Source organism: Streptococcus porci DSM 23759 (assembly GCF_000423765.1).
GTDB classification, from domain to species: domain Bacteria; phylum Bacillota; class Bacilli; order Lactobacillales; family Streptococcaceae; genus Streptococcus; species Streptococcus porci.
Map to the genome: position 1 here is coordinate 1 of NZ_AUIP01000008.1, position 57,671 is coordinate 57,671.

The 57,671-nt window shown below is 42.0% G+C and carries 53 protein-coding genes, 1 tRNA gene and 1 pseudogene (1 of these 55 running past the window's edge); 44 read left to right on the top strand and 11 right to left on the bottom strand.

Annotation, left to right across the window (positions count from 1 at the left end; genetic code table 11):
* The first annotated feature begins 455 nt into the window (after nucleotides 1-455).
* Entirely contained in the window at nucleotides 456-1,439 is a 984-nt protein-coding gene (gene guaC, locus G576_RS0103040) for a GMP reductase (RefSeq protein ID WP_027973332.1), read from the top strand.
* Nucleotides 1,440-1,476: 37 nt separating this feature from the next.
* Here guaC and G576_RS0103045 read toward each other — a convergent pair whose 3' ends face one another.
* The 6 genes from G576_RS0103045 to G576_RS0103070 all read right to left on the bottom strand — a co-directional run bounded on the left by G576_RS0103045 (nucleotide 1,477) and on the right by G576_RS0103070 (nucleotide 7,923).
* Nucleotides 1,477-2,481, bottom strand: a complete 1,005-nt coding sequence (locus tag G576_RS0103045) for a FecCD family ABC transporter permease (RefSeq protein WP_037618361.1) — start codon at nucleotides 2,479-2,481, stop codon at nucleotides 1,477-1,479.
* Nucleotides 2,478-3,491, bottom strand: a complete 1,014-nt coding sequence (locus G576_RS0103050) for a FecCD family ABC transporter permease (protein ID WP_037618363.1) — start codon at nucleotides 3,489-3,491, stop codon at nucleotides 2,478-2,480. Before G576_RS0103050 ends, G576_RS0103045 begins: the two co-directional genes overlap by 4 nt.
* Nucleotide 3,492: 1 nt before the next feature.
* On the bottom strand, nucleotides 3,493-4,434 hold the full coding sequence (locus G576_RS0103055) for an iron-hydroxamate ABC transporter substrate-binding protein (protein WP_027973335.1): 942 nt from the start codon (nucleotides 4,432-4,434) through the stop codon (nucleotides 3,493-3,495).
* A 10-nt stretch (nucleotides 4,435-4,444) separates the two neighbouring features.
* Complete coding sequence (locus tag G576_RS0103060; RefSeq protein WP_027973336.1) at nucleotides 4,445-5,227, bottom strand: ABC transporter ATP-binding protein; 783 nt, start codon at nucleotides 5,225-5,227, stop codon at nucleotides 4,445-4,447.
* A 299-nt stretch (nucleotides 5,228-5,526) separates the two neighbouring features.
* Nucleotides 5,527-6,465, bottom strand: coding sequence for a beta-1,6-N-acetylglucosaminyltransferase (locus G576_RS0103065; protein ID WP_083959921.1), 939 nt, complete (start codon nucleotides 6,463-6,465; stop codon nucleotides 5,527-5,529).
* 6 nt (nucleotides 6,466-6,471) lie between these two features.
* Nucleotides 6,472-7,923 carry a UDP-N-acetylmuramoyl-L-alanyl-D-glutamate--L-lysine ligase gene (locus G576_RS0103070; protein WP_027973338.1) on the bottom strand — a complete coding sequence of 484 codons (1,452 nt, stop codon included), beginning with the start codon at nucleotides 7,921-7,923 and terminating at the stop codon, nucleotides 6,472-6,474.
* Between the two features lie 89 nt (nucleotides 7,924-8,012).
* On the opposite strand from G576_RS0103070, the gene G576_RS0103075 reads away from it, so the two are divergent.
* From G576_RS0103075 to G576_RS0103170, 20 genes are all read left to right on the top strand, one after another.
* On the top strand, nucleotides 8,013-9,665 hold the full coding sequence (locus G576_RS0103075) for a putative polysaccharide biosynthesis protein (protein ID WP_027973339.1): 1,653 nt from the start codon (nucleotides 8,013-8,015) through the stop codon (nucleotides 9,663-9,665).
* A gap of 114 nt (nucleotides 9,666-9,779) precedes the next feature.
* Nucleotides 9,780-10,871 carry a cystathionine gamma-synthase gene (locus G576_RS0103080; protein WP_027973340.1) on the top strand — a complete coding sequence of 364 codons (1,092 nt, stop codon included), beginning with the start codon at nucleotides 9,780-9,782 and terminating at the stop codon, nucleotides 10,869-10,871.
* Nucleotides 10,872-10,880: 9 nt separating this feature from the next.
* Nucleotides 10,881-12,035 (top strand): MalY/PatB family protein, encoded by a 1,155-nt coding sequence (locus G576_RS0103085; RefSeq protein ID WP_027973341.1) that lies wholly within the window; start codon nucleotides 10,881-10,883, stop codon nucleotides 12,033-12,035.
* A 54-nt stretch (nucleotides 12,036-12,089) separates the two neighbouring features.
* Nucleotides 12,090-12,602 carry a GNAT family N-acetyltransferase gene (locus G576_RS0103090; protein ID WP_027973342.1) on the top strand — a complete coding sequence of 171 codons (513 nt, stop codon included), beginning with the start codon at nucleotides 12,090-12,092 and terminating at the stop codon, nucleotides 12,600-12,602.
* Nucleotides 12,599-13,153, top strand: a complete 555-nt coding sequence (locus tag G576_RS0103095) for a GNAT family N-acetyltransferase (protein ID WP_037618368.1) — start codon at nucleotides 12,599-12,601, stop codon at nucleotides 13,151-13,153. The genes G576_RS0103090 and G576_RS0103095 overlap by 4 nt, the downstream gene beginning before the upstream one ends.
* Complete coding sequence (locus tag G576_RS0103100) at nucleotides 13,146-13,766, top strand: HAD-IA family hydrolase (protein ID WP_027973344.1); 621 nt, start codon at nucleotides 13,146-13,148, stop codon at nucleotides 13,764-13,766. Before G576_RS0103095 ends, G576_RS0103100 begins: the two co-directional genes overlap by 8 nt.
* 5 nt (nucleotides 13,767-13,771) lie before the next feature.
* Nucleotides 13,772-14,476, top strand: a complete 705-nt coding sequence (locus G576_RS0103105) for an O-methyltransferase (protein ID WP_027973345.1) — start codon at nucleotides 13,772-13,774, stop codon at nucleotides 14,474-14,476.
* A 63-nt stretch (nucleotides 14,477-14,539) separates the two neighbouring features.
* Nucleotides 14,540-15,502, top strand: a complete 963-nt coding sequence (locus G576_RS0103110) for a peptidyl-prolyl cis-trans isomerase (RefSeq protein ID WP_027973346.1) — start codon at nucleotides 14,540-14,542, stop codon at nucleotides 15,500-15,502.
* A gap of 644 nt (nucleotides 15,503-16,146) precedes the next feature.
* Nucleotides 16,147-18,765, top strand: coding sequence for an alanine--tRNA ligase (gene alaS, locus G576_RS0103115; RefSeq protein ID WP_027973347.1), 2,619 nt, complete (start codon nucleotides 16,147-16,149; stop codon nucleotides 18,763-18,765).
* 21 nt (nucleotides 18,766-18,786) lie between these two features.
* A complete protein-coding gene (locus G576_RS0103120) occupies nucleotides 18,787-19,227 on the top strand; it encodes a cytidine deaminase family protein (RefSeq protein ID WP_027973348.1) in 441 nt (146 codons plus the stop codon).
* A 185-nt stretch (nucleotides 19,228-19,412) separates the two neighbouring features.
* Nucleotides 19,413-19,937, top strand: a complete 525-nt coding sequence (locus G576_RS0103125) for a hypothetical protein (RefSeq protein WP_037618384.1) — start codon at nucleotides 19,413-19,415, stop codon at nucleotides 19,935-19,937.
* Nucleotides 19,938-19,995: 58 nt separating this feature from the next.
* Nucleotides 19,996-20,370 (top strand): DUF1149 family protein, encoded by a 375-nt coding sequence (locus tag G576_RS0103130; protein WP_027973350.1) that lies wholly within the window; start codon nucleotides 19,996-19,998, stop codon nucleotides 20,368-20,370.
* 1 nt (nucleotide 20,371) lies between these two features.
* On the top strand, nucleotides 20,372-21,220 hold the full coding sequence (locus tag G576_RS0103135) for a DegV family protein (RefSeq protein WP_027973351.1): 849 nt from the start codon (nucleotides 20,372-20,374) through the stop codon (nucleotides 21,218-21,220).
* Nucleotides 21,221-21,273: 53 nt separating this feature from the next.
* On the top strand, nucleotides 21,274-22,044 hold the full coding sequence (gene dapB, locus G576_RS0103140; protein WP_027973352.1) for a 4-hydroxy-tetrahydrodipicolinate reductase: 771 nt from the start codon (nucleotides 21,274-21,276) through the stop codon (nucleotides 22,042-22,044).
* A complete protein-coding gene (locus G576_RS0103145; protein WP_027973353.1) occupies nucleotides 22,041-23,249 on the top strand; it encodes a CCA tRNA nucleotidyltransferase in 1,209 nt (402 codons plus the stop codon). The genes dapB and G576_RS0103145 overlap by 4 nt, the downstream gene beginning before the upstream one ends.
* 69 nt (nucleotides 23,250-23,318) lie before the next feature.
* Nucleotides 23,319-25,187 (top strand): ABC-F family ATP-binding cassette domain-containing protein, encoded by a 1,869-nt coding sequence (locus G576_RS0103150; protein ID WP_027973354.1) that lies wholly within the window; start codon nucleotides 23,319-23,321, stop codon nucleotides 25,185-25,187.
* A 2-nt stretch (nucleotides 25,188-25,189) separates the two neighbouring features.
* Nucleotides 25,190-25,666: a GNAT family N-acetyltransferase gene (locus G576_RS0103155; RefSeq protein WP_027973355.1), complete on the top strand. Its 477-nt coding sequence runs from the start codon at nucleotides 25,190-25,192 to the stop codon at nucleotides 25,664-25,666.
* Nucleotides 25,667-25,822: 156 nt separating this feature from the next.
* Entirely contained in the window at nucleotides 25,823-26,290 is a 468-nt protein-coding gene (locus G576_RS0103160) for an NUDIX hydrolase (protein ID WP_027973356.1), read from the top strand.
* A gap of 262 nt (nucleotides 26,291-26,552) precedes the next feature.
* Nucleotides 26,553-28,292 (top strand): ABC transporter ATP-binding protein, encoded by a 1,740-nt coding sequence (locus G576_RS0103165; protein WP_027973357.1) that lies wholly within the window; start codon nucleotides 26,553-26,555, stop codon nucleotides 28,290-28,292.
* 3 nt (nucleotides 28,293-28,295) lie between these two features.
* Nucleotides 28,296-30,074, top strand: a complete 1,779-nt coding sequence (locus G576_RS0103170) for an ABC transporter ATP-binding protein (RefSeq protein WP_027973358.1) — start codon at nucleotides 28,296-28,298, stop codon at nucleotides 30,072-30,074.
* A 33-nt stretch (nucleotides 30,075-30,107) separates the two neighbouring features.
* On the opposite strand, the gene G576_RS0103175 is transcribed toward G576_RS0103170, so the two are convergent.
* From G576_RS0103175 to G576_RS0103190, 4 genes are all read right to left on the bottom strand, one after another.
* Nucleotides 30,108-31,340 (bottom strand): aminoacyltransferase, encoded by a 1,233-nt coding sequence (locus G576_RS0103175; protein ID WP_027973359.1) that lies wholly within the window; start codon nucleotides 31,338-31,340, stop codon nucleotides 30,108-30,110.
* Entirely contained in the window at nucleotides 31,340-32,554 is a 1,215-nt protein-coding gene (locus G576_RS0103180; RefSeq protein ID WP_027973360.1) for an aminoacyltransferase, read from the bottom strand. The genes G576_RS0103175 and G576_RS0103180 overlap by 1 nt, the downstream gene beginning before the upstream one ends.
* Nucleotides 32,554-33,363 carry a sugar-phosphatase gene (gene yidA / locus G576_RS0103185; RefSeq protein ID WP_027973361.1) on the bottom strand — a complete coding sequence of 270 codons (810 nt, stop codon included), beginning with the start codon at nucleotides 33,361-33,363 and terminating at the stop codon, nucleotides 32,554-32,556. The genes G576_RS0103180 and yidA overlap by 1 nt, the downstream gene beginning before the upstream one ends.
* A 364-nt stretch (nucleotides 33,364-33,727) precedes the next feature.
* Complete coding sequence (locus G576_RS0103190) at nucleotides 33,728-35,035, bottom strand: HD domain-containing protein (RefSeq protein ID WP_037618386.1); 1,308 nt, start codon at nucleotides 35,033-35,035, stop codon at nucleotides 33,728-33,730.
* Nucleotides 35,036-35,147: 112 nt separating this feature from the next.
* On the opposite strand from G576_RS0103190, the gene G576_RS0103195 reads away from it, so the two are divergent.
* The 10 genes and pseudogenes from G576_RS0103195 to lacD all read left to right on the top strand — a co-directional run bounded on the left by G576_RS0103195 (nucleotide 35,148) and on the right by lacD (nucleotide 45,719).
* Entirely contained in the window at nucleotides 35,148-35,531 is a 384-nt protein-coding gene (locus G576_RS0103195; protein ID WP_027973363.1) for a YwiB family protein, read from the top strand.
* 2 nt (nucleotides 35,532-35,533) lie between these two features.
* Nucleotides 35,534-36,698 (top strand): annotated as a pseudogene (locus G576_RS12185) (MFS transporter).
* Complete coding sequence (gene rapZ / locus G576_RS0103205) at nucleotides 36,682-37,569, top strand: RNase adapter RapZ (protein ID WP_083959924.1); 888 nt, start codon at nucleotides 36,682-36,684, stop codon at nucleotides 37,567-37,569. The pseudogene G576_RS12185 and the gene rapZ overlap by 17 nt, the downstream one beginning before the upstream one ends.
* On the top strand, nucleotides 37,566-38,543 hold the full coding sequence (locus G576_RS0103210) for a YvcK family protein (protein WP_027973365.1): 978 nt from the start codon (nucleotides 37,566-37,568) through the stop codon (nucleotides 38,541-38,543). Before rapZ ends, G576_RS0103210 begins: the two co-directional genes overlap by 4 nt.
* Nucleotides 38,540-39,451 carry a DNA-binding protein WhiA gene (gene whiA, locus G576_RS0103215; RefSeq protein WP_027973366.1) on the top strand — a complete coding sequence of 304 codons (912 nt, stop codon included), beginning with the start codon at nucleotides 38,540-38,542 and terminating at the stop codon, nucleotides 39,449-39,451. Before G576_RS0103210 ends, whiA begins: the two co-directional genes overlap by 4 nt.
* A 270-nt stretch (nucleotides 39,452-39,721) precedes the next feature.
* A complete protein-coding gene (locus tag G576_RS0103220; protein ID WP_027973367.1) occupies nucleotides 39,722-41,254 on the top strand; it encodes a zinc ABC transporter substrate-binding protein AdcA in 1,533 nt (510 codons plus the stop codon).
* Between the two features lie 700 nt (nucleotides 41,255-41,954).
* Nucleotides 41,955-42,533 carry a GNAT family N-acetyltransferase gene (locus G576_RS0103230; protein WP_027973369.1) on the top strand — a complete coding sequence of 193 codons (579 nt, stop codon included), beginning with the start codon at nucleotides 41,955-41,957 and terminating at the stop codon, nucleotides 42,531-42,533.
* Nucleotides 42,534-42,657: 124 nt separating this feature from the next.
* Nucleotides 42,658-43,386, top strand: coding sequence for a GntR family transcriptional regulator (locus G576_RS0103235; protein ID WP_027973370.1), 729 nt, complete (start codon nucleotides 42,658-42,660; stop codon nucleotides 43,384-43,386).
* 120 nt (nucleotides 43,387-43,506) lie between these two features.
* Nucleotides 43,507-44,682 carry an SIS domain-containing protein gene (locus tag G576_RS0103240; RefSeq protein ID WP_027973371.1) on the top strand — a complete coding sequence of 392 codons (1,176 nt, stop codon included), beginning with the start codon at nucleotides 43,507-43,509 and terminating at the stop codon, nucleotides 44,680-44,682.
* Nucleotides 44,683-44,732: 50 nt separating this feature from the next.
* Complete coding sequence (gene lacD / locus G576_RS0103245; protein WP_027973372.1) at nucleotides 44,733-45,719, top strand: tagatose-bisphosphate aldolase; 987 nt, start codon at nucleotides 44,733-44,735, stop codon at nucleotides 45,717-45,719.
* Between the two features lie 298 nt (nucleotides 45,720-46,017).
* Here the strand turns inward: lacD and G576_RS0103250 are convergent, their stop codons facing one another.
* Nucleotides 46,018-46,725, bottom strand: coding sequence for a GntR family transcriptional regulator (locus G576_RS0103250; RefSeq protein ID WP_027973373.1), 708 nt, complete (start codon nucleotides 46,723-46,725; stop codon nucleotides 46,018-46,020).
* A gap of 198 nt (nucleotides 46,726-46,923) precedes the next feature.
* Between G576_RS0103250 and G576_RS0103255 the strand changes: the two genes are divergently transcribed.
* From G576_RS0103255 to G576_RS0103315, 13 genes are all read left to right on the top strand, one after another.
* Complete coding sequence (locus tag G576_RS0103255) at nucleotides 46,924-48,693, top strand: glycoside hydrolase family 35 protein (protein WP_027973374.1); 1,770 nt, start codon at nucleotides 46,924-46,926, stop codon at nucleotides 48,691-48,693.
* 18 nt (nucleotides 48,694-48,711) lie between these two features.
* Nucleotides 48,712-49,197 carry a PTS sugar transporter subunit IIB gene (locus G576_RS0103260; protein WP_027973375.1) on the top strand — a complete coding sequence of 162 codons (486 nt, stop codon included), beginning with the start codon at nucleotides 48,712-48,714 and terminating at the stop codon, nucleotides 49,195-49,197.
* A 45-nt stretch (nucleotides 49,198-49,242) separates the two neighbouring features.
* A complete protein-coding gene (locus G576_RS0103265) occupies nucleotides 49,243-50,148 on the top strand; it encodes a PTS mannose/fructose/sorbose/N-acetylgalactosamine transporter subunit IIC (protein ID WP_027973376.1) in 906 nt (301 codons plus the stop codon).
* The gene (locus G576_RS0103270; RefSeq protein ID WP_027973377.1) at nucleotides 50,135-50,956 is read left to right on the top strand and encodes a PTS system mannose/fructose/sorbose family transporter subunit IID; all 822 of its coding nucleotides are present in this window, start codon (nucleotides 50,135-50,137) and stop codon (nucleotides 50,954-50,956) included. Before G576_RS0103265 ends, G576_RS0103270 begins: the two co-directional genes overlap by 14 nt.
* Nucleotide 50,957: 1 nt before the next feature.
* Nucleotides 50,958-51,359, top strand: a complete 402-nt coding sequence (locus G576_RS0103275; protein ID WP_027973378.1) for a PTS sugar transporter subunit IIA — start codon at nucleotides 50,958-50,960, stop codon at nucleotides 51,357-51,359.
* Nucleotides 51,360-51,728: 369 nt separating this feature from the next.
* A tRNA-Thr gene (locus G576_RS0103280) sits at nucleotides 51,729-51,799 on the top strand.
* Between the two features lie 45 nt (nucleotides 51,800-51,844).
* A complete protein-coding gene (locus tag G576_RS0103285) occupies nucleotides 51,845-52,099 on the top strand; it encodes a DUF1912 family protein (protein WP_027973379.1) in 255 nt (84 codons plus the stop codon).
* A gap of 16 nt (nucleotides 52,100-52,115) precedes the next feature.
* Nucleotides 52,116-52,490, top strand: coding sequence for a helix-hairpin-helix domain-containing protein (locus G576_RS0103290; RefSeq protein WP_027973380.1), 375 nt, complete (start codon nucleotides 52,116-52,118; stop codon nucleotides 52,488-52,490).
* 241 nt (nucleotides 52,491-52,731) lie between these two features.
* The gene (locus G576_RS0103295; RefSeq protein WP_027973381.1) at nucleotides 52,732-53,133 is read left to right on the top strand and encodes a VOC family protein; all 402 of its coding nucleotides are present in this window, start codon (nucleotides 52,732-52,734) and stop codon (nucleotides 53,131-53,133) included.
* Complete coding sequence (locus tag G576_RS0103300) at nucleotides 53,130-53,720, top strand: flavin reductase family protein (protein ID WP_027973382.1); 591 nt, start codon at nucleotides 53,130-53,132, stop codon at nucleotides 53,718-53,720. The genes G576_RS0103295 and G576_RS0103300 overlap by 4 nt, the downstream gene beginning before the upstream one ends.
* A 13-nt stretch (nucleotides 53,721-53,733) precedes the next feature.
* Complete coding sequence (locus G576_RS0103305) at nucleotides 53,734-54,309, top strand: DEAD/DEAH box helicase family protein (RefSeq protein ID WP_027973383.1); 576 nt, start codon at nucleotides 53,734-53,736, stop codon at nucleotides 54,307-54,309.
* A 111-nt stretch (nucleotides 54,310-54,420) separates the two neighbouring features.
* Nucleotides 54,421-55,719, top strand: coding sequence for a hypothetical protein (locus tag G576_RS0103310; RefSeq protein ID WP_027973384.1), 1,299 nt, complete (start codon nucleotides 54,421-54,423; stop codon nucleotides 55,717-55,719).
* Between the two features lie 13 nt (nucleotides 55,720-55,732).
* Nucleotides 55,733-57,671: the 5' portion of a valine--tRNA ligase gene (locus G576_RS0103315; protein ID WP_027973385.1), read on the top strand. Its footprint extends 713 nt past the window's final position; the window shows 1,939 of its 2,652 coding nt (coding positions 1-1,939); it begins with the start codon at nucleotides 55,733-55,735; its stop codon lies beyond the right edge, outside the window.

Consider the following 57,671-nt stretch of genomic DNA (forward strand, 5'->3'; position numbering starts at 1 on the left):
CATCGCATCCACAGCACTCTTAATTACCAAACGCCATGACTAAAAGAGGAATCGTTTAACAAAAACACTTTATAAATTTTGTACAGAAAAGTGTTGCCTTTTTCAGCGACTGCAAAAATTGGTAGTGTTTCTTTTTCATAATACTTCAACTTTCTAAACTTTTCTCCATAATAGAATACCATAGAGATAATCCCCTTGTCATTTTAGATATCTCTGAAGTGACAGTTAAATAAAAAAATGTTCGTAAAAAGCGAACTATAAAAATATTTTTAGAAAAATATTTGACAATTTCTAAACGATTTTATAAAATAATTACGGAAAGGTGAGAAAATCACCTAGCGATGCTCTGCTATTGTCCCATAGAAGAGTTATAGGAAGGTCATCATATTTGCTCAGCTGACTGATGACTTTTTGTATATTCAAAAATGCCTCTTTCAGCTTGGAAAGAGGTTTTTATGTTTAATGATATGCCCGTTTTTGACTACGAAGATATTCAGCTCATTCCAAATAAATGTATCATCAATAGCCGTTCCGAGGCAGATACAACAGTGACTCTTGGGAAATATAGCTTTAAATTACCAGTTGTTCCAGCTAATATGCAGACTATTATTGATGAAGATACAGCAGAAATGCTTGCCAAAGAAGGGTATTTCTACATCATGCACCGTTTCGATGAAGCTGGTCGTATTCCTTTTATCAAACGCATGCACGACCAGGGTTTGATTGCTTCTATCTCTGTTGGCGTAAAAGAATATGAATATGAGTTTGTGACTAGCTTGAAAGCTGATGCCCCTGAGTTTATCACCATTGATATTGCTCATGGCCATGCAGAAAGTGTTATCAAGATGATTCAACATATCAAGAAAGAACTGCCTGAGACGTTTGTGATTGCAGGAAATGTCGGTACCCCTGAAGCAGTTCGTGAGTTGGAAAATGCTGGTGCGGATGCGACAAAAGTTGGTATCGGTCCGGGTAAGGTATGTATTACAAAGGTTAAGACTGGTTTTGGTACAGGTGGTTGGCAGTTGGCTGCCCTTCGTTGGTGCGCAAAGGCTGCCCGTAAACCAATTATTGCGGACGGTGGTATCCGTACTCACGGAGATATTGCCAAATCCATTCGCTTTGGTGCAAGTATGGTCATGATTGGTTCGCTTTTTGCAGGACATATCGAAAGTCCAGGAAAAACAGTTGAAGTAGATGGTGAAAAGTTTAAAGAGTATTATGGCTCAGCATCGGAATACCAAAAAGGTGCCTATAAAAACGTAGAAGGTAAGAAAATCTTACTCCCTGCCAAAGGTCATTTGAAAGATACCTTGATTGAAATGGAACAAGATTTGCAATCTTCAATCTCTTACGCAGGTGGTCGTGATTTGGAAAGCTTAACCCGTGTCAACTACGTTATTGTAAAAAATTCGATTTGGAATGGTGATTCCATTTAAAAATGATAAAACTCCAGAGCTAAGCAGCGCTGGAGTTTTAGTCTCTACTTGTTTTCATTAGGTAGAGAAAATAAGGAGCTCCGATGATAGAGACGACCAGTCCAGTAGGAATACCAGTCCCGACAAGAAAAACCCGTCCAATGGTATCGGCAATTAAGAGGACTATCATGCCCATCAGGAGGGTGACAGGGAGCAGGATAAGGTGATTGCTACCGACAAATTTTCGGCTAATATGACCAGCAATCAGTCCGATAAAGGTGATATTTCCGACCATTACCACGCTCAATGATGCTAGAGCAGTTGACAAAAGTAGGGTTATCCAACGCTCTTTTAGGAGGTTGAGCCCGAGGGCTGTGGCCGTTTGTTCATTGAGGGTCATGATGTTGAGAGAACGGCTGCGGCTGTAAGCGAGTAACCAGAGGGCGATGAGTAGCGGGCTGATAAGAAGTAGCGTCGGCCAGTTGTCACCAGAAATCTGTCCACTCAGCCAGTTGACGATGTACTGGACTTTGAATCGGTCGATATTTCCAATAATGGAGACCATAAGTCCTGACAACATGGTTGATATGCCAACACCTGTGATGATAAGACGAAAGGGGTCGATGTCGTGGTTTTGCTTTCGGCTGATTAGATAGACCACCATGACTGTTGCAAAAGCGCCAGCCATTGCTAAAAGTGGTAAAAAGGCGATAAAGCTAGGAGTAGTTTTAAAAAAGGAGATAGCTAGGGCGATGACTATACCAGCGCCAGCATTTATCCCTAAAATACCAGAATCGGCCAGAGGATTTCGAGTCAAGGTCTGGAGAAGCAGTCCTGAGAGTGCAAGAGAGGCTCCAGCCAAGAGAGCAGCAAGGACTCGCGGGAGACGGATGTTGAGGAGGATAAGACTGGTCTTTTTGTCAGTCTGCCCCAACAGTGCTTTAAGGATAGTGGTTAAAGAGAGGTGGCTACTTCCTAGAGTTAGTGAAAGGAGAAATAGTCCCAAAAGGATTAGACAGAGTAGGATGAGGATACCCTTAAATTTAGGTTTTGCAAGAATCATTGTTGCCTCCTTTTCATGAGCCAGAGAAAGCAGGGCAGTCCAATAATGGAAACCATAGCACCAAGAGGTGTTTCATAAGGCGGATTGATGGTTCGGCAAATCAGGTCAACCCAAAGCATGAAAGTAGCACCTGCAAATGCTGTTAAAGGAAGAATCAGTCGGTAATTGCGTGGGAACATCAGCTTAATTAGATGGGGAATAATGAGTCCGACAAAGGCAATCACACCAGCTAGCGCGACACTAGAAGCTGACAGTAAAAGGACAATACCTAGCAACAAAAGGGTCATGGCAAAGGTTTTTTGCCCCAGACTCTTAGCCACGGTTTCGTTGAGACTAAGGATAGTTAGTTGGTGGGAAAAAAGCTGTGCTAAGACTAGACCGAATAAGATGATGGGAGCTAGAATGCTCAACATTTTCCAGTTGGTGGCTACCAGTCCACCAGATTGCCAACCGATAATAGTGCTGGCTAAGTCAAAGCTAATGGTGATGACTTGCCCCAATGCTGTAAAGAGCATGGAAACCATAGCTCCAGCTAAAATCAATCGCATTTGATTGTACCCTTTTTTGGGTTCGTAGGAGAGGATGAAAACGATGCAAGCGGAAATAGCAGAGCCTATCAGACAGACGAGAACAATCCAAGTGTAATGCAACTGTCCAAAAATAGCATAGGCAAGCACCAAGGCCAGTCCAGCGCCAGCATTTATCCCTAAAAGACCAGGGTCGGCAATGGGATTTCGAGTCACTCCTTGCATGATGGCTCCTGCTTGTGCCATGGCTGCTCCGACTAAAAGACTAGCCAAAATCCGTGGCAAACGAATGTCAATGAGAATGTCCTGCAGGTCAGAGTTAGTAAAGGGCTTCTGAAAAACAGTCAGAAGTTCCTTGTGCGAAAAGGCAACTGCCCCCATGCGCAGACTGGCATAAAAACCTATCAAAAGGAGGAGTCCGATACTTAAAAAAACAAGCCAAAAGATGTTTTTTGGCTTATTGGATGTGTGTTGTAAAATCATTTTAATTTTTCATTGAGAGGATGGCTTCAGTCAGAACATCAAGTTCATGCTCAAGGCTGACGGGGTCGGTAAAGTAGAAGACGTTGGCATCAACTTTGATGACCTGATTTTTTTGAACTGCTGGAATATTTTTCCAGAGGTCACTTTCGTAAAGGCTAGCTCCGGTCTCCTCATTTTCTGCAGCGACTAGGACATAGTCTCCGATGTAATCAGGAAGCACTTCACGTGAGACCTCAAGAAAACCTGTTGGGAAGACTTCTTTTTCAACTTTCTCTGGTGCCTTGTAGCCCAGAGCTTGATAGAGAATCTCGCCACCGCGACCCCAGTTCTTACCGAAGAGGTAGAATTGTTTTTCGAATAGTCCCATGACGGTAAAGCTTGCCTCAGCTCCAGTCACAGCCAGAACTTTTTCTTTGGCATCGGCAACTTTTTTCTCCCAAGATGACAGCCACTTTTTGGCTTCTTTTTCTTTATTAAAAATCTGTCCAAAGTCAGTCATCATCTGTAGGTAGTCGTGCTTTCCGTACTCGACGACAATGAGTGGTGCGATTTTTTCCAGTTGGTCAAGATTTTGCTCAGTTGATCCGACGACAATCACATCTGGTTCGGTTGCTGCCAGGGCTTCAAGATCTGTTGGCAACATGATTTCTGCATCCTTAATGGCATCAGCAAAGACGGGATTTTTCTTATCATAAGTGGTGGCAGCGACGATATTAAAATCGAGCTTGATGAGGTAACCGGTGTAGGATGAGGCCATACTTGCTACACGTTTAGGACTTTCAGGAACCTCACCACGGTAGCTGATACCCTCGATTTTAGGCATTTTGGAAATAGCGGAGCTGTTAGTTTGTGTCTGCTCTGCTTTTTCTTTAGATGAGGTCGAACAAGCAACCAGTAGGAAGATGGCCGTAAGGCTTATTAGGAAAGTGATAATTTTTTTCATAGAAACTCCTTTATAGTAAGTTATAGGTCAACAAAATGGGACGATGACTATCAGGGTCTGAGACAATTTGAGATTTAATCTTAAAAATCTCTTCCAAAATCTCAGTAGTCATAATGCTTTCAGGTGGGCCTTGATGCTTGATGATTCCGTCTTTCATGGCAATTAGATGGTCGGAGAAACGTGAAGCCAGATTGAGGTCATGCAAAACCATGATAATGGTTTTATGATTTTCCTGATTGAGTTTTTGCAAGAGCTCTAAAATTTCAAGCTGATGATTCATGTCCAAATAGGTGGTTGGCTCATCCAAAAAAATAGTGTCCGTATCCTGAGCTAGTGCCATGGCAATCCAAACTCGCTGACGTTGCCCGCCCGACAAAGAATCCACCTGCCAGTTGGCGTAGGCGGAGACTCCAGTCATTTCCATAGCCCAGTAAATCTTTTCACGGTCCTTTTGGGAAAGGGTGCCCAGATATTTCTGATGGGGAAAACGCCCATAGGAGACTAATTCATAGACAGAGATACCTTGGGTCGCCTCTAATACTTGCGGGAGCAGGGCGATTTTTTTAGCAACTTCCTTAGTTGGGAGCTTTGCAATCGCCTGCCCGTCCAAAAAGATCTGTCCATCTTGAATGGGAATGATCCGCGTCAGAGCCTTGAGCAGGGTTGATTTACCAGAACCATTGCTTCCAATGATTGTTGTGATGGCCTGGTTGGGCAAGGTCAGACTGAGATTTTCAATGATACTGTGACGGTCATAGGCAACCGAAATGTGCTCTGCCTGAAGGTATGACATGGTTCCCCTTTCTGATAATTTATAGTCAGATGCTTTATCTCTGATTACTTTGTCAACTCTCTGGTTATCCCTGTGGGACATTGCCTAGTCCTAAAAGCAAACTATAGTTATTTGAATTAGCCTTGATACATTGTCGCTTTCGGCCTACCGTACTCTAGTATTGCCTGCACTTCAGCTCCTTGTCTGAAAGCTAATTCATTCGACTATAATAGGCTATGAAAATAAGATAGGGCTATTATAACACAGTAAAAAGCCTTATAAAAGGCTTTATCAAAGATTGGAATGATTAAAAAGAGTGTCTAAGATTGGACGTTTTGATCGATGTAGTCCTTGATTTTAGGATATTTTTCCAAATCAAATTTCCGAGAAAAGAAGTGCCCTAAAGCGATTCCCTTATCTAACTGTGCTAAATCAGCATCAGAATCCGTCCAAGCATAAGGGTGTCCATCCCACCAGTTGATATAGCGTAGATTTCCCTGAAATTGATCGGGAACATCTTCCATTCGCTCGGCATGGTAGATGTGATTGTGAAGCTGGCGCTTATTGATGATTAAAGGAATGTGGAATTCATCGCTACAGAAGGTGTGTTGGCAGACTTTCAATACCCAGTCTTTTTCTTCAAGGATAATCCCTAGCACTTCAGAACCACAGGAAATCCAGTTTGAGGCGTAGTCAAATTGGAGCTTTTGCTTAGCCAGTCGATCAATTTTCAGAGCCGTTTGAATTTTATTTTCGTAGCGACGATAAGCCCGTAACACTCTTTGAGCGGTGTTACCTAGACTGCGGTGGCTAATTTTCATACTGAGATGGTAATGAGCCGCTAGCTTATAGAGTTTGAGGTTGTCAATAGTTTTTTGAGAATCGTAGGCGATAAAAATCTTGTCTTCCTTGCCATCAAAGAAGTGGTGAATCTTGTCCTGGGACACCAGAGGAAGGTCATGTCCAGATAGTAAGTGATACATGCTATACTGACCAGTTTTATGGGCAGTCTCAAAGAGAAGCAGTTGAGCTTCAGTCAGACTAACGTGTCCCCAATAGACAGGAATTTGTGGTGTGAAGTAGACTTCTGATTTTGTTGAGGCAGAAGATAAGTCCTGCTTTAACTCCTCTGTTAAAGTAATTTTTTTGTCAATATGGATAAAAATATCATTGCGTACATCATCTAATAAAGAAATCAGATATTTGAGTTGATCAAACTTATTATGAGCAATGATAAGATAGGCGTGTTTTTTCATCATGACTTTCTAATTCAAGTATTTCTTAGCGACGATAAGATCACCATCATAGGTGGCTTTTTTTCCCTCCACGATTTGGTAGGCGTCGGCTCCTTTTCCAGCGACAATGACTGCATCGTTTTCTTTTTTGGCCAAAAGCAGAGCGGTCTGGATGGCCTCTTCCCGGTCGATGATGATGGAAAGAGGTCTATCAACATGACTCGCAATCTCTTTGGAAATGGCTAGCGGGTCTTCAAAATTCGGATCATCAGCAGTCAAAATAACCTGCAAATCTGGGTGAGAGTTGATTACCTTACCAAAATCAGCCCGACGGCTTTCCCCTTTATTACCAGGGGCTCCTAAAATGAGAATAATGTCCCCTTTTTGGTGTTCTTCGACGACTGATAAGAGTTTTTCCAAACTATCGCCATTGTGGGCATAGTCTACAAAAATCTTGGAACCATTGGACTGGGTCAGAACTTCCATACGTCCTGGGACGGTCGTCTCGGCAATCCCTTTTTGAATGTCAGAAAGACTGACACCCAGACGCAGGCAGGCAAGACCAGCAGCGACAGCGTTTTCTTGATTGAAATGTCCGATTAACCGTATCTGGTAATGTCCAGCCAATTTGCCAGATAAGTCAAAGCTAAAGGCTCTGCTATTATCAATGGTATTAGTGGTGCCAGTACCGTAAAAATCATGTGGGAGATTAGAGACTTGCTGGCAGACTATGGGAAAATGGTCCATCTCTGCGTTGACAATAACAGCGCGGCTATTATCCATGAGGAGCCGTTTGTGGTAGAAATAGTCAGCGAAATTTGGGTGCTCAATGGGACCGACATGATCTGGACTGATATTGAGAAAGACACCTACATCAAAGGTCAGTCCATAAACGCGGTCAACCAGATAGGCTTGGCTGGATACTTCCATGACCAGATGAGTCATGCCATTAGACACTGCTTGAGCCATCATGCGAAACAAATCCAGATTTTCAGGAGTAGAGAATTGGGATTTGAAAAAGGTCTTTCCATTGTCCAAAGTTGTATTCATTGTGGAAAGCAGAGCCGTTTTGTGGTTCTGCTTAAGAATATTAAAGGCGAAATAGGCTGCAGTCGTTTTTCCTTTGGTGCCTGTGAAAGCTAGGATTTTCAGCTTGTTCTGAGGATTGCCATAGAAAGTCATGGCAATGAGACTCATGGCTTTTTTGATGTCAGAAACAATGATGGCTGGGATAGCAAGTTCATAATCGACTTCGGATACGTAGCAGCTCAAACCGGCCTGCACCGCTTTTTCCAAGAATTCTCGCTTAAAAGCAGCTCCTTTGGCAAAAAAGAGGGTATTGTCAGTCACATCACGACTATCATAGGAAATCTTGCTGAAAGTCAGTCCTGAAAAATGGTAGTGAAGCTCCCCATTGCTCACGACTTCTCTAAAATTTTTATCTTGCTTGAGAATGTCAAGCACTTGTTCGATGCTAATCATAGTTCTATTTTAGACTTAATGCTCGTATTTTACAAGTGTCAGGCAAAAGTTTATAATAAGAAGCGAAAACACGAAGAAATGAGAAGATTATGTCAGATACAAAGCGGTCAAAAGTAGACCAGCAACAGTCTAAAATGGTTCGAGGTATGGCATGGTTGACGGCGGGTAATTTTATTAGTCGCCTGATAGGTGTCATTTATGTTATTCCTTGGATCGCCTGGTTGGGAGTTCATGCGGATGAAGCTAATGGTCTCTTTGGCATGGGTTATAACATTTACTCCATCTTTTTATCCATCTCGACTGTGGGAATTCCAGTCGCTGTGGCCAAGCAAATTGCCAAGTACAATGCTGTTGGTAAGGGAGAAATTGGCTATTATTTGGTTAGAGAGTTTCTAAAAGTTATGTTAGCTATTGGAGCTTTCTTTGCTGGGATAATGTATTTTGCAGCTCCGCTTTTAGCTAGATTATCCGGTTATGAAGCTGATTTAATACCAGTTATGAGAAGTCTATCCTGGGCAGTGCTTTTTTTCCCGATGATGAGTGTCATCAGGGGAGTTTTTCAAGGAACCAACAACTTACGTCCCTATGCAACCAGTCAAGTTGTCGAACAAATCCTACGGGTTATTTGGATTTTGATGGCAACCTTTTATATCATGAAGTTTGGGTCTGGAGATTATAAAGAAGCGGTTGTCCAATCAACTTTTGCAGCTTTTATTGGAATGTTGGGAAGTTTGGCCGTTTTGATTTTCAGCCTAAATCGTGAAGGTATTTTGTTGCAGATTTTTAGAGCAAGGCCGAGTGAAGAAAAAGCAGATACCTTGTCCTTAATCGTCGAAACAACCAAGGAAGCTATTCCCTTTATTATTGTTGGTTCTGCTTTTCAGGTTTACCAGTTGATAGATCAGGTAACGTTTGCCAATACCATGTCTCTATTTAGTTCGGCTACCAAAGAGGAGTTATTGACACTTTACGCTTATATGACCTCTAATCCTAATAAAATCACGATGATTATTATTGGTGTGACGGGGTCTATCGGGTCGGTAGCTATTCCGCTCATCACAGAGAACTTTGTCAAAAAAGATAGAAAATCAACGGCTAGCCTTATTCTAAACAATCTACAGATGCTCTTGATTTTCTTGGTTCCAGCGGTTTTTGGCTCTATCATTTTAGCTCGTCCCCTCTATACTATTTTCTATCCAAACCCTAAAGATTTAGCTATCCAGCTTTTCATTATCAACTTATTACAGATTTTCGTTATGGGATTCTATGCTCTCTTTGGTCCAGTTATTCAGGCACTTTTTGAAAATCGCAGAGCGATGCTCTATTTTGTTTACGGTTTGATTGTGAAGTTGCTTCTCCAAATTCCTTTGATTTGGCTCTTTGGGGTCTATGGCCCACTTATAGCTACAACGGTTGGCTTAAGCGTTTCGACCTATCTCATGTATAAACGTGTTCATGATATGACACATTTTAACCGCATGGTTTTTGCTAAAAATACGCTTTTAATCCTTTTGATGACGGCAGTAATGGCAGTAGTTGTTGGCATCGTTGAGTTAGGATTGGTAAGAGTTATGCCTGCTACTGGCAAGCTTAGCAGTCTCATTCATCTGGCTGTTGGAGGTGGTTTGGGAGTTCTGGTTTACGGCTATCTAGCTCTCTGGACACGGCAATCGGATAAACTGATTGGGGTTCAACGTTCTGACAGTTTCCGTAGAAAATTAAGAATCAAAGCAAAAGGTTAGGAGCTCCCTAACCTTTTGTTATAGTCTCTAACTATAACCATGTTAGGTGAGAAACTAAGGGCTGAGTCGACTTTTTCGTGATAAAATAGAGAAATAGAAAGTTGAGGTCGTCTCATGAAAAAACTTGGAATTGATACTATTTTAGCCCATGCGGGCATAAAGTCTGACGAGACAACGGGTGCCTTGGTTAGCCCTATTCATTTTTCAACCACTTATCAGCATCCAGAATTTGGCAAGTCAACAGGATTTGACTATACCCGTACCAAAAACCCTACCCGCTCCACATTGGAAGAAACTTTGGCAGCTATCGAACACGCTGATTATGCCCTAGCAACCAGCTCTGGTATGAGTGCTATTGTTTTGGCTATGGAAGTTTTTCCTGTTGGAAGCAAGGTTGTGGCTGCCCGAGATTTATATGGTGGCTCCTTTCGCTGGTTTGATCAGCAAGAAGCTCAGGGACGTTTTCATTTCATCTATGCCAATGATGAGACTGAGATGATTGCTCAAATCTCAGATGATGTAGATGTTGTCTATATCGAAACACCAACAAACCCACTTATGGTGGAATTTGATATTGCTAAAATTGCTAAAGTAGCTCATTCTCATGGGGCTAAGGTTCTAGTTGACAATACTTTTTACAGTCCTATTTACCAAAATCCTTTACTAGATGGGGCGGATCTTGTTATTCACTCAGCCACCAAATATTTGGCGGGTCACAACGATGTCCTCGCGGGAGCTATCATGACCAGCGACAAGGAACTTTACGACAAACTTTTTTACAATCTCAATACGGGTGGTCCGGTTTTATCTCCTTTTGATTCCTATTTGGTTATGCGTGGTCTTAAAACCCTAAAACTGCGTATGGAGAGGGCGACAGAAAATGCTCGAAAGTTAGCCTCAGCCCTGTCTAAAAATCCCGCTATCAAAGAGGTTCTCTATACTGGAAAAGGTGGCATGCTGTCTATTAAAGTGGTCGACAAGGACAAAATTCCGACCATTATTAATAGCTTAGAGATTTTTACGTTTGCAGAGAGTTTAGGTGGAGTTGAGAGCTTAATAACCTATCCGACCACTCAGACTCATGCTGACATCCCTGACCAGGTTCGGGCTAGTTATGGCCTGACTGATGATCTTCTCCGCCTTTCTATTGGTATCGAAGATGTCAAAGACTTGCTTGCCGATTTAGAGCAGGCTTTGGAGAGATAGGAGAGCGTTATGACTTATAATTTCACTGATTTTCCAGATCGTACCAAGACCAATGCCTATAAGTGGCAAAAAGCTGCGGCAGACAAGGAGGTTTTGCCTCTTTGGATTGCGGATATGGATTTTATAACTTTCCCTGAAATGACGGCTGCGCTGGAAAAATTTGCCAAGCAAGGTATTTATGGATACGATGCGCCCAAGGACAGTCTCTACCAAGCTATCGTGGACTGGGAAAAAAATCAACACGGTTATCAAGTAACCAAGGATGATATTCTTTTAATTGAAGGCGTTGTACCTGCCATCTCTGTAGCCGTTCAGGCCTTTACTAAAGAAGGAGATGCGGTGCTGATCAACACACCAGTATATCCCCCATTTGCACGAACGATTAAACTCAATAATCGTCAGCTGGTTTCCAATTCTTTGATTGAAAAAAATGGTCGTTTTGAAATTGATTTTGAACAGCTAGAAAAGGAAATGGTTGATGAAGATGTCAAACTCTATGTTTTTTGTAGTCCTCACAATCCTGGCGGACGGGTTTGGACAAAAGAAGAACTTGAAAAAGTTGGACAACTTTGTCAAAAACACAGGGTGCTTCTTGTTTCTGATGAGATTCATCAAGATTTGACGCTTTTTGGGCACAAGCATTATTCTTTTAACACCGTTTCAACTGCTTTTAAGGATTTTACCATTATTTTAGGCTCTGCCACCAAGACCTTTAACATCGCAGGAACAAAAAATTCTTTTGTTATCATTGAAAATGAGCGTCTGCGTCAGCTTTTCCAAAAACGCCAACTAGCTAACAATCAGCACGAGGTATCTAGTTTGGGCCTCTTGACCACTGAGGTGGCTCTGCGTCAGGGGCTGTCTTGGTTGACCGACTTAAAAGTGGTGCTGGAAAGGAATGTTGACTTGGTCAGCCGAGAGCTAGCTAAGACTAAAATCAAGGTTATGAAACCAGAGGGAACTTATTTGGTCTGGCTGGACTTCTCCCAAACAGGACTATCTCATGAAGAAATCTTGGAGATTTTGGAGAAAAAAGCCAAGCTACAACTCAACGACGGGCTGACCTTTGGACGTGAAGGAAGGAACCATTTTCGCCTCAACACCGCAGCACCGACAGCTATCATAGAGGAGGCCTGCCTGCGACTACTAGAATACTTTACCTGATTTAGCTCTCCGAAAGGAGAGTTTTTTGCTATAATAGCTAAAAAGGAGACGTCTATGGAGATTCGTAAAATTTGTTTGGAGGATCGAGCTGCTTTTGAAAGATTTGAAGCGGCGCTTTTGGAGGATAAGAAGGTTAATTCCTTTGTGGAATGGCGTAAAGTTGAGAGGTTTGATGACATGGTGAGTCACAGCGACATTTCTGAACTCAAGCAGACGGGTCAGACTTGGTCCCCCTTCACTCGCTATTTTGCTTTTCTGGACGGCGAAATTGTGGGTTTTGTCAGTTGTTTCTGGGAGATTGATCATCCAGATTGCCAGCGTTTGGGTCATCTGGGTTATACGGTTGCCCCTGCTTTTCGGGGAAAATGCATAGCTTCTCACTTGGTTCAGTATGCGATTTCCTGCTACCGTGAAAAAGGGGTTAAACGTATCTATATCGCCATGGATGAAGATAATGTGCCCAGTCGCAAGACGGCTGAGAGAGTAGGTGGACAATTTTTAGGTATTTTCGATATTGAATACAATCATCAAAAAGTTAGATCCGCTAAATACGAGGTAAGATTATGATTGACATTAGACGCATTGATTTAAGAGACGAGGCAGCTTTTAGGGAATTTCAAGCAGTTTTACTGGCTGAGAAAGAAGCAGGTAATTCCTTTATTGAAACGCGGCGGGTAGATGATTTTGTAGCCTTTGTCACAAAATCTCATCGACAGGAGACAGAGACTGACAGCCCTGACTGGTCCACATCAACCACTTATTATGCCTTTGAAGGTGGGGAGATTTTGGGGAAAATTTCTTGCCGTTGGGAGATTGAAAAAGGAGACTTATTAAGAGTAGGTGGGCATATTGGTTATGTGACATCACCTAAGCACCGCAGAAAAGGCGTTGTCACTAAACTCTTAGCCTTTGCTCTTCAAGAATACAATCAGCGAGGCATTGACCGAGTGCTTATTACTGCAAATGACAATAACCTTCCTAGTCGCAAAACCATTGAAAAATTTGGTGGGCAGTTGGAAAATATCATTGCTCTGGAAGAAGATTTTCCAAATCCAGCCATGGCAGGGGAGAATATTTGTCGTTATTGGGTTAAGACAGAAAAGGAGAGAAATGACTAGACCAACTTTCATTTGGGATTTTGATGGAACTTTAGCGGAGTCTTATGAGGCTATCATGGAAGCGCTGGAACTCTTGTACGATAAGTATGATTTTTCCTTTGATAAACCCTGGGTAGCTGATTTTATCATTAAAGAGTCAACGGGTCAGTTGCTGGATAACTTAGCAAGCCAGCACGAGCTGTCTCAACAAGAATTGAAGGATTTCTTTTCTGAAGAACAAGAAAAGCGCGATCACATGATTACTCTCATGCCTGGGGCCAAAGCGGTGCTGGAAAAGACTTTTGAGGCTGGCTTTCAGCATTTTATCTACACCCATAAAGGAGCAACGACAGAAGCAGTGCTGAAAAATTTGGAAATTGACCGCTACTTTACTGAAATCCTCACTTCAGTCAATGGCTTTGAGCGCAAGCCCCATCCAGAGGGAGTTGATTATTTAGTGGAGAAATATGGACTGGACAAGGCCAATACTTACTACATCGGCGACCGCAGTCTAGATGTCAAAGTGGCAGAAAATGCTGGCATCAAGTCTATCAATCTTCACCAACCAGCGTCAGCTTTTAACCAAAAAATCAGCCAACTGAGTGACTTGCTGGACCTTTTTATGATAAAATAATCTCCATGGTTAAATCTTACAGTAAAAATGCAAATCATAACATGCGTCGTCCAGTAGTCAAGGAAGACGTGGTTCACTACATGAGGACGCACCAAAAGCCAAATGAAGGGCATTTGGCAGAGCTTGAAGCCTTTGCTCGTCAGGAAAATATTCCCATCATTCAGCATGAAGTGGTGGCTTATTTTCGTCTCCTCATGCAGACATTAGAGCCGAAAAATATTCTGGAAATTGGCACTGCCATTGGTTTTTCAGCTCTTTTAATGGCTGAGTATGCGCCACAAGCTAAAATCACCACTATTGATCGCAATGAGGAAATGATTGCTCTGGCCAAGGAGAACTTTGCCAAGTACGATGTCAGACATCAGATTTCTCTGGTCGAGGGGGATGCGGCGGATATGCTTGCTAGCTTGGATGAGGAGTTTGATTTTGTCTTTATGGACTCGGCCAAGTCAAAATATGTGGTTTTCTTACCCGAAGTGCTCAAACGGCTCAAGCTTGGTGGCGTTATCGTTTTTGATGATATCTTCCAAGGCGGTGATATTGCTAAGCCTATTCAGGAGGTACGCCGCGGTCAGCGCACGATTTATCGCGGTCTGCACAGCCTGTTTGAAAAAACCCTGAAACATCCAGATCTTACAGCTAGCCTGATTCCCCTTAGCGATGGTCTTTTGATGATTCGAAAAAATGCAGAGCAGATTGATTTTGATTAAGCCATTTTTAAGAAAATGTGCTATAATAGGGAGGTTAATGAAATTACGAGGAGTTAGCGCAACATGAAGAAAAAAATTGCGGCAGGTCTTGTGACAGTTATGTCTCTTGCCACATTAGCGGCATGTGCAGGAAAAACAAGTACAGATGCCAAATTGGTTACCATGAAAGGTGACTACATTACTGTTACTGATTTTTACAACCAAGTTAAATCCACACAAGGTGCCAAACAGTCTATGTTGACTTTGATTTTGGACAAGGTTTTGGAAGAACAGTACGGCAAAAAAGTGACTCAAAAAGAAACTGATGAAGCCTATGACAAAGAAGTAAAAAACTATGGTTCATCATTCCAACAAGTTTTGGCTGTTAATGGCATGACCGAAGAAACTTATAAACAACAAATTCGCGTGCAAATGCTTTTAGATTATGCAGTAAAAGCCGCTGCTGAAAAAGAATTGACAGACGACGTCTATAAGACCCTCTACGAAGCTTACACGCCAGAAGTGACAGCACAGATTATTCGCTTGGATAACCAAGACACTGCTAATAGCGTGCTAGCAGAAGTCAAGGCTGAAGGGACTGATTTTGCTAAGATTGCAGCGGATAAGTCTTTGGATGAAAAAGTTGACTACAACTTCGACTCAGCTGCTACGGATGTTCCTGCTGATGTGATAAAAGCTGCTAATGCTCTTGAGAAAGGTGCGATATCTGAAGTTGTTTCAGTTGTTAATACGAGCAACTATACAACAAGCTACTACATCATCAAAACTACTGCCAAGACTGAGAAAAATGCAGACTGGAAGACTTATAAAGACCGCCTTAAAGAAGCTTATTTAGCACAAAAGAAAGCTGATACAACCTTCCAAAACAAGGTTATTGCGGCTGCTCTTGAAAAATCAAACGTTAAAATCAAAGACGATAGTTTCTCATCAATCTTGTCACAATATGCGGCGACAAGTGAGACAACAACGACTTCTGAAACGACAACAGCTAGTGAAACTGAAACGTCAGAAGCAACAACTAAATAAGATTTAGAATGGATAGGAAAAGATTTTTTCAGAAAGGTGACGGTTGCTGTGAGTCACTAGAATCATCCCATCTTGCTACTAAATATCTCAAAATCTCATACTAAGAAGAATGACAAAGTCATTGAATGGAGGTGGTACCGCGGTGTCAATCGCCCTCCCTTTGATAGGACTTTGTCATTTTTGTATGATTGATAGAAGTGCTCCTGTTCTTATGGAGAAGGAATGTGTCCGCGCCTTATTTTTCACCTTGATCTAGCTAAGAACTCTTAGATTTGGCAAGGAAAAGAGGATGACAGTCATTCGACTATAATTGATAAAACCACAATATAAGAAAGGACGTTCACTTTACTTGGTATGCTAAAGTAAATTCGCCCGTAAGACTCAGCCACCTTCTAACAATAACTTCTCAAAAACTATCTAAGAAAGAAGATGAATTCGTCCTACGATTGTCGATTTCTGATTTCTTTCAAACGAAAAAACACTAAAAGAAAGGATGTTTAGTTTAGTCAATCTGCTAAACTGAACATGGGACTAATTTCCTAGGAAAAAAGCGAAATCTTCCTAGACGTCCATCGCTGGCGTCAGATTTCTTATTTTTCTACAGAACTTTTCGGAAAGCCAAAAGGTCCCTTGGTATCTTAATTATGAAACAATTATCTTCTGCTCAAATTCGTCAAATGTGGCTTGATTTCTGGAAATCTAAAGGTCATGCCGTAGAGCCGTCCGCAAACTTAGTCCCAGTCAACGATCCGACACTTCTTTGGATTAACTCAGGTGTTGCGACCTTGAAAAAATACTTTGATGGTTCAGTCATTCCTGAAAATCCACGGATTACAAATGCTCAAAAATCAATCCGTACCAACGACATTGAAAACGTTGGTAAAACGGCTCGTCACCATACCATGTTTGAAATGCTTGGTAATTTCTCAATCGGTGATTACTTCCGTGATGAGGCTATTGAGTGGGGCTTTGAGCTCTTAACTAGTCCAGAGTGGTTTGGTTTTGACAAAGACAAACTCTACATGACTTACTATCCAGCTGATAAAGATTCCTACAATCGCTGGATCTCGCTTGGTGTTGAGCCAAGTCACTTGATTCCGATTGAGGATAACTTCTGGGAAATTGGTGTAGGACCTTCTGGACCAGATACGGAGATTTTCTTTGACCGTGGTACAGACTTTGATCCTGAAAACATTGGCATTCGTCTGTTGGAAGAAGATATTGAAAACGACCGTTACATCGAAATTTGGAACATTGTGCTGTCGCAATTCAATGCTGACCCGGCGGTTCCACGCTCTGAATACAAAGAATTACCAAACAAAAACATTGATACGGGCGCTGGACTTGAGCGTCTTGCTGCCATTTTCCAAGGGGCAAAAACAAACTTTGAGACCGATCTTTTTATGCCAATCATTCGTGACGTGGAAAAAATGTCAGGTAAGACTTACGACCAAGACGGCGATAATATGAGTTTCAAGGTCATTGCTGACCATATTCGTGCTCTTTCCTTCGCCATCGGTGATGGTGCCCTTCCTGGAAATGAGGGGCGAGGGTACGTTCTTCGCCGTCTCCTTCGTCGTGCGGTTATGCATGGTCGCCGTTTGGGCATTAACGAAGCTTTCCTCTACAAATTGGTACCAACAGTAGGTCAAATCATGGAGAGCTATTACCCAGAAGTGCTTGAAAAACGTGACTTTATCGAGAAAATCGTCAAGCGTGAGGAAGAAACTTTTGCACGTACCATTGATGCAGGTACTGGTCACTTGGAAGACTTGCTTGCAGATTTGAAAAAAGCAGGGCAGGACACCCTTGACGGTAAAGCTATTTTCAAACTTTATGATACTTACGGATTCCCAGTAGAATTAACCGAAGAATTGGCAGAAGATGCAGGCTACAAGATTGACCATGACGGCTTCAAAGCTGCCATGAAAGAACAACAAGACCGTGCCCGCGCAGCTGTTGTCAAAGGTGGTTCAATGGGGATGCAAAATGAAACCCTAGCAGGCATTACTGAAAGCTCTGCCTTTGTTTACGGAGTAAGCACCCTTGATGCAAAACTGTCTGTAATTGTAGCGGATAATGAGCGTACAGAGGCGGTATCAGAAGGACAAGCCCTTCTCGTCTTTGACCAAACGCCATTTTACGCTGAAATGGGAGGACAAGTGGCAGACCACGGTTATGTGAAAAATGCGGCAGGTGACCTTGTAGCGAGAGTAGTAGATGTTCAAAAAGCACCAAACGGTCAACCTTTGCATACGGTAGAATTACTGGCAAGTATCTCACTTGGTGATACTTATACTCTTGAAATTGACACGGCACGTCGTCGTGGCGTTGAGAAAAACCATACGGCGACTCATTTGCTCCACGCTGCTCTTCACAATATTATCGGAGAGCACGCTACTCAGGCTGGCTCATTGAATGAAGAAGAATTCTTGCGCTTTGATTTCACTCACTTTGAAGCTGTAACTGCTGAGGAACTTCGCCGCATCGAAGAAGAAGTCAATGCCAAAATCTGGGAAGCTATTGATGTGGTGACCATTGAGACTGATGTTGATACAGCTAAAAGCATGGGTGCAATGGCTCTCTTTGGTGAGAAATACGGCAAGGAAGTCCGTGTCGTGACTATCGGAGACTACTCAATCGAGCTTTGCGGTGGGACTCATGTGACCAATACTTCAGAAATTGGTCTCTTCAAGATTGTCAAAGAGGAAGGAATTGGCTCAGGTACACGCCGTATCCTTGCGGTGACTGGTAAAGAAGCCTACCTAGCTTTGCGCGACCGTGAAGATGCGCTTAAAGCAGTGGCTCAAACCCTCAAAGTGCCCCAAATCGACCAAGTGCCTACAAAAGTAGAGGCACTGGCTACGGAGCTCCGCCATGTTCAAAAAGAAAATGCAGAGCTAAAAGAAAAAGCAGCAGCAGCACAAGCGGGCGACGTCTTCAAAGATGTCAAGGAAGTAAGAGACCTTCGCTACATCGCCAGCCAAGTATCCGTATCTGATGCTGGCGCACTGCGGACCTTTGCAGACAACTGGAAACAAAAAGACTACTCAGATGTGCTAGTTCTTGTGGCAGCTATCGGTGATAAGGTCAATGTGCTGGTAGCCAGCAAGTCAGCTGACGTCCATGCAGGTAATGTTATCAAAGAACTTGCTCCAATCGTGTCAGGCCGTGGTGGTGGTAAACCAGATATGGCTATGGCAGGTGGTTCAGATGCCTCTAAAATTTCTGAACTCTTGAATGCAGTTGGTGGGCAACTGTAATAAAAATAAAGGAAGACAGAGATGGATATTTGGCAAGAACTTTATGATAGAGCAAAGGATCACTATAATCCTCACTATGTGTCTCCCTTTGTTTACTCTAACCATGTAGTCGCAGCTATAGAAGCAGCAGACGGACAGATTTTTACTGGTTATTGTTTTGAAGCGACAGCAGGTGTTTTTCACCTTTGTGCAGAACGGTCCGCGGCCTTCAACATGTTTCAAGCAAGTGGTCAAACTGCAATTAGACGGATAATTGCTTTTCGTGATAAAGCTCCGTTCGGTGAAGGCTCTGGCATGCCTTGTGGCGCCTGTCGTGAATTTCTCATGCAGCTTTCACCTGAAAACAAATATACGGAATTTATGGTGGACTTTGATAAACGTGAGACGATTACCATTGGTGAACTCATGCCTCTGTGGTGGGGTGAGGAGCGCATGCAGGCAGGAATTGAGGATTTAGAATAAGGGAATGCTCAGTAATTATAAACTAACAGTGTTTAGCTGAGTATGTATATTACTGTCATACTATCCAAACAGAGACTAAGCTAGGACTTTTAATCTGGTCTCCTCTCATTGCTTTTACGAAAGGCTTTTGTCGAATTGGGATTTTTTAAATGCTAAAAAATCCCAATTTTGCTATAATATCACCTATGGAAAAATCATTTAAAGACATTTATAAAGATCATGCCGAGATGCCTTATTTTGCCCCCCAGTATGAGATGGAGCTGATGAAAAAGCCTATTGCCAAGCGTCAGATGGAACGAACGACTGAAGGCTTTTTACCAGGTCATATCATACTCCTTTGGCGAATTTCTTTTGGAACATTTTTGACAACTTCGTTTCGTCATAAGTATTTTTACACCACTTATGGAATTGATGCGGACAAGGAGTTAGACATGCTTATTGAAGCAGGATATGTCCGGATTGAGACAGCCTTTGAATCTTTGCGACACTTGCCAGCAGGGGAGCTCAAGGATTTTCTCAAAGCTAAAGATGTGATTGGACTTTCCAAGATGAAGCGTAGCGATTTGGATGGGAAAATGGCAGAGCTTTATAGAGAAGATGAGTTGGCAAATCTTTTTGAACTAAGGAGCTATGCTTTGACCGAAAAAGGACAGGCTCTTTTAGCAGCTCATCCAGAGATTGTTGACAAGCATCCGCAGAAGAAATTCTGACCTTTAATTTTCAAACTAATCGTGATATAATAGGAATACTAACTTCAAGGAGACAAAAATGGAAATTATCCGTGAAAAAGAATTTGTCAATCAATTTCACTACGATGCTCGCAATTTAGAGTGGGAGAAGGAACACGGTGCGCCTAAGACTAAGGCAGAGGTGACTTTTCAGCTGGTAAAACGTGATACTGAAACTAATGAGACTGTCTTGGTGGCGCGTTTGCAGTATATGATTGTCAAGGATGAATTTGTGATCTCTGGTGTGATTTCTCAGGGCAATCGGATTCAAAATCGTATTGTGCAAGAGCCAAGCGAATTGACTCAAGAAGAAGTTCAGGATTTGGCAGGCCCTCTTTTGGACATGCTCAAACGCCTAACGTATGAAGTGACTGAAATTGCCTTGGATAGACCAGGTATCAATTTGGAGTTTTAAGATGAAATTAGCTGTAATTACAGATTCGTCGGTTTTCTTACCAGAAAATTGGGAAAGACCAGACAATCTCTTTGTTTTAGATATTCCTGTTACTATTGACGGTGCCTCTTATGTGGAAGGTGTCAACCTGACTGCTACTGAATTTTATAAGAAGATGGCTGCATCTGATAATCTTCCAACGACAAGCCAACCTTCGGTTGCGCAGTTGGATGAGTTATTGACACAGTTAGCTAAAGAAGATTACACTCACGTGGTCGGACTTTTCTTATCTAGTGGTATTTCAGGTTTTTGGGCAAATATTCAATATCTGATTGAGGAACATGCAGGATTGACGATTGCTTTTCCAGATTCTAAAATCACTTCTGCCCCACTTGGTCTGATGGTTTCTAACGCTCTTTCTTGGGCGGAGGCTGGAATGACTTTTGAGACCATCATGGAACGCTTGCAGCAACAGATTGATAAAACCTCTGCTTATATCATGGTTGATGACCTCAACCACTTGGTTAAAGGCGGTCGTCTGTCAAATAGCTCTGCTATTCTCGGAAATCTTCTATCTATCAAACCGATCCTCTATTTTGATGAAACAGGAAAAATTGTGGTTTATGAGAAGGTTCGGACTGAGAAAAAGGCTGTGAAACGTCTTGTAGATGTCATGATTAAGTTATCAGAAGATGGCGACTATGATGTGATTATTATCCATGGAAATGCGGCTGAAAAAGCTGATGCCCTCTATCAGCAGTTGACCGCTGATGGTTTGAATAATCTTTCCATTGCGACCTTTGGTTCAGTAATCGGGACGCATTTGGGTGAGGGAGCGATTGCTTTGGGTGTGACACCGCGTTTTGAATAATCGTCTTGATAAGCTTGTGATTTCGTTTCAGATTGAGTGAAGGAGGATTGAGGATGTCTATTAAAGTCATTATTGCTGGTTTTAAAGGAAAAATGGGTTCAACTGCGGTTGACATGGTAAAAAATGATAGCCAACTTGAGCTAGCGGGTCTTCTCGATCCCTTTGCCACAGAAAAAGAAGTGGATGGTGTCCCTGTTTTCACCGCTAAGGAAGAGTTAGCGGACTTTGAAGCGGATGTTTGGGTAGATTTTACCCTGCCTAAGGTAGCTTATGAAAACACCCGCTTTGCCTTGGAAAATGGCTTTGCTCCTGTTGTTGGAACGACTGGCTTTACGACGGAACAAATTGCTGAGTTAACAGACCTATCTGCTCAGCAAGGTTTGGGTGGTTTGATTGCCCCAAATTTTGCTATCGGAGCTATTCTGCTTATGGAATTTGCAGCTAAGGCCAGCAAGTATTTTCCAGACCTTGAAATCATTGAGCTTCACCACGACAAGAAAAAAGATGCTCCGTCTGGAACTGCCATCAAAACCGCAGAATTGATTCGAGAAGCACGAACTTATAAAAAGCAAGGTGCGGCAGATGAAGAAGAGTTGATTGAGGGAGCACGTGGAGCTGAGTTTGATGGATTCCGCATTCACAGCGTGCGCTTGCCAGGTCTGGTCGCCCATCAAGAAGTGATTTTTGGAGCCCAAGGCGAGGGCTTGACCCTTCGTCATGATTCTTATGATCGTAGTTCATTTATGAGCGGGGTTAATCTGGGTATCAAAGAAGTGGTCAAACGTGACCGACTCGTTTACGGATTGGAAAACTTATTGTCATGAAATTAGAAACACTGCCTTCTGACTTTCAGAAGGCTTTACCCTTATTAAAAAAGATAAAAGAAGCAGGTTTTGAAGCTTATTTTGTCGGAGGAAGTGTGCGCGATGTTCTCTTGGGGCGAGATATTCACGATGTGGATATTGCGACGTCTTCCTATCCTGAGGAAACCAAGCAGATTTTTGAGCGTACGGTTGATATAGGCATCGAACATGGGACGGTTTTGGTGCTCGAAGATGGCGGTGAGTATGAAATCACGACTTTCAGAACTGAGGATGTTTACGTTGATTATCGCCGTCCTAAATCAGTTTCTTTTGTACGTTCACTTGAAGAAGATTTGAAGCGTAGAGATTTCACCGTTAATGCTTTTGCTCTTGATGAAAGTGGGCAGGTTATTGACCTTTTTGATGGCTTATCTGATTTAAAAGCTAAGGTTTTGCGTGCGGTAGGTCGGGCTGAGGAGCGTTTTAGTGAAGACGCACTGAGGATTATGCGTGGACTACGTTTTGCGGCTAGTCTAAATTTTGATATTGAAAGGTCAACTTTTCATGCCATGAAGACGCATGCTCCTTTATTAGAAAAGATTTCTGTAGAGCGTTCCTTCATTGAGTTTGACAAGCTCTTGATGGCTCCACATTGGCGCAAAGGGATTGAGGCTCTGATGGAGACAAGAGCTTACGATTATCTGCCAGATTGCCAGGATACCTTTGAAAAATGGCAGAGCTTACTAGATGAAACAGATGAGAAGTTTAGTTTTTCTAGTTCCGAGCAAGCTTGGGCAGCTCTGCTATTAGCCTTGGAGATTGAACAGCCAAAAGCTTTTCTGAAAAAGTGGAAGACCTCAACTCAATTTCAGCAGGCAGTTGATAGTATTGTATCTATCTATCGCTTTCGCCTAAGCTCAGACATGACGAAGCCTGAAGTCTATCGCTATGGTAAAGACCTAATCTGGCAGGCTGAAGAACTGCGTCAGGCTCAAGGTTTATCAGTAGATTTCGCCCGTATTAAGCATTTGGATGCGGATTTGACCATTCATAACAAGCATGAAATTGTGGTAAACGGTGGTCTTTTAATTAAGGAGTTGGGCTTCAAACCGGGACCGCAGATGGGAGGGCTGCTAAAAGCAGTAGAAGAAGCTATCGTGCTAGGTTACTTGGCTAATGACAAAGAAGCTATTTTTAAGTTTGTGAAAGCTGAATCATCAAAATAAAAGGAGCTTGAGCTCCTTTTATGAACTAGAGTAAGTCTAGTCCTATATCATAGAAAGTAAGGATGGCACATGTCTGATTTTATCGTTGAAAAATTAACCAAATCTGTCGGTGACAAGACGGTTTTTCGTGAGATTTCCTTTATTATCCACGCTCTTGACCGTATTGGAATTATCGGGGTTAATGGAACCGGAAAAACCACGCTTTTAGATGTCCTGTCTGGCAAACTTGGTTTTGATGGTGATGTCTCGCCTTTTTCTGCCAAGGCTGACTACAAGATGGCTTATTTGACTCAGGAACCAGACTTTGATGAAAGCGAGACTATTCTGGATACAGTCTTGTCTTCTGATCTGCGTGAGATGGCTCTGATTAAGGAATATGAGCAACTGATGTCTGATTACAGTCAGGAAAATCAAAGTCGGCTTGAAAAAATTATGTCTGAAATGGACGCTTTAGATGCTTGGACTATTGAGAGTGAGGTCAAGACGGTCCTGTCAAAATTAGGCATCACTGATTTGACGCAAAAGGTTGGTGATTTGTCTGGTGGTTTGCGTCGTCGCGTGCAACTAGCTCAGGTACTTTTAGGGGACGCGGATTTGTTGCTTTTGGATGAACCAACCAACCACTTGGATATCGACACGATTGCTTGGTTGACCAATTTTCTCAAAAATGCTAAAAAGACGGTCATCTTCATCACTCACGACCGCTATTTTTTGGACAGTATCGCCACGCGTATCTTTGAATTGCACAATGCCAGTCTGACCGAGTATCAAGGCAACTACCAAGACTATGTCCGCCTGCGTGCAGAACAAGACGAGCGCGATGCGGCTTTCCTCCACAAGAAAAAACAACTCTACAAACAGGAGTTGGCTTGGATGCGGACACAGCCTCAGGCGCGTGCTACCAAACAGCAAGCCCGGATAAATCGTTTTCAGGACCTTAAAGCAGATTTGTCAGGAGAAAGGACTACTGCTGACCTTGAAATCAACTTTGAAACCAGCCGAATTGGCAAAAAAGTCATCAATTTTGAAGCAGTTGATTTTGCCTTTCCAAATAAATCAATCTTGTCAAACTTCAACCTGATTGTCCAAAATAAGGACAGGATTGGCATTGTCGGAGACAACGGTGTTGGAAAATCAACCTTGCTCAATTTAATCAGTGGTGATGTGCAGCCGACTGCAGGTAGGCTAGATATCGGTGAGACCATCCGTATCGGCTATTTTTCTCAGCAAATCAAGGATATGGACGAAAGTAAGCGGGTCATCAATTACTTGCAAGAAGTGGCTGATGAGGTAAAAACAACTGTTGGGACAACCAGTGTGACAGAGCTCTTGGAACAATTTCTCTTTCCGCGCTCAACCCATGGGACGCAGATTGCAAAATTATCTGGTGGAGAGAAGAAACGACTTTATCTACTAAAAATTCTCATTGAAAAGCCAAATGTTTTACTGCTTGACGAGCCGACCAATGACCTTGATATTGCGACCTTGACCGTTCTTGAGAATTTCTTGCAGGGATTTGCAGGACCAGTCATCACGGTCAGCCACGACCGTTATTTCCTTGACAAGGTAGCCAACAAGATTTTAGCTTTTGAAAATGGCGGGGTTCGGGAATTTTTTGGCAATTACACCGATTATCTGGATGAAGTAGCTTTTGAGAAAGACAGCTCTGCTATTGCTCAAAAGAAAGAAGCACCAAAAGTTGAGAAGGAAAAAGCGGAGCGTAAGCGCATGTCCTATTTTGAAAAGCAGGAGTGGGCGACTATTGAGGATGAAATTGGGACCTTGGAGGAGCGAATTAAGGTCATTACTGAGGAGATGCAGACCTGTGGTTCAGATTTTACTAGGCTTTCCGATCTGCAAAAGGAATTGGATGAGAAAAATGACCAGCTATTAGAAAAATACGAACGCTATGAGTATTTGAGTGAATTGGAGGGTTGATGATGTTGTTACGTCCAATCAGTCACCGAGATGACGCGGCTGTCGCTAGCCTTATCCGAACCTCGCTTGAAGAGTTTGGTTTGGATAAGGCTGGAACAGCCTACTTCGACCCGCAACTGGATCATTTGACGGATTACTATGCTAAGAAGTCTAGATCAGCTTATTTTGTTATTGAAGCTCATGGAGATATCGTTGCTTGTGCTGGTTACGGTTTTGTTTCTGAGAAAATAGCGGAGCTTCAAAAGCTCTATGTGGCTAAGTCCCAGCGTGGCAAAGGTTATTCCACTTATTTGCTAAAGGAAATTTTCCAATCCGCTAAGGCAGACAACTACAACCAACTTTATCTGGAAACAGCAAGGGAACTAGCTGGAGCGGTCAGTGTCTATGAGCATTTCGGCTTTGAACACCTAATGCATCCTTTAGCTAATGAAGAAGGGCATGCAGCCATGGATATTTGGATGTTAAAGGATCTAGATTAGTCTGTAACACTCTAGATAGTATGATGCTATAAAGAGGGTTACTGGGCTGAGAGGAGGGCTTCTTATAGCCAGCCTCTATTTCCGCCTGAAGGTGTCACTCCCCTGACACTTTCAAGTCTGGACATTTGACTATCGAAAGATTTACTAGGAGGGGTTATGACTTTGTTATCGCATTTTGGGGTTTATGGTATCTGTATTCGTGAGGGGAAACTCCTTTGCATTCGTAAGAATCGTGGTCCATATAAGGGGCGATTTGATTTGCCAGGAGGCAGCCAGAATGAAGGTGAATCTTTGCTTGATACTCTCAAACGTGAAATGAGTGAGGAGACTGGTTTTCAAGTTTTGTCTGCTCGAAATAACCGTATTTTTGATACTTTTGTCAAAGCTGAAGCAGCAGAGGACACGGTCCATCATATCTTTGCGGTCTATGATGTAGAATTGGCAACAAACTCAGCTGTTTCCATAACAAAAACCATCGATCAAGGGGCAGTCAACGACTCAGCTGGATTTGATTGGGTGGATATGACGGAGCTGACAGAGGGTAATGCCTCACCACTAATTCTTAAAATCTTAGAACCAAGCTTAGCGGCTTCTCGTTTTCTGTCCTGGAAGGTCCTAGGTTAGAAATAGTTTGTCTTTTTTGATATACTGAAGAGAGTAAAAGAGGAGGCTGAGACAAAAGTCCTAGCCTTTTAACATGATTGCAGATAGGCGCTTTGGCGCAGTGATTGGAGGTTATCGTCCCTTGCTCCACATGGATAGCGACTTTCCTAATCAACTGTGCGCAGGTGGAACGACAAAATTGAAATCGGTAAAAATACCGATTTGCCGATTTTTATCTCACTCTCTTCTTTATCTATTCTGTTTTTAAAAGAAAGGAAAAATGATGAATCTGATTTGGTCTTATCTAAAATCAAAATATAGGTGGTTGATATTGGATCTGATAGGAGGTTTTCTCTTTGTTGTGGTCAATTTGGGAATGCCAACTATTTTGGCTCGCATGATTGATGAAGGAATTACGAAAAATGATGCCCAGCGTCTAACTTATTGGGCTTTTATCATGTTTGTGATTATCCTTCTAGGGATTATCGGTCGTGTCATTTTAGCATATGCAGCTGGTAAATTAACAACAACCATGATAAAAGAGCTACGTACAGACATGTACGCTAAATTGCAGAGCTATTCGCATAGTGAATATGAAAAAATAGGGGTATCTTCCTTGGTAACTCGTATGACTTCTGACGCTTATGTTCTTATGCAATTTGCGGAAATGTCTCTTCGTATGGGCGTAGTGACTCCTTTGATGATGATTTTCTCTGTCGTCATGATTTTGGTGACTAGTCCAAGTTTGGCTTGGACAGTTGCAGTCTTTATGCCGTTTTTGGTTGCTGTGGTGACCTATGTTGCCATTAAAACGCGTCCGCTTTCTAAACAACAGCAGAAGACCTTAGATAAAATCAACCAGTATGTCCGTGAAAATCTCATGGGATTACGAGTTATCCGTGCTTTTTCACGCGAGAAATTTCAGGAGGAACGTTTTGCGGAACAAAATGAAGTCTATACAGACATTTCAAAGCGTCTCTTTACACTGACAGGGTTGACTGAACCACTCTTTGTGCAAATTATTATTGCCATGATTGTAGCGATTGTTTGGTTTGCTTTAGAGCCTTTGGCAAAAGCAGAGCTACAAATTGGTGACTTGGTTGCCTTTATTGAGTACGCCTTTCACGCGCTCTTTTCATTTCTTATGTTTGCCAATCTTTTTACCATGTACCCTCGTATGGCTGTATCTGCTTCAAGGATTCAAGAGGTCATGGACATGCCAATCTCCATTTCCGAAAATCCTGATGGCGTGACGGAGACGGCAACAAAAGGTTATCTGGAATTTGATAATGTAACCTTTGCCTATCCAGGTGAAACGGAAAGTCCTGTTCTCCATAACATCTCTTTCAAAACAAAACCAGGAGAGACCATCGCTTTTATCGGTTCGACGGGTTCTGGGAAATCAAGTTTGGTTAATCTGATTCCGCGTTTCTACGATGTGACTCTCGGTAGAATACTAGTTGATGGGGTCAATGTTAAGGATTATCAGTTGAAATCCCTTCGTCAGAAGATTGGATTTATTCCGCAAAAAGCTCTGCTATTTACCGGAACTATCGAAGAAAACCTCAAGTACGGTAAGCAGGATGCGACAGTACCTGAACTCGATCAGGCGGTAGATGTCTCTCAAGCCAAGGAATTTATCGCAAGTCGCGAGGAAGGTTATGGCACCCATCTAGCCGAGGGAGGAAGCAATCTTTCTGGTGGACAAAAGCAGCGCTTATCCATTGCACGTGCGGTGGTTAAAAAGCCTGATATTTATATCTTTGATGACTCTTTTTCAGCTCTTGACTACAAAACTGACGCAGAGCTCCGCCGTCGCTTAAAAGAAGTGACCGAGGATGCAACCGTGCTTATCGTGGCTCAGCGGGTCGGAACCATTATGGATGCTGATCAAATCATCGTTCTCGATGAGGGTGAAATTGTTGGTCGTGGTACCCATGACGAGTTGATGGCAAGCAATGAGATTTACCGTGAAATTGCCAATTCACAACTCAATAATCAATCATTAACGGAGGAGGTCTAAATCATGAAAAAGAAACAAGAATCAGTCTTTCTTCGTTTGTGGGGTTATTTAAAAGCCTATAAGGCTTCTCTTTTCTTAGCTGTCTTTCTCAAAATTATGGCAGCTGTCATGAATGTCTTGGAGCCCTTTGTATTGGGGCTGGTGATTACCGAGCTGACACAAAATCTCCTTGATATGGCAAATGGTATTGAGGGAGCAGCCATCAACGTCACCTATATCTTTTGGGTTTTAGTTGCTTATGCGATCCGCGCTCTTTTCTACGAAATTGGTGCCTATGGTTCTAACTACTATATCACTCAAACGGTACAAAATAGTATTCGTGATTTGCGAAATGACCTGAGCCAAAAAATCAATCGGATACCGGTCTCATATTTTGACAAACATCAATTTGGTGATATGTTGGGACGTTTCACCTCTGATGTAGAGACGGTGTCAAATGCTCTGCAACAGTCATTTTTACAAATCATTAATGCTATCATTTCCATAACGCTTGTTGTTGTCATGGTGATTTATCTCAATGCTCAGTTGGCAATCGTGGTTATCTTTAGCATTCCCTTGACCTATGTGACTGCGCAAGCTATTCTCAAAAAATCACAGCCCTATTTTAAGCGACAGGCTAAAGTTTTAGGAGACATGAATGGTTTCGTTCAGGAAAATTTGACGGGTTTCAATGTTTTGAAACTTTATGGACGGGAGGAAGCCTCCGCGGCAGAGTTTGCAAGAATCACTGATGAGTTGCAAGATGTGGGCTTTAAAGCCAGCTTTATGTCAGGAATCATGATGCCTGTACTTCATGCTATTTCAGATCTGGTTTATCTGATTGTGGCGGTTCTAGGGGGGCTTCAAGTCATGGCTGGAAAGATGGCGATTGGTAACATTCAAGCTTTTGTTCAGTACACTTTTCAACTGGGACAACCGATTCAAACACTAACGCAGTTAGCCGGAATCCTTCAATCCTCCAAGTCTTCTTTGGAGCGTATCTTTGAAGTTCTTGATGAAGTTGAAGAAATAACTAATGTGGCTGAAAGTCTAGAACAAGATTTAACTGGCCAAGTTAGCTTTAAAAACGTCCATTTCCAATATGTTGACAATAAACCTCTTATCCGAGATTTTAACTTAGAAGTCAATCCTGGCGAGATGGTGGCTATTGTTGGCCCAACTGGAGCTGGTAAGACAACTCTAATCAATCTTCTTATGCGCTTTTATGATGTGACAGATGGTTCCATCACTGTTGACGGCCACGACATTCGCAACCTCTCTCGTCAAGAGTATCGCCAGCAATTTGGTATGGTTTTACAGGACGCTTGGCTCTACGAGGGAACCATTAAGGAAAATCTTCGTTTTGGTAACCTCTCTGCAACGGATGAGGAAATCGTTGAAGCAGCTAAGGCAGCTAACGTTGATCACTTTATTCGCACGTTACCAGGTGGCTATCAGATGGAAATGAACCAAGAGTCTTCAAACATTTCCCTTGGTCAAAAACAACTTTTGACTATCGCACGAGCTCTCTTAGCAGATCCGAAAATTTTGATTTTGGACGAGGCGACATCAAGCGTTGATACACGTTTGGAACTCTTGATTCAAAAGGCAATGAAACGTCTCATGCAAGGACGCACTAGCTTTGTCATCGCTCACCGCCTCTCAACCATTCAAGAGGCTGATAAGATTTTGGTTCTCAAAGATGGTCAGATTATTGAGCAGGGAAATCACGAAAGTCTTTTGGCGGATAAAGGTTTCTACCATGAACTCTATATGAGTCAGTTTTCAGAAAAAAATGCATAAAGAAAATCGCTTGACCGATGGTCAGGCGATTTTTTAGCGTCCTAGAATTTTTTTGATGGTTTGTAGAGCCTTATATTTCAAAGGTTTAGGGTAATAGCGGAAGGTTCCCATTTTACGTGTAATATAACCGTTGAAATTTTGTTTGAAGCGAAGGACACCGTCTTGCTGATTAAAATTACCCGTGATACCAAGAAGGTTATAGCTAGAAATCCCTCGTTTAAGTGCCTCTTTCATGACGTAATCTTGGAGAAGGGCAGGGGCATAAAACTTGTTAAATTCAGGAAAGGATCCTGAGAAGAGGTAAATGGCTTCTTGTTTGGTATAGACAAAGAGACTAGCAGCTAGTGGCACATCGGCTTGTCCATGTTTGTTAATCAAGCTAAGGGCTTCATTCTTTCGAACATCAAAGGTCTCGGCTTGGCTAGATAGTTCACGTAGCTGGTTTTGCTTTTTCTCAGAGTTAGGATTTGTCTCCAATTCTGCTTTGAGTTTATCAATTTTCAAGGTTAAATTTGCCTGCTGCTGGTCGAGTTTGTCATAGTAATCCTGAAAATTAAGGCTAGCCAGCATGAATTCAGCACGGTCACCCCAACTGTCATAAAATTGCTCATAGTAATCCAGTGGTTTATCCACGTAGTCTCTACGGTCAGAAGTGGCAGAAGTGACTGTCTTGAAAAGACTGAGCTCTGAGCGGTCAAGCTTGCTTAACTTAATCCCAAAGCTTTGTGCTTTTTTGACTAGTGGTTTTCCCTTTTTTGAAAAAGAGCTGAGCAGTTGATCGGGCTTTAGACCAGACAAATCCTTGACATAGTGCCAATCAGGCTCACCACCAGGATAGCCGGTCAAGAGACCATCGTGGTGAAAACCTAACCTTGTCAAATCTTCAATCAAATATGGTCTCTCATCATCGAGAGGTTTTCCATTTCCGTCGAAAGTTTGGTAGGTGTCGTAAGGTTTGATAATTAGTTCGAGTGCCCCGTTTTCCTTGGCATAGGTTTGCAGAGCTTTGTAAAAATCTGAAAGATAGCTGGAGTCAAGAGAGAAGGGGCCAGAGTTGATTTCCATATGGAGGCCACCAGCCATGGGAATAGAGAAGAGTAGTGCAGCTACTTTGAGCTGACCCTCAACTTCTAATCCCAAAAATTGAGTCTTGTAACCCCGCTTCTGAAAAAGCTCTGCCATTTCCACAGACTGCATAAAAGATTTGTAAGCGACGCTGTCGGCGAAGGCTTGAAACCGGTATTGATCTAAAATCTTTAGTGCCATCAGTGATTACTCCTTAGCTTTTTACGGAGATTGTAGGCCATTTTGGATGCCTTGTAGAAAAGACCGTTGACAGGAATATCAAATTCTCCAATAAATTCCTCAATGGTTGGGTTGAAATTGGATTTGAATTTTGTCAGTCCATCGTCGAGACTGCCCTCGACTCCGCCCATATTTGCCCAGATGATACCATCTGCATAAGCATCTTCGAAGACTTTGGGGTAGAGGGAGTATTGTGGATAAAACTTCTTAAAATCATCGTTCATACCAGCGTAGAGCATTTCCATGACATTTCCAAAGCGGACAGAGAGGATGCTAGCGATGATAAGTTCGTCAGGGGACTGGCCAACAAAACTTTCGAATTCTGTGATGTATTTTTCCACAGAGGTTTTTTGCTGGGTCAGTTTAGTGAGGCGTTTTTTCTGATGTTCGGCTGTTTCAGACAGATCTTTTTCGATCTGTGCTAACTGTTCTTTGTATTCAGATAAGCGTTTCGGAAGATTAACCTTGGCTAAGTGAAGGTAGGCGTCGTCTCCGTAGATAGACATCATCTTGTGGAAATAATCTTCATTACGCAGGGCTACTCCCTTGCGATTCTCGGTCAGTGCGACAACGTCGGCGAAGGCCTTGACATCTTCGAGGCTCCCGCGAGAGGTGATGACACCTCGATTGTCGGCATCTTTCATGAGGCGCTTGGTGTGCTTTGGAAAAGTTGTCACTATATTTTCCTGAGTGTAAACATTGGCTTGAAAGCGAGGCTGAATGCTTTCTGAAATTTTCAAAGTTCTCCCAGTCCAGATAGCACCTGCTGCGGTCAAGCGGTCAATGTGAGCGGTAACTTCTGGGCTTTCTGAAACCTCTTCACCAATTTTATAGGCTTTTAAAAGCAGTGCAGGGTCAAATTTGATAAAAAGCGCACGCTTTTTCTTCCCAAAAGCTTTGAGGGATTGGATAACAAAGCTGACTAAATGCTTGTCACTGTAATCCATAACAGGACCACGTGGGATATAGAGCATAGTAAAACCAAGGGGTAGTTGCTTGATGAGAATACTGGCTGAGGCAACTAGCTGACCATTTTTATAAAATCCAAGGCGCTCATTTCCCCAGTTATCTTTGATTTTTGCCCAGTTTGAACTTTGGAGTAGATTGGTTTGCTCGCTTGCTTTGACAAAATCGTCATGCTCTTGGGCTGAAATGCCCACTTGATATGTAAACATTAGTTTAGTACCCATTCGCGAATCGCATGCGCGACCCCGCTTTCGTTATTTGATTTGGTGATGTGCTTAGCTAGCGCTTTAACGCTGTCAACTCCATTTTCCATGACGACAGGAGTTCCGACCACTTCTAGCATGGCACGGTCATTTTCCTCATCACCGATAGCCATAGTTTGCTCCATAGCTATTCCCATTTTCTCGGCTAGGTGAACAATGGCAGAGCCTTTGCTGGCTGATTTGTTCATCAGTTCTAGATAAAAAGGCTTGGATTTAACAATGGTGTACTTGTCGTAAAATTCCTTAGGAATCTTGGCGATAGCTTCATCCAAAATCTCAGGCTCGTCAATCATCATGATTTTAACGATTTCCTTATCGGTCATTTCTTCGGGAGTTCGGTAAAAGACGGGCATATCCACAAGAGTCGCTTCGTGAATGGTATATTTTCCAATATTACGATTAGCCGTATAAATGCCTTCTTTGGTAATAGCGTGCATGTGGACGCCTAATTGACGGCTTAGGTATTCAATCTCCAGGTAATCTTCGTAAGTCATGGCATCTTTAACGATATCCTTGCCACTTGATGTGTCCTGAACTAGGGCACCATTAAAAGTAATCACGTAGTCACCTGGTTCTTTAAGGTTGAGTTCATTTAACAATTCTTGAACGCCAGCGATAGGACGTCCCGTTGCAATCACAACTTTAACCCCCTGTTTTTTAGCTTCTTGAACTGCTTCATAAACGTCAGGAGTGATTTTACGGTCATCCGTAATCAATGTGCCATCGATATCAACAGCAACCAATTTAATTGTCATAATTCTTCCTTTACTTATTACATAGCATTTGTTATCAACACACTATTTTACTAAAAATAAGTTTTTTTGTCATTTGTAAAAGAGAGTGGTACAAAAATCGGTAAGTCATAATAAAATGACCATTTTGATTACCTATTTTAAGGGTTAGGTAGAAATAGCTCCATTGGATAACTTCTATCCTACCTTCATCTCACTTATCAGGCACTAGGTAGGGGACAAGTGGTAGTGGTTCATTGGCGCTAAGACCTCTAATGAACGGTTGGTTTGGGAGCAATGTTAAGATTAACAAAGACCATCAGAATGTCTTTCAAGGTCAGGTTTAGAGAAAAACAAAAGAGGCGGGACACTGTCCCAGCCTCTTGCTTCAATCTGAAATAGTTAGGCTTGAAAAATGTCCGTTGGAGATACAGGAGAGGAAAACTTCCTTGTCCGCAACGAATAAATCATCTCGTTTAAGCATTTCTTTTGGGAAATAGAAGCGCTGGTCACCGAAGCTAGATCCAGAGAGTGCAGACACCAGTGGTGACAGGTTTGATAGTTCCACAAGTTGTCCATTTTTTTGTTGGATTTCAATTTGTGTACGTGGTTTTTGACTTTCTGGTCGGTAAATGTCGTAAGGGAGGTCAAAATTGTGATGCTCTGCGGTGTAATAGTCTGCCTCAAAACCAACGGCTGAGACTAGGCTTCTGAGCAAATCAAGTTGATCTGCGCTAGCTTTGTCAAACGTCACTGAGGTGAAAAGCTGACGCCTGATAAAGCGCCTGGATAGATCAGCTAAAATCTTGTCGTCGCTAGTCATCCAGGCTTGAAAATAGGTGTTGAGAACCCCATCATCAAGGAGGAGGTAATCCGAGAGTGAGTAGCTATTTTCGAAGAAAGGCAGAAGCAAAGGAGAAGTTTTAGCGAAGAAATCTGGGTCGCTAGTGTAGAGATGGTGTGCTCGTTTGAGCAGGTTTTGCAAAAGAACTTCGATGGCACGGCTGGCAGGATGAAAATAAACCTGCATGTACATCTGATAGCGACTGACTAGATAATCTTCAACAGCGTGCATGCCTGTGATATCAAAGACGATACCGCTTGAGCTTGGTCGCATGCTAGTTAAAATCCGTGTCAGGTCAAACTGTCCATAATTTGTCCCTGTATAGTAGGAATCTCGGAGCAGGTAATCCATGCGGTCACAGTCAATTTGGCTGGAAATCAGTTGAACCACCTGTTTGTTTGGGTAGCTATGATTGATAACGCTGGCAACCTTATCTGGAAAATCGGGCGAAACCCGGCGCAAAACAGCATTGATTTCAGTTTCTGGATTGGTGATGATTTCTTGCCCTAAGACCTCATGGTCAGTTCCAAAGAGGATTTCAAAGGTATGGGAATAGGCTCCGTGACCGATGTCATGCAAAAGTGCAGCCACCATGGTTAAAAGAGACTCTTCCTTGTCCCAAAGGTCTGGATAGTGTGCCTCGAAATGCTCGGTAACCCGTCTAGCGATATCATAAACCCCTAGACAATGGGAAAAACGGCTGTGCTCGGCCCCATGAAAGGTAAAGCTCGTCGTTGGCACCTGTTTGATACGGCGCAGGCGTTGAAATTCAGCAGTATTAGCTAAATCGTAAATGACCTCGTGAGAGATTCGAATATCGTTGTGGACGGGATCCCTAAAAATTTTATCCATGCTAAGCTTCTCATCCATTCTTTTCTATCAATATAATAAGATTATTGTAGCAAAAATTGTGATTTTTGTCAGAAATTGATAGAATATAGAGAAAGAAAGAATTTGGAAAAAAATGAAGATTACTATAAAAAACAAGATTCAAATGGGAAGTGAGACCGAACTCATTCACGAAGAACATCAGGGTGAACTGGTTGTCAAAGGAGATTACTTCTATCTGGTTTATCAAAATGAAGAGGCAGAAAAAGTGGTTTTAAAATTTAAGGCGGATGAGCTTTTGATGACCCGCTTTTCAAAGCCTCAGTCCCTAATGCGGTTTGTGGCTAGTGATTTTGGGTTCTGCTCTATTCCAACGCCTCTAGGAATACAAAAAATCATCAGTAAGACCTATTGCTTTGTCTTGGAGGAAAATCAGTTACAGCTGGCCTACGATCTTTTACCACATTCAGAGGCAGAAGAAGTTCTTGCTAGTTACCAAATGAGCATTTCTTGGGGGTAGCGGTGTTTCAAAGTACTTATCGGAAAAATATTCCCCTGCTTGCTGCAACTGAATTCTTCTCCTTTTTTGGCGTGACAAGTTTTTGGGTTCTTTTCTTATCACAAAAGGGCATGAGTCTTTTTGAAATTGGGATTTTGGAAAGTATTTTTCACGCCACCAGTCTGATTAGTGAAGTTCCCTCTGGCATGCTGGCAGATCGTTTTTCTTTCAAGACAAACCTTTACCTGAGTCGTCTGGCCAATATCATTTCCTGCCTTTTCATGTTACTAGGTGCAGGGAATTTTTGGTTATACGCTATGGGCATGATTATCAGTGCTTGGGCTTACAATTTTGATTCAGGAACTAGCTCTGCGATGCTCTTTGAATCAGCAAAAGAAGCTGGTTTGGAAAGTCGCTTTCTGAAAATCACAAGTTTTTTATCTGGTATCAGTGAAGGAACTAGGGCTTTAGGTCTAGTTGTGGCAGGGCTTTTGGTCCATGGACTTCTGGATTGGACCTATATTATCCACATTGTCCTATCGCTGATTGCGGTACTCTTGGTTTCTCTAATGAAGGAACCGAGTATCAAAGCGGAGCGAGAGAAAAATCCTAGCCTTGCAGAGATTGTTAGTATGGTAAAAGAAAACTTCAAGACCAATCCTAGGCTTTTGAGCTGGCTTTTTATCAGCCAATTCTTAGCTGTTCTTATCTGTATGTTTTACTTTTATTTTCAAAATGAAATGACGGTTCTCGCTGGTTGGCAGATTAGTTTGGTTATGTTGGCATCAAGTGTTCTTAATATTGGAGCAGTCTGGTTAGCTAGTCGGCTGGGAGAAAGATGGTCTGTGAAGTCCTTGCTTTATCTGCTGAGCAGCCTGGTAGGTGGACTTCAAGCAAATTTGGATTTATGTCATGATTTACCTTTTGACAGATTCTCTCTACGCCTTTTTCCAGCCGATTTTCAATAATGATTTGCAAAGGCAGTTGACCAGTTCGATTAGGGCGACGATGCTAAGTATTACAGCCATGTTTTTCAGTTTGTCAATGATTGTCGTCTTTCCTGCCGTTGGCTGGCTGATTGATTTTTACGGATTTAAACCGACCTTTATGGGTCTTGGAGTGTTGCTAGTGGGAATAGCTCTGCTATTGTCCAGCGAGAGGAGGAATAGTGATGAACAAAAAAATTAACCTTGTAATTGTAACGGGAATGAGCGGTGCGGGAAAAACTGTAGCTATCCAGTCTTTTGAAGATATGGGGTATTTTACCATTGACAATATGCCACCGGCGCTTTTACCTAAATTTTTAGAGCTGGTGACCCACTCCGAGGATAACGACAAGGTTGCTTTAGTGGTTGACATGCGAAGTCGGTCTTTCTTTGCTGAAATCAGTGGTATTTTAGATAATCTAGAAAATGCTGATGATGTGAACTTCAAGATTTTATTTCTAGATGCAACCGATGGGGAATTGGTGTCCCGCTATAAGGAAACACGGCGCAGTCACCCTCTGGCTGCAGATGGTCGTGTCCTTGATGGTATAAAGCTGGAGCGTGAGCTCTTATCACCACTCAAGAGCATGAGCCAAAATGTGGTTGATACAACAGAATTGACCCCGCGCCAGCTTCGTCAAACCATCTCTGAACAGTTTTCATCAGATGATAGTCAGGTTGGTTTCCGTATAGAAGTCGTATCTTTTGGTTTCAAGTATGGCCTGCCTCTAGATGCTGATTTGGTCTTTGATGTCCGCTTTTTGCCCAACCCCCATTACATCCCAGAACTCCGAGAGAAGACAGGGCTGGATAAGGACGTTTATGATTATGTAATGTCTTTTGAGGAGTCCAATGCTTTTTATGAAAAATTACTGAGCTTGTTGACTTCTATCTTGCCGGGCTACCAAAAGGAAGGCAAGTCAGTTCTGACGATTGCTGTGGGTTGTACAGGAGGTCAGCATCGAAGCACAGCTTTCACCCATCGACTTGCCGAAGATTTGAAGGCTGATTGGGTGGTCAATGAGAGCCACCGTGACAAGGATCGCCGTAAGGAAACGGTGAATCGCTCATGAGAAAGCCTATCATTACAGTAATCGGTGGAGGAACAGGGATTCCTGTCATCTTAAATAGTCTTCGTCGGGAAAATGTGGACCTACGAGCAATTGTGACTGTAGCTGATGATGGCGGATCTTCAGGAGAACTTCGTACGGCCATGCAGTTGACACCTCCAGGTGATTTGAGAAATGTCTTGGTGGCAATGTCCGATATGCCAAAGTTTTACGAGAAGATTTTCCAGTACCGCTTTAAAGATTCGGACGGACCTCTGTCAGGGCATCCGTTGGGAAATCTCATCATTGCTGGCATTTCAGAAATGCAAGGTTCTACTTATAATGCCATGCAGATTTTGACCAAATTTTTCCATACCACAGGAAAAATTTATCCCTCAAGCGAACAGGCTTTGACCCTACATGCTGTCTTTCAGGACGGTCATGAAGTGATAGGGGAAAGCCATATTTCAGACTATAAGGGCATGATTGACCACGTTTTTGTAACCAATACCTACAATGATGAAACTCCTAGAGCTAGTCGCAATGTGGTTGATACCATCATGGACAGTGATATGATTGTCCTTGGACCGGGATCACTTTTCACCTCAATCTTGCCAAACCTAGTTATTCCTGAAATTCGTGAGGCTCTGCTTGCGACAAAGGCTCAGGTTGTCTACGTCTGCAATATCATGACCCAATACGGGGAGACTGAGCAGTTTACTGATGCTGACCACGTGGCGGTGCTTAATCGCCATCTAGGGAAAGATGTCATTGACACAGTTTTGGTCAATATCGAGCCTGTACCTCAGGACTACATGAATAACAACCATTTCGATGAATATTTGATTCAGGTTGAGCATGATTTTCAGGGACTTTCTAAGCTATCTAAGCGCGTGATTTCTTCTAATTTTCTTCGTCTGGAAAATGGCGGAGCCTTTCATGATGGTGACCTAGTCGTCGAAGAACTCCTCACCTTGTTGAGAGGAGTCAAGGCATGAGTTTTACCACAAAAACCAAGGAAGAACTCCTTGGACAAAATATTTTAGATAAAAATGAGCTCTCTGCCCTTATCAAGATGTCTGGTAGTTTGGGGCTGACAGGTCAGGGGCTGACCCTCTCCATCTCCACAGAAAATGCTAAAATGGCGCGTCACATCTATACTCTGTTGGAAGAACTTTATCAGGTTACACCAGAGATACGCCACTATCAAAAAGCTAATCTACGAAAAAATCGTGTTTACACGGTTATTGTGACTGAAGATGTCAATGCGATGTTGTCCGATTTGCAACTGGCTGATTCCGTTTTTGGCTTTGAGACGGGGATTGAACCCTCTATTTTAGATGATGACGAGTCAGGGCGCAGTTATTTGCGTGGAGCTTTTTTGGCGACAGGCTCCATCCGAAATCCCGAGTCTGGCAAGTACCAACTGGAAATTGCCTCTGTTTATCTAGATCATGCCGAAGATTTGGCGGCTCTCATGCAGAAGTTCATGCTTGACGCTAAAGTGATTGAGCGAAAAAACGGAGCGGTTACCTACTTGCAAAAGGCTGAGGACATTATGGACTTTCTCATCGTTATCGGAGCCATGACTGCAAAACAGGTTTTCGAGGAAGTCAAGGTGATGCGAGAAGCTCGTAACGACATCAATCGGGCCAGCAACGCTGAAACTGCCAACATTGCACGGACAGTTAATGCTAGTGTCAAAACGATCAATAATATCATCAAAATCATGGGCACTATGGGATTAGAGAGCCTACCAGTCGAGCTTCAGGAAGTAGCGACCATGAGGGTTAATCACCCCGATTACTCTATCCAACAGATAGCTGATAGTCTAGAAAGTCCCTTGACCAAGAGCGGTGTCAATCATCGTCTTCGCAAAATTAATAAGATTGCAGATGATATTTAAGAGTCTAAGACCAAAAAGTTAAATATAAAAAGCGAACAAGACTAATTTTCTGGTGTTTACTGGTAAGCAGGTTTCTAAGTTGTTCGCTTTTTGTGTGTTCTTACAAGTTTAAAGCCCTTGATAAAAGAGATTTTCAAATATCAAAATCATTTTGCCCCAACCTCTTTTGTGATAACTTTCTAAGAAAGTCACAAAAAACCTCTTGCAAAAATCTTAAATTCTGATATACTTAACCAGTAAACATTTAACCGGTTAACAAAAGGAGAAGAAATGAACACTAAAAAAATCAGTCTATTAGTTGGTCTAGTAGCGATTATTATAGCAGCGGTAGCCTTTTTTACCACACAGAATAAATCTGAAAAGTCAGAAGATAAGATTCATGCTGTGGCTACCTTCTATCCTGTCTATGAATTTACCAAAGCGGTTCTAGGTGACGAGGGTGATGTGGAGCTCTTGATTAAGGCAGGAACGGAGGTTCATGACTTTGAACCTTCAACCAAAAACTTGACAACCATTCAAAATGCAGATGTCTTTGTCTATGCGGATGATAACATGGAGACTTGGGTATCAAACTTGACCAAATCGATTGATACAGATAAGGTTAAGTTCATCAAGATGACAGGTGATATGTTACTTATGTCAGGTGGTTCAGAGCATGAGGAAGATCATGACCACGAAGAAGAAGGACACCACCATGCTTACGATCCTCATGTGTGGCTATCGCCTTCTCGTGCCATTAGTTTGATTGGTTACATCAGACGCGATTTAGCTCAAGCTTATCCTGACAAAGCGGCCGTTTTTGAAAAAAATGCTGACGCTTATATCGAAAAGCTTAAGGCCCTTGATACCAGGTACAGCACAGTCTTATCAGCAGCTAAGCAGAAATCATTTGTAACTCAGCACGCAGCATTTGGCTACCTGGCATTGGATTATGGACTCAATCAAATTTCGATTACAGGCGTATCAGCCGAGAGTGAGCCAACAGCACAACGTCTAGCAGAGTTGACGACATATGTTAAGAAACAGGGAATCAAGTATATTTATTTTGAAGAAAATGCTTCCGCAGTTGTTTCGGAGACTTTAGCAAAAGAAGCTGGTGTCCAAACTGCTGTATTAAATCCTCTGGAAAGTCTGACCAAGGAACAAATGGATGCTGGGAAAGACTACATCTCCGTTATGGAAGATAATTTAGCAGCTCTGCAATTGACCATAGAACAAGAAGGAGCAACTATCCAACCTGAGGAAGAAGCCGAAAAAACTGTTTATGCCGGATACTTTGAAGATTCAGCCATCAAAGACCGTCAGTTGTCAGATTGGTCAGGAGAATGGCAATCTGTTTACCCATATCTGCTTGATGGAACGTTGGACCAAGTTTGGGATTACAAAGCTAAAAAATCTCAAGGTGCTATGAGTTATCAAGAATACAAAGACTACTACACTGTTGGTTACAAGACAGATGTGGAGGAAATTACGATTGATGGTAAGAAAAATACCATGACTTTCACGCAAAATGGTAAGAGCCAAACTTTTACCTATAAATACGTCGGTTATAAGGTTTTGAACTACAAAAAAGGTAATCGTGGCGTGCGTTTCCTTTTCGAAACTGATGATGCTAATGCAGGTAATTTCAAATACGTGCAATTCAGTGATCACAACATTTCTCCAACAGATTCTGGACATTTCCACATCTATTTTGGCGGAAGCAGTCAAGAGGATCTCTTGAATGAGTTGAACAACTGGCCAACCTACTATCCAAAAGGTATGACAGGACATGAGATTGCGCAAGAAATTGTAGCTCACTAAGTCAGATAGAAAACTCGGTGCATCCGAGTTTTTTCTTGCTTTTCAGAGATAGAAGGTTATAATCAATCATGTAGTCTTTTTGTTTATTTTTACTACTGTTTAGCTATCTAAAAGATTTAGAGATAGTGCGAGCCTGATTCGCAATAAAAGCTACAAGCTAGGAGATGAAATGTGTGATAGCCGGTTGTAGTACTAAGTAGGGTAACACGAGTTCAACTCCTCTCAAACCGTTTGAAGTTGAAAATAAGGAAAGGAAGTTTCCTCATTTATCAAAGTCACAGAAAATGGAATAGCTCTAAGAGAAGTCAATCTGTGAAAGGATTTGGCATGATGCCAATACCTCCCTTTTCTACTGTGCTGGTTTGTCTTTTTCGGTGTCTGGGTCTGGTTTACAGCACCAGTCAAGATGCCTTGTCGTAAGACCATATCCTCATTTTTTATCCTAAGTGTAGGACTTTTGATGTTGATTTACTACGTTGAAACTTCAAGTGCTCTATCGGAAAAGTTTTTAGAAAGCTTATTCTTCCCTGTGACTGTCTCAGCCTATTACAGCATGATTTCCCTAGCGCTTAGCACCTTCTTTCACCTGAAACTAAGAAAGGTGAATCGAAAGACATGGTTGATCTGGGAAATGGTGATTGGGATTATGACATATTTTGCAGTTTGTTTGATTCAAAGTTTATTTTTAGGAGTTGTATAAGTGACACATTTGATTCGGAGCGCCACTCTTTGTGATGCGGAGAAGTTGCTGGCTATTTACGCCTATTATGTGACTGAAACGGCCATTACCTTTGAATATGAGGTTCCAACGTTGACAGATTTTCAGTCACGGATGCAAACAGTTCTATCTTTCTATCCCTATCTTGTGGCGGAAGAAGATGGGCAGATTTTAGGGTATGCTTATGCGTCATCTTTTCATCCTAGAGCGGCCTATGCTTGGTCGGCTGAGGTGACGGTTTATTTGGACAAAGCTGCGCGTGGTAAGGGTGTGGGCTCTAAACTCTATCAGGCTTTGGAGTCATATCTCAAAGATATGGGACTTCTCAATCTTAATGCCTGCATTGCTCAAACAGATATTGAAGACCCTTATCTGACTAATGCCAGCCAGGCTTTCCATGAGAATCAGGGCTATGAACTGGTCGGAACATTTCATAAATCGGGCTATAAATTTAACCGCTGGTACAATATGATTTGGATGGAAAAGCTTATTGGTAGCCACGAGATAGATATGAAGCCTGTTATTCCTTTTCCAGATATCTTTAAAATGAAGAAAATCTAGTCTTTGAAGGCTGGATTTTTTTATTGTTAAAACTATTTTCAGATATTTGATAAAAACGCTTGACTTAAATAATGTTAATATACTATAATTTATATGTGGTTATAACAAGTTAGAAAGAGTGCGTATGTTTAGATTAAAAAAAGATAAGCCGTTGTACCTACAATTAGTAGATACGCTAGAACTAGATATTCGCAATTCCATGTCGCCAAATGACAAACTCTTGTCAGAACGAGAATTAACTGAGGCTTATAAGGTCAGTCGTATCACCGTGCGCCAAGCCTTGCAGGAGTTGGAAAAACGTGGTTTGGTTTACAAAAAGCAGGGCAAGGGCACCTATGTCTCAGAAATTAAAGAACCTGCGGTGGATTTAGGAACCGTATATAGTTTCACAGATGAAATGCAGAAACTTGGTAAAAAACCTATCACCAAAACCTTATCTTTTGAAAGAGTTAAAGCGACGGAGCAAATTGCAAGAGAGTTGCAGATTGATTTTGGAGCTGATGTCTTTGAAATTGAGCGCCTACGGCTGGCAGATGATGTCCCTATGATGTTGGAACGTACTTACCTACCATCTAGCCTCTTTGAAGGTTTGAGCAAGGAAACACTGTCTCACAAACCACTTTATCGCATCATCGAAGATGATTATGAAGAACGTATTCGTGTTGCCGAAGAAGAATTTTTTGCCAGCGTAGCCTTAAATCACGAAGCCAAATTGCTAGAAATCAAAAAAGGTGCCCCAGTCTTGCATCTCATTCGTAAAACCTACAACATTAAAAATAAAATCGTCGAATTCACCTTCAGTATCGCCCGTGCAGACCAATTCAGATATAAAGTCAGCCATTTTAGGGAGTGAAAAGCTCTGGTGGAGCTTTTTAGCTAGAACTTAGAAATGAGAGCTTCTCTCCCCTTTAGATACCGAGAAATGAAAGCGCAACCAAAAATAGTGATAAAAATATTTGAATAGGAGGAACTTATGTTTTTTAAAACAAAAGAGGAATTGATTGAACTGGGAGCAGAAATTACGACCAGAGAAATCAAGCAACAACCAGAACTTTGGCAGGAGGCTTTGGAGATTTACAAAGAAAAGTTGGCAGATATTTCAAATTTTCTTGACAAGGTAGTAGAAACAAGCCCCGATAGGCCAGTAAAAGTTATCTTTACTGGTGCAGGAACGTCCCAATATGTGGGGGATACCATTCTACCCTATCTGAAACGTACCGCAGACCGTGGGCGCTTTACCTTTGAAAGTATCGGAACGACAGAACTAGTGTCTGCGCCTTATGACCATCTTTTTGAAGACGAGACGGTGCTACTCGTTTCCTTTGCTCGATCTGGCAACAGCCCAGAAAGCGTAGCAGCGGTGGCTTTGACAAATCAAATCGTTTCAAATGTCTACCATTTGACCATCACTTGTGCGCCTGAAGGACTTTTGGCCAAACGGGCAGCTGGTGATGACAAAAATCTCCTTCTCCTCATGCCAAGTCGCTCTAATGATGGTGGATTTGCCATGACAGGTAGTTTCACCTGCATGCTTTTAACGGCTGTTATGGTCTTTGATGAAACCGAAACACTGGAAGCTAAGGAGAGTTATGTCGCTTATCTCTATGAGATGGGACAAGACATCATTGGTCGAGTGGGAGACTTAAAAGCGCTGGTTGACTTAGATTTCAATCGCCTGGTTTACTTGGGTTCTGGGGCAATGGCTGCGCTGACACGTGAGGCCCAGTTGAAAATCTTAGAACTGACAGCAGGAAAAATTGCCACTATGTTTGACTCGTCTATGGGCTTCCGTCACGGACCAAAATCTTTTGTGGATGAAAAAACCATCGTCATTGATTTTATCCATAACGACCCTTATACACGTCAATACGATGTGGACCTGTTAGAAGAAGTTTACAGCGATCAGATTGCTCTGAAAACCTTGGCTATTGCTCAAAAAGGAGACCCTGCTTTTTCAGGTGAGAGCTTTGAACTCTTGTCAGATATTATTTTACCAGAAGCTTATCTGGCATTGGCTGATGTATTAGTCGCACAAACAATCTCACTTCTTGCTTCCGTTAAGGTAAAAAATACACCAGACACTCCATCAGCGTCTGGAACTGTTAACCGTGTAGTCAAAGGAGTTATCATTCATGACTACAAGAATTAAGGATATGATATTTTAAAAAATATTATCATTAGAAAGGACATTTCAACGATATGTGGACATTGACAGAACAAAAAAAAGCCTGCATGGAGAAATTATCAACTCCTGAAGGCTTTATCTCTGCGCTAGCTTTTGACCAACGAGGTGCTCTAAAACGTCTCATGGCTCAGTACCAACCTGAAGAGCCTACCGTTGCTCAGATGGAAGAACTGAAGTGCTTAGTGGCAGAAGAACTGACTCCATTTGCTTCGTCTATGCTACTTGACCCAGAGTATGGGCTTCCAGCTATCAAGAAATTGCATGAGGATGCAGGTCTTCTTTTAGCTTATGAAAAAACAGGATACGATACCACCAGCACCAAACGCTTGCCAGACTGTCTGGATGTTTGGTCGGCAAAACGCATCAAAGATCAAGGAGCAGATGCTGTAAAATTTTTGCTATACTACGACGTAGATAGCTCTGAAGAACTCAATCAGCAAAAACAAGCCTACATCGAACGCATCGGTTCGGAATGTGTGGCAGAAAATCTACCATTCTACTTGGAAATCCTAGCCTATGACGAGGGTATCCCAGATGCTAATAGTCCAGAATACGCTAAAGTTAAACCACACAAGGTTATTGGTGCCATGAAAGTTTTTTCAGACCCACGTTTTAACATCGACGTCTTGAAAGTAGAAGTACCGGTCAATATGCACTACGTTGAAGGATTTGCTAGCGACCAGGTGGTATACACACGCAAGGAAGCTCAAGACTTTTTCTTGGAACAAAGCAGGGCGACACATCTTCCTTTCATCTTCTTGAGCGCTGGAGTTTCTGCACAGCTTTTCCAGGAGACCCTACGCTTTGCTAAAGAATCAGGCTCAGAATTTAATGGTGTCCTCTGTGGTCGTGCAACCTGGGCTGGTTCAGTCAAAGCCTACATTGAAGGTGGCGAAGGTGCAGCCCGTGACTGGTTACGCACAGAAGGTCGTGCCAATATCGAAAGTCTAAACGCTGTTATCAAAGAAACAGCAACAGCTTGGTCAGAACGTTTATCATAAACTCAGCTGAGGGCTGAGCAATCAGCCCTTGGAAATCAAAAAAAACACCAGTAAAAACTGGTGAGCAAATTTTAGACAAAGTATCTGTTTCTCATTTGTGGACTGGCTTTGACAAAAGAGAAAAGTGTGAGAGTTGCTTCCACTACGAGCGAAGCGGTTCTTAACCATTTCTACCGTGCTAAAAACCGCATAAAGACGAGTTTATGCGGTCGAGAAGTTGATGGGCCAACAAGGCTTAAGAAGGTGGTAAAAATAGTATTTGTCTAGAATGACCACCAGAAAAAACGAATGGTGTCTGTTAACGATTAGCAGTAATTTCAAACTTATAGAAATTCCAGTGCTTGTAACTTTCTACGTACTCTAAGACATGGTCAGTATTTGACTGCTCAGTCTTTCTAATCTGCAAAATAGTTGGTTCAAGCTTTTCAAGAAGCAGTGCCTTGCTGGCTTCTTCAGGAGTCGCGAAAGTCACTTCATTGGTTTCAGTATAAGGCTCAGATGACATGTGAATGTCAAAATCCAACTTGAAACGTTGGTAGATAGACTTGAAATGGTTCTTCTTAGCGTTTGGTGTCAAGATGAAACGCTCTGGAATGTAGGATTGTTGATAAAAATAAGGACGATTTCCAGCTGTACGAACACGGACAATCTTATAGTAGAAATCGTTGTTGGTTAGCTTCAATTCCTTGAGGTACTTAGGATCGTTGCCTTTTTCGATAGAGAGAACTTCCACGTGGTCATCTTTGAGTGGAAAAAGTTCAACATCGGAAAATTCCACTAGCTTGCCCTTACGAGAACGCGAAACAAAGGTTCCCTTGCCTTGTTTACGAACCAAATAGCCATCTTTGACCAATTCATTGAGAGCTCGAATGACAGTGATTGAACTGACGTCGTAAATCTGCACCAGCTCGCTTTCGGTGTAAAATTTATCACCGTTTTCAAATTTACCAGTCACGATTTGCTTTTTCAAATCGTTTTGAATACGTTGATACTTAGGGATTTTCATGGAATCGTCCTTTCCAATTGTAGATATTAGGTCATGAGAGTATTCTAATTTTCTGTCATTATACTAAATTTTTTCTGAAAATGGAATCAAAAAGGTAATAAAAAGATCAAAAAAATTAGCAAATCACTTGATATAACAACTTATTTATGTTAATATATAGATATAGAAAGAAAGCGGTTGCAGAAAGGGTGGTCTTTTATGAAGTTTGAGATAAGAGAAGATTTTTATCTGAACGATAGACCTTTTAAAATATTATCGGGAGCAATTCATTATTTTCGTATTCATCCTGATGATTGGTACCATTCACTTTACAATCTTAAGGCCTTAGGTTTTAATACCGTTGAGACTTACATTCCTTGGAATTTACACGAACCTAAAAAAGGTGACTTTCGAAGCCAAGGGATTCTTGATTTCGAACGTTTTTTGACACTAGCCCAAGAACTAGGACTATATGCTATCGTGAGACCATCTCCTTACATTTGTGCAGAGTGGGAATGGGGTGGCTTGCCAGCTTGGTTGCTGGAAGAAAATGTTAGGGTGCGCTCGACTGATCCTAATTTTATCAAGCATGTTGACGATTACTATGCTCGTTTGATACCTATTTTAGCAAAACACCAGCTCAGTCAAGGCGGAAATATTCTCATGGTTCAAGTGGAGAATGAATACGGTTCTTACGGTGAGGAAAAAGCTTATTTGCGCATTGTCAAAAACATAATGGAGAAATATGGTTTGGAGGGCCCCTTCTTCACATCAGATGGTCCCTGGCGGGCTACTCTTCGAGCAGGTTCTCTGATTGCAGATGATGTACTGGTTACTGGGAATTTTGGGTCAAAAGCTACGCTTAATTTTAAACAAATGCAGGACTTCTTTGATGAGTACGGTAAAAAATGGCCTCTCATGTGCATGGAGTTTTGGGATGGATGGTTTAATCGTTGGGGAGAGGAAGTCATTAGACGTGACCCTGAAGAACTAGCTGATGCCGTCATGGAATGCATAGAGCTTGGCTCTATCAATCTATACATGTTCCACGGTGGCACAAACTTTGGATTCATGAATGGGTGTTCAGCTAGAGGTCAAAAAGACTTACCACAGGTGACCTCCTATGACTACGACGCTATCTTAGATGAGGCTGGAAATCCGACACCGAAATTCTATGCCCTTCAAAAACGTCTTAAGGAGCGATTGCCAGATTTAGTAACCTTTCAGCCATTGACTAAAAAGGCTATCGCTTTTGAACAAGTAGCTCTGGTCAACAAAGTCAGTCTCTTTAACGTTTTAGAAAATGTAAGCGATGCCAAGATAAGCTTTTATCCTTTGCGTATGGAAGAGTTAGGACAAAATACAGGATATGTCCTCTATCAAACGCAAATCGAGCGAGATAAGGAAGGGGCTGAACGTCTCCGTATCATTGACGCCAGAGACCGAATTCAGATTTATGCAGATGATGCTCATGTCATTACCCAGTATCAAGAAGAAATCGGTGAAGATATCACTGTGGATCTCAACCATCACAAGACAGATATTAAGATTTTGGTTGAAAATATGGGACGTGTCAATTATGGACACAAACTTGAAGCATCAACCCAGAAAAAAGGTCTTGGTCGAGGTCTTATGGCAGACCTACACTTTATCGGAAATTGGAAAAATTACAGACTTCCGTTGGAGTCAGTTTCAGAAATTGATTTTTCAAAAGAATGGCAGAGTCACCAACCAGCTTTTTATCAGTATCACTTCACCTTAGATAACTTAGCTGATACCTATCTGGACATGACTGGATTTGGTAAGGGCGTCGTATTTGTCAATAATATTAACATCGGGAGATTTTGGGAAAAAGGTCCAATCTTAACTCTCTATGTACCAAAAGGATACTTAAAGAAAGGAGAAAACGAAATAGTCGTCTTCGAAACTGAGGGACGATACAAAGAGCACATCATCTTTACAGACAAACCCAAAATAGAAAAACTTTAAATTGAGAGGAAGAAATTTATGGCTATTATCGCAACACGCATCGACGGTCGTCTGATTCATGGTCAAGTTGCCAATCTTTGGACGACAAAATTAAACATCAGCCGTATCATGGTTGTTGATAACGACGTTGTCAATAATGATTTGGAAAAAACGGCCTTGAAACTTGCTACACCGCCGGGAGTTAAGTTATCAATATTACCAGTTGAGAAAGCAGCTGCTAATATTTTGTCGGGGAAATATGACTCACAAAGATTACTTATTGTTGCCCGTCGTCCAGACCGCTTCTTGGGACTTTTAGAAGCAGGTGTGACTTTCCCAGAACTTAACGTTGGAAATATGTCACAATCAGATCAAACGCGTGCAGTAACACGCTCAATTAATGTTGTTGACAAGGACATTGAAGATTTTGATGCTATCAAAGCAAAAGGTGTTAAACTGATTGCACAAATGGTACCAGGCGATAGCCCACAAGATTTTATGGCTCTGTTAGACAAAGTACGCTAATATTCGGAAACAAAAATCATTTAAATATATTAGGAGGAATACATCATGATTCAATGGTGGCAAATTCTACTGCTAACTCTCTATTCTGCTTATCAGATTTTGGACGAGTTGACTATCTGTACTTCAGCAGGTTCTCCAATCTTTGCTGGTTTTATTTCAGGTCTCATTATGGGAGATATGAAAACAGGACTTTTGATTGGAGCTAGCTTGCAGCTTATGGTTCTTGGGGTAGGTACCTTTGGTGGTGCTTCTCGTATCGATGCGACGTCAGGTGCGGTTTTGGCGACTGCCTTCTCAGTAGCACAAGGTCTTGATCCAGAGCTTGCTGTGACCTCAATCGCCGTACCAGTAGCGGCTCTCATGGTTTACACCGATATTGCTGGTCGTTTCTCAACAACTTACTTTGCGCATCGGATTGATAAGAACGTTGAAGACTTCGATTACAAAGCTATTGAACGCAACTACCTTCTCGGTGCAGTACCTTGGGCTCTCTCCCGTGCTCTTCCAGTATTTGTAGCACTTGCTTTTGGTGGCGGTGCTGTTGAAGCAATCGTTGATTGGATTGAAAAATACCAATGGGTTGCTAACGGTTTGACCTTAGCTGGTCGTATGCTACCAGGGCTTGGGTTCGCCATTCTCCTTCACTACTTACCGATTAAACGAAACCTCCACTATCTAGCTATGGGCTTTGGTATTACAGCCATGTTAACAGTTATTTATAACAACTTGCAAACAGTTGCAGGTACACTTTCAAGTATTATCGGTGTTGATCCAAAATTGTTTGAAGGTGTGGCATTTAACGGTGCACCATTCAAAGGTCTTCCAATGTTGGGTATCGCGATTATTGGTGCAGGTTTAGCTGCTCTCCACTATAAGAACAGCCAAAATAAACCAGAAGTTGTTGTAAAATCAGTTTCAGAAAGCGGGGAAATTGAAGATGACGAAATCTAATTACAAATTAACAAAAGAGGATTTTAATCAAATCAACAAACGTAGTATCTTTACCTTCCAGTGGGGTTGGAACTACGAACGTATGCAAGGGTCAAGTTACCTTTATCATATCCTGCCACAGCTTCGTAAAATCTATGGAGATGGGACACCTGAGTTGAAAGAAATGATGAAAAACCATACTCAATTTTTCAACACCTCCAACTTCTTCCATACCATCATAACTGGGATTGACATGGCTTTGGAAGAAGCAGAAGGAACAGCTTCAAAAGAAGCGGTCAATGGTGTGAAAATTGGTCTTATGGGACCATTTGCCCCAATCGGAGACTCACTCTTTGCTTCACTTGTTCCTACTATTATGGGTTCTGTGGCTGCAGGTATGGCTAAAGAAGGTAGCCCTTTGGGAGTATTCCTTTGGGTTTTGGTTGCTGGTATTGCTATCAATATCTTCCGTTGGAAACAACTTGAGATTGCTTACAAACAAGGGACAAAACTTGTGACTACCATGAGAGACCAGTTGACTGCAATCGTTGATGCAGCCTCAGTTATGGGTGTTTTCATGGTCGGTGCGCTGATTGCCAGCATGATTAACTTTGAAGTATCTCTCAATATCCCAGTTGGTGCAGGTATTGACGTTCAAAACTTGCTCAATATGATTTTCCCACGCTTAGTGCCAGCCCTCTTCACTGGATTCATTTACTGGCTCCTTGGTCGTAAAGGCATGACGTCTACAAAAGCAATTCTGGTAATCATTGTTCTTGCAATTGCCTGCTCTGCCTTTGGTTGGTTCGTAATGGGAATGAAGGGCTAATATGGCAAAGAACTTAATTTTAATTAGTCACGGTCTCTTTTGTGAAGAATTGAAAAAAAGCACAGAGATGATTATGGGACCACAAGAGATGATTCACGCAGTCGGTCTCTTACCCGAGGAAGGTCCAGATGATTTTCGTGCAAAGCTTGAGAAGACAATGGCAGGGCTGGAGAATTTTGTTGTCCTAGCTGATCTCATGGGGGGAACCCCATGTAACGTGGCTTCGCGCCTAATAATGGAAGGTCGTCACTTCGACCTCTACGCCGGCATGAACATGCCAATGGTTATAGGTTTTTTAAACGGAGCCTTGCTTGACGAAGAAGTGGATCTTGTCGCTTACGGTTCTACCAATATTCACCATATCAATAGCCTCATTTCATCAGTAGATGATGACGATGAGTGAGGACGTGATAACCTAGCTTGCTTCATTTCTTGGGAACAAGCTGGCCTAAGATGCCTTTAAGTATCCTACCCTTTTCTGTTAAAATAGGAAAGGGTATTTTAGTTGATATCTTATTTACTTTACTGTAATCGGGATAATCATCAGAAAAAAGCGTTGCCTTTTCACCTTAAGCTAAATATTTAAAACGATAGTTTTAACTCTAGAATGTGCCATTGACCATAAAATTAACCATAGACTTCAAAAAGATCGATTAAGAAGGTCTATGAAAATGAGAGAAACTAGATAATCACTAGCTAGAAACCGCATAAAATCAAGCTTTGAAAATTAAGTGTTGACAGGTTATGGAAATTGGTGTATTATATAGTGGTTGCCGCTATAGTTAAATGGTATAATAGAGCAATGGTAATGCTCCGTTCCGAGTTCGATTCTCGGTGGTGGCAGATAGCGAGTTGACTATGGTCAACTCTTTTATTTTGGAGAAAGACATGTCATACGAACAAGACTTTTTAAAAGATTTTGAGGAGTGGATCAACACTCAGATTATGATAAATGATATGGCGATGACCGAAAGTCGCCGTGTTTTGGAAGAAGATAAGGATGAGCGTGCGGCGGATGCCTACATCCGTTACGAAAGTAAGCTAGATGCTTATCGTTTTATCCAGGGGAAATTTGCCAACTATCATGCTGGCAAGAGCTTCCATGATTTACCAGATGGCTTATTTGGCCAAAGACATTATTAAAGAGAGGATAGAAATTTTGGCAAAGAAAAAAATCAATCGTAAAAAATTATTGAAGAAACAATTGGCAGATCTGAAACGCGCTGGTCGTGTAGATCTTGAAAGAGCTGCAGAGGTAGTAGAGACAGTTGCTCATAAGGCTGAGGCTGTAGTAGAGCATGCTGTGGAACAAGTGAAAGAAGTTGTAGCAGAGGTGACTTCATTGGAAGACTTTTTGGCACTTCCTGACTTGGAAGGTATTGCGGCAGCACGTTTGGAAACCTTCTACCAAGCAGGTATTCAATCTGTGGCTGATTTTGCAAACCATATAGAAAAAGAGCTCTTGGCTCTTAAAGGAATCGGTCCAGCAACTATCAAGCAGTTGAAAGAAAAAGGGATTGACTTGAAAGCTTAAATCCCTTGCTTTTCAAGGTGCAATTTGTTAAAATAAAGCCATTCAGAGGTGTTTTGAGCCCCATTTGTCACAGGAAGCGGTGGTACTGAGAAATCCGCACAAATGTCAAAACTGGTTGCTGATAATGTGAATCGAATAAGCAAAGTGCAGATAATGTATCTGAACAAGGGTGGTACCGCGGAATAACTTCGTCCCTGTCTAGCAAGTCTAGGCAGGGATTTTCATTTGGAAAGGAGAAGATATGTTACATCATGTTGAAATATATGTTTCAGACTTGGAAACTTCGCGTGCATTTTACGACTTTCTCCTGACCAAGCTGGGATACTCGCTCTATCAGGAGTGGGAGGAAGGGCTATCTTACAAAAAAGCAGAGCAGTACCTGGTCTTTGTCCAAACGCCAGAGGACTTCCTAGAGGCAGGTTATCACCGTTGCCGTATAGGTCTCAATCATCTAGCCTTTCATGCGGGAACACCTGATGATGTTGACCAATGGCGGAAGGAATTTTTGACCAGACGAGTCAAACTGCTCTACGATGACCGCTATCCACATGCAGGAGGATCAGATCACTATGCCCTCTATTTAGAAGATCCAGATGGGATAAAGATTGAGTTGGTGGGGGAGGAAAGGAATAAAAAGGTATGACAGTAAAACAAGGATTTGATACTGCTAAGTTTTATTATGGTTTCCCAGTATTCATTTTAGGCTATAAGGACGAGCAACATTTATATAACATCACTACATGTAGTTCCTCTTATAGTCTAGGAGATATGGTGGTGGTTGGCATGTTTCAAGGTAGCAACGCTGCTGAACAAATAGCCAAGTTTGGTGAATTTACCTTAAATCTTACCACTGTGGAACAGGGCTATTTGATGGAAAAAGCGGGATTTTTGCATAAACGGGAAAAGATAAATTTGCTTAATGCAGAAATTATCCCCGCTGAAACAGTTGATGCTCCCAGTCTAGTTGCTTGTCCGATTACATTAGAGTGTCGAGTTGAGCGAGTCCAATCATTTGATGGTTATGTTAACTTCACAGCTCGTGTTTTGAAACGTACAGTGGATGAAACTTTGTTAGATGACAAGGGAAATTTTAAAAGTTTAGAATTCAATCCTTTGCTTTATATGGGAGATGGACATGAAAGAATTTATCGCTATCTAGAAAGGGGGACATCTGAAAAATTGGGTACCTTTATTAAGAAAAAAAGGGAGCTGGATAGGAGTGCACCTTAAAGTAGGAGGCAAGATGAATCTAATTATTATTGGAGCACAAGCTTCTGGCAAGATGACCATTGGGCAGGAGGTTGCGAAGTTGACAGGGATGACCCTTTTTCATAATCACGATTCGATTGATTTTAGCCTACGTTTTATTCCTGAATTTTCTGAGGATATGTTTGACTTCAATACACGTATAACATTTGCTGTTTATGATGTGTTTGCTAGGTCAGGCCGCCCACTAATCGGAACTGCCTTGATTAATTTTAAAAATCTCATAGAGGTTCAATTCCTTACAACTGTTCAGACGATTTTTCATCATCATGGTCAGGAAATTTTATTTGTTGAGTTGGAAACTGCTTTGGAAGAACGTCTGCGACGTAATCGGACAGAAAATCGACTTACCCATAAACCTTTGAAACGACACATTGAAGTTTCAGAGGCTGAGATTCTCTCTACAGCTGATACATGTCAATATACCTCATTAGGCATTCCAGAGGGCATTCAGCATTATCTCAAAATTAATAATACTCATCTTTCTGCCAATGACGTAGCTCAACTGATTATCCAAAAAATGGAGGAACTTGAGCAAGAACAAACGAAATAGCCAGCCTAAGAGACTGACTATTTCTAGGAGATTATATGAAAAAGAATTGGGCTATTTCTAGCTTGAAGATAGTATAAACCAATTTTCTTAAAGAATACTAAAGGAGGAACGATGAATTTACTTTTTTTAATTTTCGTCACCTGTTTATTACTTTTGGGAGTCGGAGTATTGTTTTATAGTTGGCATAAGAAGAAGTTGGTATCATCGGCTCCATCAATTCCATCAGACAAAACAGATAATCCTAATAACAATCTGTCGGTTGAAGAAGATGGAGAATTCTTGGAATTACTTCCAAAAGTTATAACCTTATCCAACAATGAAGTATTAGATTTTGAAAAAATGCATGAGATTAAGGATAGAGGAGTTCTCGCAAAAGTAAATTCAATTATTCCACAATTTGCTAATAATGTTTATGACAGCATCAATAAAAAGAAACTTCAGAATATCAATGAATTATTACAAAATGATAAGTTATATAGGGTTGTTATTCCACCCGGTGCAGAACTTTACAAGGCAAAAGATAAAATAGGAGCTTTTAGAGGTGGTTATCATGTTAATGGACAGCTGGCAGGTCAAGCTCATTTAGTAAAAGTGAGTCCAACTACTCAAAAAATTGCTAGAACAGGAGAGTTTGTTGCAAATGCAATGAATGTAGCGTCTATGGTTGTCGGACAGTATTATATGGCAGAAGTGGATGCTAAACTGGAACAGTTACAAGCTGGTGTTGATAAAGTTATAGAGTTTCAAGAAACACAATTTAAGTCTAAGATTTTATCACTGATTCCAAAAGTGGGGAAAATTACCAAATTTAATATAGAAATCATGGAAAATGATGAGATTAGGCAGAGGAGTTTAGATAGTCTGGTTCGTTATGAAGACGAGGCAATAGAGCTACTACAACAAGTAAATTCTTTACTTGAAAATTTAATAACATCTAATTTTAAGACGAACTATGCTAAGTATAAAGAGACTATTTTTGAAATTGAAAAATTAACAACATTTCAACAGTATCTGATATCAATAATGGAAGAAATTGCCCGACTAACTTATTTAATGAATGGAGGGAAAGTGTCTTCAGAATATTGCTATTCAAGTTTGGGTAATTATTTGGAACAGTCGAATACTGTGAGAGATAAACTTGCTCAATGGCACAATAACCAGTCAAGGCAACTTGGAATTCAGATTCGAAAATCTAGGATAACGAAAAAGGGATTTGAAGGAGCCGTTTTTTACTTACCTGGAATGCTTCAAAACGATTTGAAATATAAGAAAATGAACAAGGATATTGTAGACCGAATAAAGAAACAATCAGTAGACAAGTTGCATTTTAGCAATACAACAGACAATGTGTTCGAAAGGGAGCTGCAGATACTTGTTCATAATGGAAAATATTATTATCTAAATGACTAAAGGAGAAAAATTAATGTCAAAAGAATTATCACCAAAATACAATCCAGCCGAGGTTGAGGCTGGTCGTTACCAGACTTGGTTGGACCAAGATGTCTTTAAGCCGTCAGGCGATGCGGAAGCCAAGCCTTATTCAATCGTCATTCCGCCGCCAAACGTAACCGGTAAGTTGCACTTGGGACACGCTTGGGATACAACCCTTCAAGACATCATTATCCGTCAAAAGCGGATGCAGGGCTTTGACACCCTCTGGCTTCCTGGTATGGACCATGCGGGGATTGCTACACAGGCTAAGGTTGAGGAACGCTTGCGGGAGCAAGGCGTGACCCGTTATGACTTGGGCCGTGAGAAATTCCTCGACAAAGTCTGGGAATGGAAGGATGAGTATGCAGCGACCATTCGTGAGCAATGGGGCAAGCTGGGTCTGTCTTTGGACTACCAACGTGACCGCTTTACGCTGGACGAAGGCTTGTCAAAAGCTGTTCGCAAGGTCTTTGTAGAACTTTACAAAAAAGGCTGGATCTACCGTGGCGAATTTATCATCAACTGGGACCCAGCAGCTCGCACAGCTCTTTCAGATATTGAAGTTATTCACAAGGACGTCGAAGGTGCCTTCTACCACATGAATTATATGTTGGAAGATGGTTCTCGTGCCCTTCAAGTTGCGACAACTCGTCCTGAAACCATGTTTGGTGACGTTGCGGTTGCGGTTAACCCAGAAGATCCACGTTACAAGGACTTGATTGGTAAAAATGTTATCCTGCCAATCGTCAACAAGCCAATCCCAATTGTTGCGGATGAGCACGCAGATCCTGAATTTGGTACAGGGGTTGTGAAAATCACTCCTGCCCACGATCCAAATGACTTCCTTGTCGGTCAACGCCACAATCTGCCACAAGTCAATGTCATGAACGATGACGGTACCATGAACGAGTTGGCAGGCGAATTTGCAGGCATGGACCGCTTTGAAGCTCGTAAGGCAACGGTGGCTAAGTTGCAAGAACTAGGTGCCCTAGTGGAAATTGAAAATCGTGTGCATTCCGTTGGTCACTCGGAGCGTACAGGTGTCGTAGTTGAGCCACGTTTGTCAACCCAATGGTTTGTTAAGATGGACCAATTGGCTAAGAATGCCATTGCCAACCAAGACACAGCTGACAAGGTAGAATTTTACCCACCACGTTTCAATGACACCTTCCTACAATGGATGGAAAATGTACACGACTGGGTTATCTCGCGTCAGCTTTGGTGGGGGCATCAAATTCCAGCATGGTATAACGAATCTGGCGAAATGTACGTCGGAGAAGAGGCTCCAGCAGGGGACGGTTGGGTACAGGATGAGGATGTCCTAGATACCTGGTTCAGCTCTGCCCTTTGGCCATTCTCAACAATGGGCTGGCCTGACGAAAACGCGACGGACTTCCAGCGTTACTTCCCAACCTCAACCTTGGTAACGGGCTACGACATCATCTTCTTCTGGGTGTCTCGTATGATTTTCCAATCGCTTGAGTTCACAGGTCGTCAGCCATTCAAGAACGTGCTGATCCACGGTTTGATCCGTGACGAAGAAGGGCGCAAGATGTCCAAGTCGCTTGGAAACGGAATCGACCCAATGGATGTCATCGAGAAATACGGTGCGGACGCTTTGCGTTGGTTCTTGTCAAACGGCTCTGCTCCTGGTCAAGATGTTCGCTTCTCTTATGAGAAGATGGACGCTTCTTGGAACTTCATCAACAAGATTTGGAACATTTCCCGCTATATCCTCATGAACAATGAAGGCTTGACTTTGGATGCGGCGCGTGAGAATGTCGCCAAAGTTGCAGCTGGCGAGGCTGGTAACGTGACGGACCGCTGGATTCTCCACAACCTCAACGAAACCATTGCTAAGGTTACTGAAAACTTCGACAAGTTCGAGTTCGGTGTGGCTGGTCACATCCTCTACAACTTCATTTGGGAAG

Excerpts from the sequence above, each read along its gene's own strand:
- guaC (WP_027973332.1), top strand. The coding sequence starts at position 456 with ATGTTTAATGATATGCCCGTTTTTGACTACGAAGATATTCAGCTCATT.
- G576_RS0103045 (WP_037618361.1), bottom strand. The coding sequence starts at position 2,481 with ATGATTCTTGCAAAACCTAAATTTAAGGGTATCCTCATCCTACTCTGT.
- G576_RS0103050 (WP_037618363.1), bottom strand. The coding sequence starts at position 3,491 with ATGATTTTACAACACACATCCAATAAGCCAAAAAACATCTTTTGGCTT.
- G576_RS0103055 (WP_027973335.1), bottom strand. The coding sequence starts at position 4,434 with ATGAAAAAAATTATCACTTTCCTAATAAGCCTTACGGCCATCTTCCTA.
- G576_RS0103060 (WP_027973336.1), bottom strand. The coding sequence starts at position 5,227 with ATGTCATACCTTCAGGCAGAGCACATTTCGGTTGCCTATGACCGTCAC.
- G576_RS0103065 (WP_083959921.1), bottom strand. The coding sequence starts at position 6,465 with ATGATGAAAAAACACGCCTATCTTATCATTGCTCATAATAAGTTTGAT.
- G576_RS0103070 (WP_027973338.1), bottom strand. The coding sequence starts at position 7,923 with ATGATTAGCATCGAACAAGTGCTTGACATTCTCAAGCAAGATAAAAAT.
- G576_RS0103075 (WP_027973339.1), top strand. The coding sequence starts at position 8,013 with ATGTCAGATACAAAGCGGTCAAAAGTAGACCAGCAACAGTCTAAAATG.
- G576_RS0103080 (WP_027973340.1), top strand. The coding sequence starts at position 9,780 with ATGAAAAAACTTGGAATTGATACTATTTTAGCCCATGCGGGCATAAAG.
- G576_RS0103085 (WP_027973341.1), top strand. The coding sequence starts at position 10,881 with ATGACTTATAATTTCACTGATTTTCCAGATCGTACCAAGACCAATGCC.
- G576_RS0103090 (WP_027973342.1), top strand. The coding sequence starts at position 12,090 with ATGGAGATTCGTAAAATTTGTTTGGAGGATCGAGCTGCTTTTGAAAGA.
- G576_RS0103095 (WP_037618368.1), top strand. The coding sequence starts at position 12,599 with ATGATTGACATTAGACGCATTGATTTAAGAGACGAGGCAGCTTTTAGG.
- G576_RS0103100 (WP_027973344.1), top strand. The coding sequence starts at position 13,146 with ATGACTAGACCAACTTTCATTTGGGATTTTGATGGAACTTTAGCGGAG.
- G576_RS0103105 (WP_027973345.1), top strand. The coding sequence starts at position 13,772 with ATGGTTAAATCTTACAGTAAAAATGCAAATCATAACATGCGTCGTCCA.
- G576_RS0103110 (WP_027973346.1), top strand. The coding sequence starts at position 14,540 with ATGAAGAAAAAAATTGCGGCAGGTCTTGTGACAGTTATGTCTCTTGCC.
- alaS (WP_027973347.1), top strand. The coding sequence starts at position 16,147 with ATGAAACAATTATCTTCTGCTCAAATTCGTCAAATGTGGCTTGATTTC.
- G576_RS0103120 (WP_027973348.1), top strand. The coding sequence starts at position 18,787 with ATGGATATTTGGCAAGAACTTTATGATAGAGCAAAGGATCACTATAAT.
- G576_RS0103125 (WP_037618384.1), top strand. The coding sequence starts at position 19,413 with ATGGAAAAATCATTTAAAGACATTTATAAAGATCATGCCGAGATGCCT.
- G576_RS0103130 (WP_027973350.1), top strand. The coding sequence starts at position 19,996 with ATGGAAATTATCCGTGAAAAAGAATTTGTCAATCAATTTCACTACGAT.
- G576_RS0103135 (WP_027973351.1), top strand. The coding sequence starts at position 20,372 with ATGAAATTAGCTGTAATTACAGATTCGTCGGTTTTCTTACCAGAAAAT.
- dapB (WP_027973352.1), top strand. The coding sequence starts at position 21,274 with ATGTCTATTAAAGTCATTATTGCTGGTTTTAAAGGAAAAATGGGTTCA.
- G576_RS0103145 (WP_027973353.1), top strand. The coding sequence starts at position 22,041 with ATGAAATTAGAAACACTGCCTTCTGACTTTCAGAAGGCTTTACCCTTA.
- G576_RS0103150 (WP_027973354.1), top strand. The coding sequence starts at position 23,319 with ATGTCTGATTTTATCGTTGAAAAATTAACCAAATCTGTCGGTGACAAG.
- G576_RS0103155 (WP_027973355.1), top strand. The coding sequence starts at position 25,190 with ATGTTGTTACGTCCAATCAGTCACCGAGATGACGCGGCTGTCGCTAGC.
- G576_RS0103160 (WP_027973356.1), top strand. The coding sequence starts at position 25,823 with ATGACTTTGTTATCGCATTTTGGGGTTTATGGTATCTGTATTCGTGAG.
- G576_RS0103165 (WP_027973357.1), top strand. The coding sequence starts at position 26,553 with ATGAATCTGATTTGGTCTTATCTAAAATCAAAATATAGGTGGTTGATA.
- G576_RS0103170 (WP_027973358.1), top strand. The coding sequence starts at position 28,296 with ATGAAAAAGAAACAAGAATCAGTCTTTCTTCGTTTGTGGGGTTATTTA.
- G576_RS0103175 (WP_027973359.1), bottom strand. The coding sequence starts at position 31,340 with ATGGCACTAAAGATTTTAGATCAATACCGGTTTCAAGCCTTCGCCGAC.
- G576_RS0103180 (WP_027973360.1), bottom strand. The coding sequence starts at position 32,554 with ATGTTTACATATCAAGTGGGCATTTCAGCCCAAGAGCATGACGATTTT.
- yidA (WP_027973361.1), bottom strand. The coding sequence starts at position 33,363 with ATGACAATTAAATTGGTTGCTGTTGATATCGATGGCACATTGATTACG.
- G576_RS0103190 (WP_037618386.1), bottom strand. The coding sequence starts at position 35,035 with ATGGATAAAATTTTTAGGGATCCCGTCCACAACGATATTCGAATCTCT.
- G576_RS0103195 (WP_027973363.1), top strand. The coding sequence starts at position 35,148 with ATGAAGATTACTATAAAAAACAAGATTCAAATGGGAAGTGAGACCGAA.
- rapZ (WP_083959924.1), top strand. The coding sequence starts at position 36,682 with ATGAACAAAAAAATTAACCTTGTAATTGTAACGGGAATGAGCGGTGCG.
- G576_RS0103210 (WP_027973365.1), top strand. The coding sequence starts at position 37,566 with ATGAGAAAGCCTATCATTACAGTAATCGGTGGAGGAACAGGGATTCCT.
- whiA (WP_027973366.1), top strand. The coding sequence starts at position 38,540 with ATGAGTTTTACCACAAAAACCAAGGAAGAACTCCTTGGACAAAATATT.
- G576_RS0103220 (WP_027973367.1), top strand. The coding sequence starts at position 39,722 with ATGAACACTAAAAAAATCAGTCTATTAGTTGGTCTAGTAGCGATTATT.
- G576_RS0103235 (WP_027973370.1), top strand. The coding sequence starts at position 42,658 with ATGTTTAGATTAAAAAAAGATAAGCCGTTGTACCTACAATTAGTAGAT.
- G576_RS0103240 (WP_027973371.1), top strand. The coding sequence starts at position 43,507 with ATGTTTTTTAAAACAAAAGAGGAATTGATTGAACTGGGAGCAGAAATT.
- lacD (WP_027973372.1), top strand. The coding sequence starts at position 44,733 with ATGTGGACATTGACAGAACAAAAAAAAGCCTGCATGGAGAAATTATCA.
- G576_RS0103250 (WP_027973373.1), bottom strand. The coding sequence starts at position 46,725 with ATGAAAATCCCTAAGTATCAACGTATTCAAAACGATTTGAAAAAGCAA.
- G576_RS0103255 (WP_027973374.1), top strand. The coding sequence starts at position 46,924 with ATGAAGTTTGAGATAAGAGAAGATTTTTATCTGAACGATAGACCTTTT.
- G576_RS0103260 (WP_027973375.1), top strand. The coding sequence starts at position 48,712 with ATGGCTATTATCGCAACACGCATCGACGGTCGTCTGATTCATGGTCAA.
- G576_RS0103265 (WP_027973376.1), top strand. The coding sequence starts at position 49,243 with ATGATTCAATGGTGGCAAATTCTACTGCTAACTCTCTATTCTGCTTAT.
- G576_RS0103270 (WP_027973377.1), top strand. The coding sequence starts at position 50,135 with ATGACGAAATCTAATTACAAATTAACAAAAGAGGATTTTAATCAAATC.
- G576_RS0103275 (WP_027973378.1), top strand. The coding sequence starts at position 50,958 with ATGGCAAAGAACTTAATTTTAATTAGTCACGGTCTCTTTTGTGAAGAA.
- G576_RS0103285 (WP_027973379.1), top strand. The coding sequence starts at position 51,845 with ATGTCATACGAACAAGACTTTTTAAAAGATTTTGAGGAGTGGATCAAC.
- G576_RS0103295 (WP_027973381.1), top strand. The coding sequence starts at position 52,732 with ATGTTACATCATGTTGAAATATATGTTTCAGACTTGGAAACTTCGCGT.
- G576_RS0103300 (WP_027973382.1), top strand. The coding sequence starts at position 53,130 with ATGACAGTAAAACAAGGATTTGATACTGCTAAGTTTTATTATGGTTTC.
- G576_RS0103305 (WP_027973383.1), top strand. The coding sequence starts at position 53,734 with ATGAATCTAATTATTATTGGAGCACAAGCTTCTGGCAAGATGACCATT.
- G576_RS0103310 (WP_027973384.1), top strand. The coding sequence starts at position 54,421 with ATGAATTTACTTTTTTTAATTTTCGTCACCTGTTTATTACTTTTGGGA.